This is a genomic window from Methylobacterium sp. J-070 (genome assembly GCF_022829385.1).
Lineage (GTDB): Bacteria > Pseudomonadota > Alphaproteobacteria > Rhizobiales > Beijerinckiaceae > Methylobacterium.
This window is the reverse complement of record NZ_JAKSXX010000250.1, coordinates 1-49,415: the sequence shown is the minus strand read 5'-3', so window position 1 is coordinate 49,415 and position 49,415 is coordinate 1. Positions and strand designations below refer to the sequence as shown.

At 66.7% G+C, this 49,415-nt stretch carries 49 protein-coding genes, 1 tRNA gene and 5 pseudogenes; 23 read left to right on the top strand and 32 right to left on the bottom strand.

Annotated features, from left to right (window positions below; genetic code table 11):
• Window positions 1-362 precede the first annotated feature (362 nt).
• Both MKL01_RS29670 and MKL01_RS29665 read right to left on the bottom strand, forming a co-directional pair.
• A complete protein-coding gene (locus MKL01_RS29670) occupies window positions 363-587 on the bottom strand; it encodes a hypothetical protein (RefSeq protein WP_243908773.1) in 225 nt (74 codons plus the stop codon).
• A 1,548-nt stretch (window positions 588-2,135) separates the two neighbouring features.
• Window positions 2,136-2,519, bottom strand: a complete 384-nt coding sequence (locus MKL01_RS29665; RefSeq protein WP_243908772.1) for a hypothetical protein — start codon at window positions 2,517-2,519, stop codon at window positions 2,136-2,138.
• Between the two features lie 555 nt (window positions 2,520-3,074).
• On the opposite strand from MKL01_RS29665, the gene MKL01_RS29660 reads away from it, so the two are divergent.
• Entirely contained in the window at window positions 3,075-3,335 is a 261-nt protein-coding gene (locus MKL01_RS29660) for a hypothetical protein (protein ID WP_243908771.1), read from the top strand.
• 60 nt (window positions 3,336-3,395) lie between these two features.
• Here the strand turns inward: MKL01_RS29660 and MKL01_RS29655 are convergent, their stop codons facing one another.
• The 8 genes from MKL01_RS29655 to MKL01_RS29620 form a co-directional block, all read right to left on the bottom strand.
• The gene (locus MKL01_RS29655; protein ID WP_243908770.1) at window positions 3,396-3,893 is read right to left on the bottom strand and encodes a DUF892 family protein; all 498 of its coding nucleotides are present in this window, start codon (window positions 3,891-3,893) and stop codon (window positions 3,396-3,398) included.
• Between the two features lie 43 nt (window positions 3,894-3,936).
• A complete protein-coding gene (locus MKL01_RS29650) occupies window positions 3,937-4,224 on the bottom strand; it encodes a hypothetical protein (protein WP_243908769.1) in 288 nt (95 codons plus the stop codon).
• A 351-nt stretch (window positions 4,225-4,575) separates the two neighbouring features.
• Window positions 4,576-5,091, bottom strand: a complete 516-nt coding sequence (locus MKL01_RS29645; RefSeq protein ID WP_243908768.1) for a DUF3280 domain-containing protein — start codon at window positions 5,089-5,091, stop codon at window positions 4,576-4,578.
• A gap of 149 nt (window positions 5,092-5,240) precedes the next feature.
• Window positions 5,241-5,498: a hypothetical protein gene (locus tag MKL01_RS29640; protein WP_243908767.1), complete on the bottom strand. Its 258-nt coding sequence runs from the start codon at window positions 5,496-5,498 to the stop codon at window positions 5,241-5,243.
• 76 nt (window positions 5,499-5,574) lie between these two features.
• On the bottom strand, window positions 5,575-5,712 hold the full coding sequence (locus tag MKL01_RS29635) for a hypothetical protein (RefSeq protein WP_243908766.1): 138 nt from the start codon (window positions 5,710-5,712) through the stop codon (window positions 5,575-5,577).
• A 20-nt stretch (window positions 5,713-5,732) separates the two neighbouring features.
• Window positions 5,733-5,987 (bottom strand): hypothetical protein, encoded by a 255-nt coding sequence (locus MKL01_RS29630; protein ID WP_243908765.1) that lies wholly within the window; start codon window positions 5,985-5,987, stop codon window positions 5,733-5,735.
• On the bottom strand, window positions 5,984-6,319 hold the full coding sequence (locus tag MKL01_RS29625) for a hypothetical protein (protein WP_243908764.1): 336 nt from the start codon (window positions 6,317-6,319) through the stop codon (window positions 5,984-5,986). The genes MKL01_RS29630 and MKL01_RS29625 overlap by 4 nt, the downstream gene beginning before the upstream one ends.
• The gene (locus tag MKL01_RS29620; RefSeq protein ID WP_243908763.1) at window positions 6,316-6,561 is read right to left on the bottom strand and encodes a helix-turn-helix domain-containing protein; all 246 of its coding nucleotides are present in this window, start codon (window positions 6,559-6,561) and stop codon (window positions 6,316-6,318) included. Before MKL01_RS29620 ends, MKL01_RS29625 begins: the two co-directional genes overlap by 4 nt.
• A 101-nt stretch (window positions 6,562-6,662) precedes the next feature.
• Here MKL01_RS29620 and MKL01_RS29615 point away from each other — a divergent pair, with 101 nt between their 5' ends.
• Entirely contained in the window at window positions 6,663-6,800 is a 138-nt protein-coding gene (locus tag MKL01_RS29615; protein WP_243908762.1) for a hypothetical protein, read from the top strand.
• Between the two features lie 18 nt (window positions 6,801-6,818).
• A pseudogene (locus MKL01_RS29610) lies at window positions 6,819-7,439 on the top strand (transposase); the annotation flags it as partial.
• A 2-nt stretch (window positions 7,440-7,441) separates the two neighbouring features.
• Here MKL01_RS29610 and MKL01_RS29605 read toward each other — a convergent pair.
• The 3 genes and pseudogenes from MKL01_RS29605 to MKL01_RS29595 all read right to left on the bottom strand — a co-directional run.
• Complete coding sequence (locus MKL01_RS29605; protein WP_243908761.1) at window positions 7,442-7,624, bottom strand: DUF3606 domain-containing protein; 183 nt, start codon at window positions 7,622-7,624, stop codon at window positions 7,442-7,444.
• A gap of 333 nt (window positions 7,625-7,957) precedes the next feature.
• Window positions 7,958-8,215 carry an amino acid transporter gene (locus tag MKL01_RS29600; protein WP_243908760.1) on the bottom strand — a complete coding sequence of 86 codons (258 nt, stop codon included), beginning with the start codon at window positions 8,213-8,215 and terminating at the stop codon, window positions 7,958-7,960.
• Between the two features lie 375 nt (window positions 8,216-8,590).
• Window positions 8,591-10,775 (bottom strand): annotated as a pseudogene (locus MKL01_RS29595) (ATP-dependent RecD-like DNA helicase); the annotation flags it as partial.
• A 156-nt stretch (window positions 10,776-10,931) separates the two neighbouring features.
• On the opposite strand from MKL01_RS29595, the gene MKL01_RS29590 reads away from it, so the two are divergent.
• From MKL01_RS29590 to MKL01_RS29565, 6 genes are all read left to right on the top strand, one after another.
• Complete coding sequence (locus tag MKL01_RS29590) at window positions 10,932-11,780, top strand: metal-dependent phosphohydrolase (protein ID WP_243908759.1); 849 nt, start codon at window positions 10,932-10,934, stop codon at window positions 11,778-11,780.
• 452 nt (window positions 11,781-12,232) lie between these two features.
• Window positions 12,233-12,595, top strand: a complete 363-nt coding sequence (locus MKL01_RS29585; RefSeq protein WP_243908758.1) for a hypothetical protein — start codon at window positions 12,233-12,235, stop codon at window positions 12,593-12,595.
• Window positions 12,596-12,951: 356 nt separating this feature from the next.
• Complete coding sequence (locus MKL01_RS29580; RefSeq protein ID WP_243908757.1) at window positions 12,952-13,413, top strand: KUP/HAK/KT family potassium transporter; 462 nt, start codon at window positions 12,952-12,954, stop codon at window positions 13,411-13,413.
• Window positions 13,414-13,445: 32 nt separating this feature from the next.
• Window positions 13,446-13,907 carry a low affinity iron permease family protein gene (locus tag MKL01_RS29575; protein ID WP_243908756.1) on the top strand — a complete coding sequence of 154 codons (462 nt, stop codon included), beginning with the start codon at window positions 13,446-13,448 and terminating at the stop codon, window positions 13,905-13,907.
• 179 nt (window positions 13,908-14,086) lie between these two features.
• Window positions 14,087-14,410: a hypothetical protein gene (locus MKL01_RS29570; protein WP_243908755.1), complete on the top strand. Its 324-nt coding sequence runs from the start codon at window positions 14,087-14,089 to the stop codon at window positions 14,408-14,410.
• Between the two features lie 517 nt (window positions 14,411-14,927).
• Complete coding sequence (locus MKL01_RS29565; protein WP_243908754.1) at window positions 14,928-16,886, top strand: AI-2E family transporter; 1,959 nt, start codon at window positions 14,928-14,930, stop codon at window positions 16,884-16,886.
• A 489-nt stretch (window positions 16,887-17,375) separates the two neighbouring features.
• Here MKL01_RS29565 and MKL01_RS29560 read toward each other — a convergent pair.
• A pseudogene (locus tag MKL01_RS29560) lies at window positions 17,376-17,588 on the bottom strand (ISL3 family transposase); the annotation flags it as partial.
• Here MKL01_RS29560 and MKL01_RS29555 point away from each other — a divergent pair.
• The 8 genes and pseudogenes from MKL01_RS29555 to MKL01_RS29520 all read left to right on the top strand — a co-directional run.
• Window positions 17,578-17,713: pseudogene (locus tag MKL01_RS29555) on the top strand (D-amino-acid oxidase); the annotation flags it as partial. The pseudogenes MKL01_RS29560 and MKL01_RS29555 sit on opposite strands and share 11 nt — an antisense overlap.
• A gap of 94 nt (window positions 17,714-17,807) precedes the next feature.
• A complete protein-coding gene (locus MKL01_RS29550) occupies window positions 17,808-18,494 on the top strand; it encodes a helix-turn-helix domain-containing protein (RefSeq protein ID WP_243908753.1) in 687 nt (228 codons plus the stop codon).
• Between the two features lie 103 nt (window positions 18,495-18,597).
• Window positions 18,598-19,503, top strand: a pseudogene (locus MKL01_RS29545) (class II glutamine amidotransferase); the annotation flags it as partial.
• 35 nt (window positions 19,504-19,538) lie between these two features.
• Complete coding sequence (locus tag MKL01_RS29540; protein WP_243908752.1) at window positions 19,539-20,225, top strand: GXGXG domain-containing protein; 687 nt, start codon at window positions 19,539-19,541, stop codon at window positions 20,223-20,225.
• Between the two features lie 14 nt (window positions 20,226-20,239).
• Window positions 20,240-21,568, top strand: coding sequence for an FMN-binding glutamate synthase family protein (locus MKL01_RS29535; RefSeq protein ID WP_243908751.1), 1,329 nt, complete (start codon window positions 20,240-20,242; stop codon window positions 21,566-21,568).
• 71 nt (window positions 21,569-21,639) lie between these two features.
• A complete protein-coding gene (gene glnT / locus MKL01_RS29530; RefSeq protein WP_243908750.1) occupies window positions 21,640-22,947 on the top strand; it encodes a type III glutamate--ammonia ligase in 1,308 nt (435 codons plus the stop codon).
• 299 nt (window positions 22,948-23,246) lie between these two features.
• Complete coding sequence (locus MKL01_RS29525; protein ID WP_243908749.1) at window positions 23,247-24,857, top strand: ABC transporter substrate-binding protein; 1,611 nt, start codon at window positions 23,247-23,249, stop codon at window positions 24,855-24,857.
• A gap of 61 nt (window positions 24,858-24,918) precedes the next feature.
• Window positions 24,919-26,703, top strand: a complete 1,785-nt coding sequence (locus tag MKL01_RS29520; RefSeq protein WP_243908748.1) for a gamma-glutamyltransferase family protein — start codon at window positions 24,919-24,921, stop codon at window positions 26,701-26,703.
• 364 nt (window positions 26,704-27,067) lie between these two features.
• Here MKL01_RS29520 and MKL01_RS29515 read toward each other — a convergent pair whose 3' ends face one another.
• The 6 genes from MKL01_RS29515 to MKL01_RS29490 form a co-directional block, all read right to left on the bottom strand.
• Window positions 27,068-28,483 (bottom strand): glycosyltransferase, encoded by a 1,416-nt coding sequence (locus MKL01_RS29515; RefSeq protein ID WP_243908747.1) that lies wholly within the window; start codon window positions 28,481-28,483, stop codon window positions 27,068-27,070.
• Window positions 28,484-28,542: 59 nt separating this feature from the next.
• Entirely contained in the window at window positions 28,543-29,151 is a 609-nt protein-coding gene (locus tag MKL01_RS29510) for a TetR/AcrR family transcriptional regulator (protein WP_243908746.1), read from the bottom strand.
• A gap of 39 nt (window positions 29,152-29,190) precedes the next feature.
• Window positions 29,191-29,310, bottom strand: a complete 120-nt coding sequence (locus tag MKL01_RS29505; RefSeq protein ID WP_243908745.1) for a DndE family protein — start codon at window positions 29,308-29,310, stop codon at window positions 29,191-29,193.
• A 391-nt stretch (window positions 29,311-29,701) separates the two neighbouring features.
• Window positions 29,702-31,342 (bottom strand): SDR family oxidoreductase, encoded by a 1,641-nt coding sequence (locus MKL01_RS29500; RefSeq protein ID WP_243908744.1) that lies wholly within the window; start codon window positions 31,340-31,342, stop codon window positions 29,702-29,704.
• The gene (locus MKL01_RS29495) at window positions 31,339-32,001 is read right to left on the bottom strand and encodes a DUF4166 domain-containing protein (RefSeq protein WP_243908743.1); all 663 of its coding nucleotides are present in this window, start codon (window positions 31,999-32,001) and stop codon (window positions 31,339-31,341) included. Before MKL01_RS29495 ends, MKL01_RS29500 begins: the two co-directional genes overlap by 4 nt.
• Before the next feature lie 113 nt (window positions 32,002-32,114).
• Window positions 32,115-32,672, bottom strand: a complete 558-nt coding sequence (locus MKL01_RS29490) for a GbsR/MarR family transcriptional regulator (protein ID WP_243908742.1) — start codon at window positions 32,670-32,672, stop codon at window positions 32,115-32,117.
• Between the two features lie 362 nt (window positions 32,673-33,034).
• Here MKL01_RS29490 and MKL01_RS29485 point away from each other — a divergent pair, with 362 nt between their 5' ends.
• Window positions 33,035-34,000 carry a dienelactone hydrolase family protein gene (locus MKL01_RS29485; protein WP_243908741.1) on the top strand — a complete coding sequence of 322 codons (966 nt, stop codon included), beginning with the start codon at window positions 33,035-33,037 and terminating at the stop codon, window positions 33,998-34,000.
• A gap of 187 nt (window positions 34,001-34,187) precedes the next feature.
• Here MKL01_RS29485 and MKL01_RS29480 read toward each other — a convergent pair whose 3' ends face one another.
• The 4 genes from MKL01_RS29480 to leuC form a co-directional block, all read right to left on the bottom strand.
• Complete coding sequence (locus MKL01_RS29480; RefSeq protein WP_243908740.1) at window positions 34,188-35,042, bottom strand: hypothetical protein; 855 nt, start codon at window positions 35,040-35,042, stop codon at window positions 34,188-34,190.
• Window positions 35,043-35,131: 89 nt separating this feature from the next.
• Window positions 35,132-36,760, bottom strand: a complete 1,629-nt coding sequence (locus MKL01_RS36035; RefSeq protein WP_243908739.1) for a site-specific integrase — start codon at window positions 36,758-36,760, stop codon at window positions 35,132-35,134.
• A gap of 61 nt (window positions 36,761-36,821) precedes the next feature.
• A tRNA-Leu gene (locus MKL01_RS29470) sits at window positions 36,822-36,906 on the bottom strand.
• 67 nt (window positions 36,907-36,973) lie between these two features.
• Window positions 36,974-38,386: a 3-isopropylmalate dehydratase large subunit gene (gene leuC, locus MKL01_RS29465; protein WP_243908738.1), complete on the bottom strand. Its 1,413-nt coding sequence runs from the start codon at window positions 38,384-38,386 to the stop codon at window positions 36,974-36,976.
• A 261-nt stretch (window positions 38,387-38,647) separates the two neighbouring features.
• Here leuC and MKL01_RS29460 point away from each other — a divergent pair, with 261 nt between their 5' ends.
• Entirely contained in the window at window positions 38,648-39,619 is a 972-nt protein-coding gene (locus tag MKL01_RS29460; RefSeq protein WP_243908737.1) for a 2-hydroxyacid dehydrogenase, read from the top strand.
• Window positions 39,616-40,491, top strand: a complete 876-nt coding sequence (locus MKL01_RS29455; RefSeq protein WP_243908736.1) for an AprI/Inh family metalloprotease inhibitor — start codon at window positions 39,616-39,618, stop codon at window positions 40,489-40,491. The genes MKL01_RS29460 and MKL01_RS29455 overlap by 4 nt, the downstream gene beginning before the upstream one ends.
• A gap of 4 nt (window positions 40,492-40,495) precedes the next feature.
• Here MKL01_RS29455 and MKL01_RS29450 read toward each other — a convergent pair whose 3' ends face one another.
• The 4 genes from MKL01_RS29450 to MKL01_RS29435 all read right to left on the bottom strand — a co-directional run bounded on the left by MKL01_RS29450 (window position 40,496) and on the right by MKL01_RS29435 (window position 43,751).
• Complete coding sequence (locus tag MKL01_RS29450; RefSeq protein WP_243908735.1) at window positions 40,496-41,110, bottom strand: cytochrome b; 615 nt, start codon at window positions 41,108-41,110, stop codon at window positions 40,496-40,498.
• Between the two features lie 67 nt (window positions 41,111-41,177).
• Window positions 41,178-41,762 carry an NAD(P)H-dependent oxidoreductase gene (locus MKL01_RS29445; protein ID WP_243908734.1) on the bottom strand — a complete coding sequence of 195 codons (585 nt, stop codon included), beginning with the start codon at window positions 41,760-41,762 and terminating at the stop codon, window positions 41,178-41,180.
• A 163-nt stretch (window positions 41,763-41,925) separates the two neighbouring features.
• On the bottom strand, window positions 41,926-42,585 hold the full coding sequence (locus MKL01_RS29440) for a class I SAM-dependent methyltransferase (protein ID WP_243908733.1): 660 nt from the start codon (window positions 42,583-42,585) through the stop codon (window positions 41,926-41,928).
• A 2-nt stretch (window positions 42,586-42,587) separates the two neighbouring features.
• A complete protein-coding gene (locus tag MKL01_RS29435; RefSeq protein WP_243908732.1) occupies window positions 42,588-43,751 on the bottom strand; it encodes a glycosyltransferase family 4 protein in 1,164 nt (387 codons plus the stop codon).
• Window positions 43,752-43,887: 136 nt separating this feature from the next.
• Here MKL01_RS29435 and MKL01_RS29430 point away from each other — a divergent pair, with 136 nt between their 5' ends.
• Entirely contained in the window at window positions 43,888-45,159 is a 1,272-nt protein-coding gene (locus MKL01_RS29430; protein ID WP_243908731.1) for a DNA topoisomerase IB, read from the top strand.
• Between the two features lie 38 nt (window positions 45,160-45,197).
• On the opposite strand, the gene MKL01_RS29425 is transcribed toward MKL01_RS29430, so the two are convergent.
• Window positions 45,198-45,890, bottom strand: a complete 693-nt coding sequence (locus MKL01_RS29425) for a LuxR C-terminal-related transcriptional regulator (protein ID WP_243908730.1) — start codon at window positions 45,888-45,890, stop codon at window positions 45,198-45,200.
• A 213-nt stretch (window positions 45,891-46,103) separates the two neighbouring features.
• Complete coding sequence (locus tag MKL01_RS29420; protein ID WP_243908729.1) at window positions 46,104-47,000, bottom strand: GGDEF domain-containing protein; 897 nt, start codon at window positions 46,998-47,000, stop codon at window positions 46,104-46,106.
• 73 nt (window positions 47,001-47,073) lie between these two features.
• Here MKL01_RS29420 and MKL01_RS29415 point away from each other — a divergent pair, with 73 nt between their 5' ends.
• Window positions 47,074-47,430, top strand: a complete 357-nt coding sequence (locus tag MKL01_RS29415; RefSeq protein ID WP_243908728.1) for a hypothetical protein — start codon at window positions 47,074-47,076, stop codon at window positions 47,428-47,430.
• Here the strand turns inward: MKL01_RS29415 and MKL01_RS29410 are convergent.
• Together MKL01_RS29410 and MKL01_RS29405 are read right to left on the bottom strand one after the other, a co-directional pair.
• Window positions 47,402-47,806, bottom strand: a complete 405-nt coding sequence (locus tag MKL01_RS29410) for a hypothetical protein (RefSeq protein WP_243908727.1) — start codon at window positions 47,804-47,806, stop codon at window positions 47,402-47,404. The two genes, MKL01_RS29415 and MKL01_RS29410, sit on opposite strands and share 29 nt — an antisense overlap.
• Window positions 47,807-47,939: 133 nt before the next feature.
• Window positions 47,940-48,182: a hypothetical protein gene (locus MKL01_RS29405; protein WP_243908726.1), complete on the bottom strand. Its 243-nt coding sequence runs from the start codon at window positions 48,180-48,182 to the stop codon at window positions 47,940-47,942.
• Between the two features lie 235 nt (window positions 48,183-48,417).
• Between MKL01_RS29405 and ruvB the strand changes: the two genes are divergently transcribed.
• Window positions 48,418-49,415, top strand: a 998-nt coding sequence (gene ruvB / locus MKL01_RS29400; protein ID WP_243908725.1) for a Holliday junction branch migration DNA helicase RuvB, incomplete at its 3' end; no start/stop codon positions are given.

Genomic DNA, 49,415 nt, shown 5'->3' with positions numbered 1-49,415 from the left:
CCACCTCAAGGCCCTTGAGCGGTACGCCGGTCCTGAACCGATCATACTTGCGGCCGAGGATGTCGAGCGCGGGACCTGTTGAAGCCACGACAAGCGGGCGATCGATCTCGCTGGCAATGCGGAGTAGTCGATCGCGGAAGGCGGAGTCTGGTTCGGGATGGCTCACCTCAGCAGGGAAACAGCGCCACTGGCTAGGCCCCCGGCGGCGATGACCAGAAAGGGAGCCCCCTGAGAGCCAGCGTCATTGAGGAGCTTCAGGGCTACTGCTGCTACGATGAGGACGCTCAGGCCCATCGCGAGCGCGGCCAGCGTCATTTCAGGTAGCCCCACGCCTTCGAGCACTTGTGAGGCGTAAGCCATCCTTAACCTCTGCTCCGATTGTTCATCTGAACAAGCCGAGTCAGCACTTCTTCAAAGCTTGCGTCTCTTTGCACGCCATCCACGACGGCCGCTGTCGCGATCAAATCGCGTTGCATGTCAGGCTCCAATAAGGGCCAAGCCAGGATCACGGCCGCTCCTAATTGAGCCAGGGCGACGTTGTCCTGTTCGCCGTGCGTGTCGATGAGCGCACGATCTTGATCGGCCATGGAAGCCTCCTGGTTGGCGTCAGCGTTCGCCATCGGGGAGGGAACGCGCGACGAATAGGAAAGGCGCGCCGTAGAAGCCCAGATCGCGAGCGGCGCGCCCCTCATTTCAGGTAGCCCTTCGCCTTCAGGTGCTCGGCTAGGATCTGGCGGATAGCATCGGCCCGAGACGGTTTGGGATCGGGCTGGTCCGCGATCCATGCATTGAGAGCGTTCAAGACGACGTCGGGAAGCAAGTGCGCGACAGCAGTCGACTCTAGGATCGAATCTCCCAGAACACTAGAGAGGTTCGCCGCAATCTTATCCATTAGGACCGCTTTGCCTTCAAGGCTTCCTCGACAAGGCGGCAGATGAGTGAGAAGCTTCGGACTAATCTTCGTTCTCAAGGCGCCGGTCCTCCCTACGACGCAACCGCCGCTCGCCAATGTACTCTTCTGTTGCCCGAGGCGGGACACCAACGGCCTCCCCGTCTCGAATACCTTCGAGGACATTGGCTCGGCCGTCCCGACTCTCGGTGCCGCCTGGTTCGGTCGCGGCGGGCTCGCCGGCTGGCGCACTGTAAGATTGAGCTTGAGCGATAGTTGTGCCGCCAAGCAGCGTGGCGAGGGAAGCGACAAGGGCAAGCTTCGTCATGGCGCGCTCAACCATTCGATCGCAGCGGACTTTGCTGTGTCGTTCGGCGCGAGATGTATGGCTGCAATCGGCCGGAGCGAGCAGCGCCTATTTCATATAGCCCTTCGCTTTCAGGTTCTCGGTGAGAAGGTTCGCAACACCAGGCAAATTACGGCTTCTTCGGGTCAGCCGCGGCGGCATCTCGTTCCAAGCGCGCAGCCTTCAGCCGGGCGGTATTCTGATCTGCAGCGCTGATACTCGGCCGGGCGGGTTCCTGTGCATCGGGACGATCCTGAATTTTTGCGAAAGCCGCCTCGGCCTGCATTCGCTCTCTACTCTGATGTTCAGCCAAATCTCATTCCTTAGTTCGATCCCTCAGGATCCTCACGATGCCGCACGTAACCTTGACCGGTGAGTCGATCAGGAAGCTTTGTTCTCGTGCGCGAGCCGTATCGCTCGCAATCGTTCGGTGCGCTCTTCGACGGCCCGGCGCTCCTCCTCAATCTCTTCCCGCACCTCGGCAGATGTCGTCTCGCGAGTTTCCGCTTTCGTTCGCGAGCTTGTGCGATCGGCGTGGCGGGAAGCTTGGAAGTGGGACATGTACCTTCTCGTGAGCCAGTGTTGGGCCGAGATAGGGCACTTGTCCGAGCCGCCATCACCGGCTCGCCTCAGTACCTTCCCCATGAAGCGCGGCATGCTGTCAGGAGCGGTACCGCCCATCCGCAAAGCCCTTCAGCGACACGCCGGTCCCGTACCGGTCGTACCGGCAGCCGATGACATCGAGCTGGGCTCCGGCGGATGTCGAGACAAGAAGTCAGTCATTGCTGCTGACGATGCGGAGTAATCGCTCGCGGAAGCCGGCGTCAGGCTCCAGATCGATCATGCGTCATCTATGACCGCTTCGTCCTCAAGGCCTCCTCGACGAGGCAGCGGATGTGATCAGGGCTTGGCGATGTGCCATGCTCCGTTGAAAACGCCGTCGCCATTGGCATCGCCAGGCTTCGTATCCTTGGCGAAGGTGTAAAGCGGCTTGCCCTTGTATGCCCATTGCGTTGTGCCATCGTCACGCGTCACGACGGTCCAGTCGCCAGACGCCGCAGAGCCGGGAGCAGCCGTAAGTGCTGGCCAGTTCGCCGCACAAGTGCCGTTGCAGGCGGATTTGCCGGCCGAGTCTTTGTCGAAGGTGTAAAGGGTCATGTTCTTGGCATCTATTAGAGCCGGACCCTTGGGAGTCTGGCCAGGCATGGCCGGCGCGGCGGCCTGGGCAGACACGACGGCGAAGGCCAAGCCTGTGACGGCGAAGCGGATCAGCAGGGTGCGCATCGGTAGGATCTCCAGCGGTCGAGCCTGACCGCATCGATAGATATGCTAGCTGTCCGCGTCTGTTCCGGGCGATGCAAAATTTCGGGCCTCGGAGCAACCGCTCGATGTTCGTTTTTGGCGAACTCAAACTTAGGTGCGCAAGGCCGGGCGAGCCGTGATGACATGGCCGCCCGGCCATTCCTGACCCAAGCTGATATGACGACACTCCTCTGGCCTGGATCGCCACGGCATGGCACCACGCGTTCATGCCGAAGCCCAAATCGCAAATCTGCGAAGTGAAGATCGAGGGCGAATGGCGCGCCGTCAGTCTCACTGTGGCAGCGGTCAATCACGTGAGGGCCTTAAAGCGTTGCACGGCCTGCCATGGCCGAGTGACGATCCTCGGCACCTATAAATGGCCGACCGTCCGTCGCACCATGTCACACCGGAAGTCGCATCACGGCTGCCCGCTGATGCCAGACACGTACTCGGGCACGCCATCGCTACATCCGCAGGCACTCGCCTGAGGCGCCTCAGGAGCGACCTGAGCCCCGACCATCTAACCGGAGGCCGATCATGAGCCCTTCCGAACCTAGTCGCCTGATCTATGCCAGCCCGAATGGCGACCACTGGTACCTGCTGGTCGACCCCACGACCGGGCACAGCTTCGTTCGGCACGCCGGCAACATTGCCTCAGGCGGGCACGTGACGGATTTCAGTCTCGCGACCTTCCTTGCATCGAACCGCAACGGACCCGAGCATCAGGAACTCTGGCGGCTGATCGGCACCCTCGTCGGCGAGGATGGGCCGAAGCAGCTGCCCACCGACGTCGCGTAGGGGCAGGACCATGTCGCCCGCCCAGTTTGTTCACGGGCGGGCGGATATGCGCATGCCGTGCTATGCGGATTTCCGGTCAAGATAGGCGTGAACGATGTTGGGCAGGTTGCTTCCGAGCCAATCGCCCATCTCCTGCTCCTCCTTCATCGACTGCTCCAGCACCGATTTGTCGTCCCCGGCGCCAGAGGCGTCGGCAAGGGCGAGAAGCACCTTGTAGGCGCTGATCTCGTAGGCCTTGAAGCCGATAGCAGGGAGGACGTTCTTCAGCACCTCATCGTCGGCCCCGGCATGGGTGAAGCCGGCTACCGTCGCGACAGCGCCAGTGACCGCCTCCTTGAGCAGCGACTTCTTCGATCCATGCTTTTCAAGGAGATCGTCCAGCCGGGCAGCCTGCGTGACCGACCGTTCATGGTCGGCCTTCATCTTCGCGTGCAGGTCCGGGTACGCCTCCATCCGGGGCAGTTCGTTCTGGATTGTGCCGATCGCTTGGGTCTCGACGGCGTGCTGATTGCGCAGCCCGTTTAGGTAGGTGTCCATCGCCTGCTTTACGTTGCTCATGCCTTGATCCTACGCTGAACGATCCGAGTTGATTGGTGCAGGCTTAGCAATTGTCGGCGCCGGGCTCTACGGGCTGACCCTCAGGCGCCTTCTTCGAGCCGTCATCCTTCGTGGTCGCGCCGGTATTGTTCATCGCGCCAACCGTGCCGGGAGACTCGGCCTTGGCGCCGGGGGTCACCTTGGCAGTCGAACCACCATCGACATTCGAGCTGCTATCCTTCCCGGTAGCCGCATTCGTCGTCGTGCCGACATTGCACGGCGCAGCGATAACGAGGCTCGCAGATAGCGTGAGCATCGTCACGGCAGTGGAGATCTTCAGGATCTTAGACATGCTTCCTCCAGGTTCTTGAGCCTGAGGGAAGGGGGCTCACTGATCGTTGTTCCGGTTGACCCCGTGTGGCAACTGTTCGCGGCCGAGAATATTACCCCTTCCGCTCTCGAAACCGGAGCCCGGCGCCGCCGCCGTTCTCGGGAATGAATGCAACGCCGACTACCCTCGCTGGTAGCGAGCCGCTAAGGCTATCAACGAACATCCGGGGATCCGGCGTTGCACGACCTTGAGCCTGCCGTCACCGCATGGTGCAAAGAGAACGGCCAGGTGTGTGAGTGTCCAGCCAGGAGCCCGCAACGCTCCGCACGTCCGGTTCGACTCCGGACCCCGGCCTCCAAGTCGCCCCGCCCATCATCGGCTTGACTTGGCGGCGCTCTCGGGTGGCGGCAGGTTGTTTTTCACGAGGTACTTCACCCCGTGATCAAACGATGCGTCGTTGTCGCCGCGGATGTCGACGCTGTAGGCCTGCTCGGGTGTCCCCGCCTTCAAGTCCTTCACGTACAAGTTGATGTTCAGGATCAGGTTTGAGACCTTCTGGATCTCGCCCGTGATCGCGACGTCCGCTCCGAGTTTGCGGGCGAAGTCGTCGGCGCAGCCACCACACTTGCGTAGCTCCGCGCCCTTGGCGACCTCCGCTTTGACCGGATCCGTCGAGACGACCTCGTAGCGGCCCGTAACCTTAAGTTGCGCGCGCAGCAGATCGCTCAAAGGGCCGAGACGGGCAACGTCAGCGTCAGTCGGTCCTTGGGCTCCGAGATTGGCAAGCTGAAAGTCGAAAACAGCGGCCTTCGGAGGTTCGGCGTGAGCGGCGGTGGCAGCCGGCACCATCGCCGTGACGGCAGCTATCCCACACGAGCGGAGCTTCATGAGCGTTCCCTCAATGATCTATCGTTGGCTGGGGAACGCGTGAGCGGATGATCGGTCGCGAGCTGGCGTCTATCTCTTCCGCTCCAGGAGCCGGAGCCCGGCTCCGCCGCCGTCAGCCGTGATTATATGGCCGCCCGGGCAGCGCGGCCTCAATGAGGAACGAACCTCATGCGATAGGCGTCGATCTCGCGGCGCGCAGCCGGGCCAACCCCCGGCAGCGCCGCGATTTCTACCTTTGACATGAACAGCAAACGCTCTGGCGCATCGATGCCGGCCTTCACCAGCGCTTCGGCAATCCGTTGTGGCAGACGGCCATCAAACAGCCGGAGCGTGGCTCGATCCACGGTCATGATCGCGCTGTCTGCGGCGAGCGCCAAGACGCGGGCGCGCTGATCCTGCTGGCTCATTTCTGCTCACCCTTCCGCTCCCAGAACCGGATCCCGGCCCCGCCGCCGTTCTCGGGGATGAACTCCAGACCGGTGGTCATGACGAGGGTAGTGCCGCTACGACGATGCCGGCTGCGATGGCTGCAAAAGCGCAATCCTCGAACGCGTATTCTAAGTCGGCCGCTTCGAGCAGACGCACCGTTGTGACGAGCACGACGGCGACGCCGATCGCCATGAGGCGACTCTAGATCAGGCTCATGCGGCATTCCCAGCCTCAGGCTCTTGAATGCCGAGCCGCTCCAGGGCCGCCGAGCGCAATTTGAACACGTGCCGCTGCTTCATGAACGGCGCCGGTCGCTTAATCGCTGGTATTTCGTCGAGCAGTTCGACAGACCTTGTATCCGGTCGGCTGCTTCCTCGACGGACATCCAACACCAGGCTGGCGATGACGATGCCGTCGCGCAACACGTCGTAGCTGCCGGGTGCCAGTTGCTCGACGGTGTAGGTCATGGCTGTCCCTTGTCCTTGCGGAAGCCAGCGAAGAAGCGCGTCAGACCGTGCAGATCGGCGTGAGGGAGGTTTTCCGAGGCATCCTGTACGGCCTCGCCGTCCGCGACGCCCTGTCCGATCTTCCCCGCTAGCTCGTGCAGCGCCTGCATTAGCAGAGGCGGCCACTCGACGCCGTGGTCTTGGAGGAAACGCGCGGCTTTCGCGAGCGCTGCAGCCTGCTCCACAGGCACCGGCCGACCCATGATCTGCGCATCAAGTGTACGGTCCGCCAGCACGGTGCAGAGGCGTAGAACCTCATCCAAGCCCTCGTCCGAGGCGGATCTGGCTGTCATGTCTGATCCTTCCGCCTGAGTTTCACGCCCGGCTCCCCGCCGTTGAGGAAGACGAGTCCCTCTTCTTCGAGCGCCCGCTGGACGGCTTGGACATTCACGGAGCGCCCCGCGATGGGACCCGCGCCAGCCGCTTCCATGTTCCGGATTGTGTTGACGTTGAGGCCCGCCGCCTCGGCAAGCCGGGTTTGATCCATCCCAACAAGCGCACGCGCCGCTTTAAGCTGGTTGCCGGTGGTAAGCATCTGGGCCTCGGAATTAACTATCTATATATCACACCTAGAAAGCTATTGGCACAGGGCAGGAGGGTTATATCTAGTTTTTGTACCTAGATTGGATCCGTCGAATGTCCTATCGCACTGTTTCTCGGACCCGCATCGACCGCGCCGGCCAGGACGCCCGCACCAAAATCCCCGCTGGCCAGCGCGGCGCCCGCGCTCTCAACCTGATCCGCCTGCCCAAGCTGCTCGGAGCTTTGGCGTGAGCATCCTGGGCAAGTGGCGGATCGTCGATCCGAGCCGACGCCAACAGACAGCGCTCCGGGAACGCTTCTGAGGCCGTCGACTGGGACGACTTGGCCCAGACCCGCCGGTCGGTACGCGAGTATCTCGACACCCTCGACGAGGCTGCCTGGGGAGCCGCGAGCGAGAGCACGCCGAAGCTCATCTCCCGCTCCGACCCGGCGGCGCAGTGGACAGGTGCGCTGAAGGGCCATGCCTTCTTCGCCTACGCCACCAACTACCTGATCGATCTCGACCACGCCGTGATCGTGGATGTCGAGGCCAGCCGTGCGATCCGGCAGGCGGAGGTCGGGGCAGCCCGCACCAGAGTCGGGCGCACGCAGGATCGCTTTGCGCTATGGCCGGCGCGGCTTGCGGCTGACAGTGCTTATGGCTCGGCCGAACACCTCGCCTGGCTGGTGCACGAGCGCGGGATCGAGCCGCATATCCCCGTCTTCGGCAAGTCCGAGCGCAGCGACAGCACCTTCAGCCGGTCAGCCTTCACGTACGACCCAGCAGCCGACGCCTACACATGCCCGGCCGGCAAGCCACTGCGGCAACGCCGGAAGGTCTACCGGACGCCGCCTCCGCTGGTCGATGCGGACGGGATGAGGCGAGTGCGCCCCTAACGCTTCTTGCCCAACTCTGCGGCGATGTCCTTGGTCATTCGACCAACCCTCCGATGCGCCGCCGTCAGCTGGTCCTGCGTGACGCCCCAGCGCTTCATCCAGAACTCGACAGCCTTGCGTTCCGACAGGTCGAGCCTGTCCTTATCGATAAAGCCACGCTTGTCCTTAAGGCCGGCCATGGGGGATCCTGTTTGGTTGGGGACATCGGTCCGAGGAGAAGCTCACGACGGACTAGCGAGCACGAACGCGAGGTAGCGCAGCTTTAGCTCTTCGCGTTCACGAAGTCAGGAAGGATTCGATTTTTTAGGACAGATACTTATCAGATGAAGAAAGCGACTAATCTCCGGTCGCTTTCCGCTCAGCTTGATATTTGAGCCAAATCGCTCGATCAACTTCAGCGCGCCTGAGCCGATCAGTCTCTTTCTCATGCGTAAGCCACAGGACAATGCCGACCATTGTCGCCAGGACGAGAGGGCCGAGAAAGAGAACAAGCATCTGTGCGAGCGTCAGGCTCACGCGCGCAGGGCTCCGAGCAGGCGTCTGGCTACCAGATGTAGTATACCTGCCAGCAGACTCCAACCAACCAGAAGAGCGCTGGCTGTCAGCGCGCTGGCGGTACCCGAGAAGATCGCTACTGATGGGGAGATGCCGCCGACAGCCACAGAAGCGACGGCGACGCCATTGACCCACATCGCCGTCAGCTTCGTCCGCTCATTGCGGATCAGCTTGGCGTCGTCCGGGCTGAGTGGCGGGATGTCGGTATCGGCCATGACACGGGGAAGCTCGGAGCAACCGAGGGGTTGAACAGGGGCTCGATCCGTGAGGCCATTTAGTACAAAACAGGAACAAAATCCAGGGTCGATCTCGCCTTCTCGCGGGCTTTGACGCTACCGTCCCCAATATACGAGAGCGCGGCACTCGGCGGTTATCGGCAGCCAGGGATGGGCAGATGATGAGCATGCGCCGCTTCTTGGATGAGGTCGGCCGGGGCCTCTGAGCGCCCGATTTGCGCTGAGTGACGGCAGCTAGGCCAACCCCAGATGCTGGCAGGAAGGCCAACGGGCCCAGGCGGCGGCAGGTCGGTCATGCACTAAAACATTCGATTGCTCGACCGTTCGTGACAGCCGCTGCTGAGGGTGTGCCGTTGCCCTGAGCCATTCACGAAGCTTGGTCCAGCGCGGCCGCATGTTGCCGCCGCGGACCGCAATGCCCAGCGCCTTGCGCTGTGCGAGCAGCCCGACGAGTCGCTTGCCGTGGGTTACCCCCGTGTACAGGAGGTTCCTCGCCAGCATCGTCCAGTGCTGCATGGCGAGCGGGATCACCACCGCCGGGTACTCCGAGCCCTGCGACTTATGGATGGTCGTGGCATAGGCTGGTACCAGCGTGTCGAGCTCGCCGTAGGGGTAGATCACCTCCCGCCCCTCGAAATCGACGATCACCGCCCCTCGACCTCGTCGATGCGCGCCACCGTGCCGAGATCGCCGTTGAACACCTCCCGGTCGTAGTCGTTTTGACTCTCCATCACCCGGTCCCCGGGCGAGAAGCGCCAGCCGAACCGCTCCACCGAGATGGTGGGGTTCGGGTTCAGCACCGCCTGAAGCTCATGGTTGAGGTTGCGCGCGCCGAGCACGCCGCGCTGCATCGGGGTGAGCACCTGCACATCGCGCACCGGATCGAGACCGAAGCGGGCCAGGATGCGCTTCGTCACCACCTCGATCAGCGTCGCCACCGCCGGCTCAGGCTCGTCGATCTCGATCAGGTGGAAGTCGCTGTCCGTGCCCCGCGCAGCCGGCTCGGGCATCTTGCCGGCGTTGATCCGGTGCGCGTTCACGACGATCCGGCTCTCAGCCGCCTGCCGGAACACCTCGGTCAGCCGCGCCACCGGGATAGCCCCCGAGGCGATGACGTCCGCTAAGACCTGCCCAGGTCCAACCGAGGGCAGCTGGTCAACATCGCCGACGAGGAGCAGCGCCGCGTGCTCGGGGACCGCCTTGGTCAGGGCGTTCATCAGCGGCACATCCACCATCGAGATCTCGTCGATCACCAACAGGTCGCAGGCGAGCGGATTGTCCTCGAGCGCGAGAAACCGCCGTGCTTCGGGTCGATCTCCAGCAGTCGGTGGATCGTCTTGGCCTCGAGCCCGGTCTGCTCGGTCATGCGCTTGGCCGCCCGGCCGGTCGGGGCGGCGAGCAGCACCTGCACGCCCTTCGCCCGCAGGATGCGCAGGATCGTGTCGAGCGTCGAGGTCTTGTCCACACCCGGACCACCGGTGATCACCGCGAGCTTGGCACCGAGCACCCGGCGGACGGCCTCACTCTGCGCGAGCGAGAGAATCTTACCGGTCTTGTCCTGGACCCAGGGCAGCGCCCGGGCGAGGTCGATCTCGGGCCAGGGCGGTGTGCCCTTCACTCGCCGAAGCAGCCGCTCCGCGATCATCCGCTCGGCGGCGTGCAGCCCGGTCAGGAAGATGCACGCCTTGTCGCCGAGGATGTCCTGCACGACCTCGCCGGTCTCCAACACGTCAAGCAGCGCCGAGCGGATCAGTGTCGCCTCGACGCCGAGCAGTTCGCCCGCGAGCTTGATCAGCTCCGCCACAGGTAGGGCACAGTGGCCGCCGTCGGTCGCCGTCTGCAGGGCAAACGAGATGCCCGCGCGCAGCCGCTGCGGCGCCTCCGGGGTCAGCCCGAGCTTCATCGCGATGGCGTCGGCGGTCTTGAAGCCGATGCCGCGGATGTCCTTGGCCAGCCGATACGGATCCTCGGTCATGACCGCGATGGCGTCGTGGCCGTAGGTCTTGAAGATCCGCACCGCCCGCGCCGTGCCGACGCCGTGGGCGTGCAGGAACAGCATGATCTCGCGCACCGCCTTCTGCTCGGCCCAGCCGGCGATGATGCGGGCGGCGCGCTTCGGGCCGATGCCGGCGACCTCGGGCAACCGCTGCGGTTCGGCCTCGATGATCTCAAACGTGCCTTCGCCGAACGCCGTGACGATGCGCTTGGCCATGGCCGGACCGATGCCGCGCATGTGGCCGGACGCGAGGTACTTCTCGATGCCCTCGACTCCGGTGGGCGGCGTGACCTTGAGGGTGTCGGCCTTGAACTGCACGCCGTGCTGGCGATCCGTGTGCCAGATGCCGGTGGCGGTGATCCACTCACCGGCCGCGATGGCGGGGGCATGCCCGATCACCGGGACGAGGTCGCGCTTGCCCCGGGCCTGGACCTTGAGCACGCAGAAGCCGGTCTCGGGGCTGTGGAAGGTGACGCGCTCGATGGTACCGGCCAGCGCCTCGATCTCGGGACCGGTCGAGCCGGGGAATGCGCGCGCAGCCACGGCGGCTATGAGATCCTACGAGCCTGCCTCGGAGCCTGACGTCCCGACATTTCGCGAGGCGGTTTGTTCAATATGGGCCGCCGCTCACTTGATCTCATGATGCTGATCGAAACAGCAGGCCGTGTGGGCGTTGGCTCGATTTGTGAGAGACCAGGCATGTTCGATGTGACGAAGATGCTGGCCGACGCGCTGGGCGAGCACCTCGCGCTCACCTACCAGCGCACCTTCGGCAGCCGCGAGCCACGTTTTGCCGAGGTGATCGAGGCGTCCGCACGCCTGACCATCGAGCGCATCGTCGGCAGCGACGCGCTCTACCATGACGGCGACCACACCGCCCTCGTCACCCTCGTCGCCCAGGACATCCTGCGCGGACGGTTCCTCGACAAAGGCATCACGCCGGAAGATTGGCTGCACATGATCCTGGCGGCCCTGTACCACGACATCGGCTACGTGCGTGGTGTCTGCGCGGGCGACCGGGCAAACGCCTTCGTCATCGACGCGCAGGGCGCGACCATCAGTCTGCCGCGGGGTGCCTCGGACGCGGCGCTGGCGCCCTACCACATCGAACGCTCGAAGCTGGCGGTGCAGGAGCGCTTCGGCACGAATGACCTCGTCGATGCGCAGCGGGTGATGCGCGCCATCGAGCTGACCCGTTTCCCCGTGCCCGCGGACGACGAGCACCGGGAGACGGGGACCGAAGCCGGCCTGATGCGTGCGGCCGACCTCATCGGGCAACTCGGCGATCCGCTCTACCCGCGCAAGCTGAACGCGCTGTTCCACGAGTTCGCCGAGGTCGGTCTCGCTGACCGGCTTGGCTACGCCGGGCCGGCCGAGCTTGCGGAGCGGTACCCGGCATTCTTTTGGGGGAAGATCGAACCTGTCATCGGGGACGCAATTCGCTTCCTCGATCTGACTGTCGAGGGGCGGAGCTGGGTGGCCAACCTCTACAGTCATGTGTTCGCGATCGAGCATGACCGCCGCCGCATGGGACCGCACCTAGGCTGAGCCGCAAAAGTAGCTCTCAGCGACATCGGCCGTGGTGGTCGTTCGCATTGAGTTTCACCCTCGCACGCGCGAGGCCACATCGTCCGATTGTGTCCGGTATGATTTGGTACAAGCCGCTTCAAAATGTGGGGCGAAACGTGGCCAGGGCGTGAAAGCCGTTTCGACTTTACAAATTATAACAGGTACTTGGGCCACATCAGCGGCGGAGACGGAGGGAGCTGGAGCCCGTTCGCCGCTAAGTCGCTGATCCTGAACGCTAAGACCCTAGACGCGTCGCCCGCGCTGTGCCGTGCCCCTGTGACACCCCTCCACCTGAACAGCCTGCGGCGGCGGGGTCAATCCCTGGGCGATGCGGCTCTCGTAGCAGAGTGTCGCCAACTTCCACCCAGTTCGGTTCGCGGGGTCAATGAAGGCCGCGACCGCCAGATCAACCGACCCGACAGCAATCAGTGATGCCGCATGCTATCGAGTTGCCCCAGGGGCGGTCCGGCTCGGACCGGCATGCGCCATCAGCGGCAGGCCGTCGCAGCATTGGCGTCGCGGACGTGGTCGAGTGCAAGCGGCGCGGCCTCATAAACTTCCGCTCTTGGCGTCGCTGGTTCACCACCAAGATGGACTGGGCCGCGGTCGACGACGACCTGATCGCGCTCATCGTCGGCCCCGAACTGTCAGGGCTGATCCTGGGGCGATACAGTGAGGGCCCAGAGACGGAGGCTGCTAAAGTCGCGATTGCCATGGTGCGGCTTTCTTCGCTCGACAGTTCGCCGATCAAGGCGGCGCAACCGCTGAGCGGCGGCGGAAGAAGCAGGGTTTGAGCGTACGCGAAGCGACGATACGGTTGCAGCCCGCTTAACCGGCTAAACAGCCAACTTCGCATGTCTGAACGCGCGTAACAGATAGCGTTATGGGTTACCTGTTACGCTCAACGTCGAAGCACGGCAGGTGAGGATCACCTTTCCGGCGAACTCGGACCCGAGCTTAAATCGCAAAGCTGCTGCGGCTTTGAGCCATGCTGCAGTCCGGTGAGTGGTGCTCTCTCCGGGGTCAAAACGGTGCCTGAAAATCGCGGAATGACCCTGCACGAGGTGAGACGAAACCGGAACAAACATAGTTAACACGAGAGTAACCCCAGGAGAGTTCACCCGGCAGGAAAACCAAGCACCTGCCGCGCATGACGGGCACGGGCGCGTTCCTGACCTCGGCCGAGGACAGCATGCCGTTGCCGCTGATGAACTTCGTGCGCCACCTGCAGGTTCTGCACGAGCGCGTGCTCCTCGTGACGCTGCAGATCCTGGACGTGCCGCACGCGGCAGACGCCGAGCGGATCGAGGTGGTGCCGGTGGCCCCGGACGTGACCCGGGTGTTCCTGCGCTTCGGCTTCATGGACACCGTGCATATCCCGCGCGCCCTGCGGCGGGCAGTCGAGGACGGCCGGCTTCAGGGCGTCGACTGCGACCGCCTGAGCTACTTTATCAGCCACGAGACGGTGGTGGCCTCGGAGAAACGTCCCGGCATGGCGGGTTGGCGCGAGGAGATCTTCGCGCTGATGCAGCGTAACGCCGAGGAGACGGCGAGCTACCTTTGCGTGCCGGCCCGCCAGGTGATGGAGGTCGGCGCCGAGATGGAGGTGTAGGTGATGGCCGTTCGACGGAAGCGGGGGGCCCGATGAGAACGCCGAAGGGCTTTGCCGAGTTCGCCTCGCGGGTGGCGCGCGCCGCGGGTCGGCCGACGACCTTCGCGCTCAGCCTGATCCTCATCGTGGTCTGGGCGGTCACGGGGCCGCTGTTTGGCTTCTCGGATACGTGGCAGTTGGTGATCAACACCGGCACGACCATCGTGACGTTCCTGATGGTGTTCCTTATCCAGAACACGCAGAACCGAGATGGAGCGGCCATCCAGGCCAAGCTCGACGAGCTAATCCGGGCGAGCGCGGCGCAGAACCGCTTCATCGGCATCGAGGGCTTGGCGGAAGAGGAGCTGGACGAATTGCGTGCCCGGCTTGCGCTCCACAACGGTGCACCTTCGAACGCGGTGGTCGAAGCCGCCGATCAGGCAGAGGCTGCCGCAGATGTCAGAGCTCGCGAGGCGGCGCAACGCGTTGCCGGGTCGCCCAGCTATCCGAGATGAGACGCGCCCACCGCCCGGGGCCGTATGGCTTCCAACACGGCCTGACCGATTGACGAGCAGCGATGCGCGTCCGTCCCGGGTCGGGAGTCCCTCGCCTAACCGTCCGCCGCACCGGGACAGGCAAAGCGAGGGACGGACGTGTCCGATAACGAGCGCACCCTGTCCTGGTCGCGACAGGGATGTGGTCGGTCGCGGTCATCGACGGCGGCGACACGCTGGCCGTCCGGTTGCACGCCGCCGACGGCACAGAGACCCGCCGCCGCCTGCCGATGGGGCCGTGGGAGACGTCCTGTTTCAAATCGCGGACGCGATGGACGTCGGTCTGGACCAAGCACATCGACCATCCGGATGACGGGGTGGAGGATGACGACGATCCGGTGCTCGATGCGGCGGCAGCCCTCCGGTCCGGCGGTCACGCCGTCGAGGCGGACGAGGCGTTCGGGCGGTGGCGGGTCGACGGCGCGACTGGATTTCGCTCGGCGCGCTGCTGGCGCTGGCCATGAGCTAGACCTGAGGGAAGAGCCGGGGCGAGCGCAGTAGCACTGCTTTCAGGACGCGCCGGCCGCACCGACGGCCGTCACACGTGTTTTCCCTGTCCGATCGCCTCGGGCGGGGAGGCTCCAGATATGCGAAAATCCTGCCCGGCATGGCCGGATAGGGCTCGTCAGGTTCGGCCTCAGACCCGGGCGGTCGGCCCGCTTCCTCTACGACCTCGACGATGCGGTTGCTGCAGTCGACGCGGACCGGCCGCTCATCCACCACGGTGTAGCTCCTACCCATCGCGTGTTTCACCGACAAGTTGGCCAGTCGGCAACCGCAACGGCGATGTGAGGGAGACCATTCCGCCACGGCCTACTGAGCCATCGCGTGCTGCTTCATCCACCTCGGCAGGACGCGACCGACCGCGCAGCGCCTAGGGAACCGGCTCGGCGCTCGCGCGGTATGGGCCGAAACGGATGCGGCGGCGTTGTCGGTTGGCGTACTGCCGAAGTCGGCGCTGCGTCGAGGAGTTTAAGCCGCATGCCCACCGACGAAGCCGTCGCACTGCGCCCGCCCGCCCAGGTGCCGCCCCCCCTCGTGCCGGGCCTACGCGGCCTCCTGACCCTCGCGGTCGGCGTCGTCCTGATCGCCGCCCTCTACTTCGGACGCGACGTGTTCATCCCGCTCGTGCTGGCGGTCCTGCTCAGCTTCGTCCTGGGCCCCGTGGTCAGCTTGCTTCGGAAGCTCAAGCTAGGTCGCGTCCCTTCGGTCATCATTGCCGTCTTCCTCGCCCTCGGCATCATCGGTGGCTTCGGTGCGATCATCGGCACCCAGGTCGCGGGCCTCGCCGGCAACCTGCCGCAGTATCAGGCCACCGTGCAGAGGAAGGTCGCGGGACTGCAGCAGGGCTGGCTCGGTGACGCCAACCGGGTCCTGCAGAAGTTCAGCCACCAGGTCCAAGACGTGACCCAGAAGGCCGATGCCGCCGGCACGACCGCGGCGGCCGGACCGGACGGCAGCACGCCCAAGGCGCAGTTGGTCAAGGTGCAGGAGCCCGAGGTCTCGCCCCTGACGCTTGCCCGCAACGTCCTCGGCCCGGTAGTCGAGCCGCTGACGACGGTCGGCATCGTGCTGGTGGTCGTCGTGTTCCTGCTCCTGCAACGCGAAGACCTGCGCAACCGCATGATCCGCCTGTTCGGGTCGAGCGACTTGCACCGCACGACGATGGCAATGGACGACGCGGCAGGACGGCTCGGCACCTATTTCTTGGCCCAGCTCGGCATGAACGCCACGTTCGGGGTCATCATCGGCGTCGGCCTCTGGTTCATTGGCGTGCCCAATCCGCTCCTGTGGGGTGTCTTCTCGGCGCTGATGCGCTTCGTCCCCTATGTCGGCGCCTTCATCTCCGGCATCTTCCCGGTGGCTCTCGCGGCCGCCGTCGACCCGGGTTGGTCCATGGTCATCGCGACCGGGGGGCTGTTCCTGATCGCCGAGCCGGTCTTCGGGCAGGTGATCGAGCCGCTGCTCTACGGTCATTCCACCGGGCTTTCGCCGTTCGCGGTGATTGTCTCGACGCTGTTCTGGGGCTTCCTGTGGGGGCCCATCGGCCTGATCCTGGCCACGCCGTTCACCGTGTGCCTCGTGGTGCTTGGGCGCCACGTCGACAGCCTGGAATTCCTCGACGTACTGCTGGGTGACCGGCCGCCGCTGACGCCGGTAGAAAACTTCTACCAGCGCATGTTGGCCGGCGATCCGGACGAGGCGCGCGACCTCGGCGAGGCCATGCTGAAGGAGCGCTCGCTGTCCTCGTACTATGACGAGGTAGCGCTCAAGGGTTTGCAACTCGCCGCCAACGACTTCGCCCGAGGCGTGGTCACCCCGGGCCAGCTGGAGAATATCCGGACTTCGGCGCGGTCATTGGTCGAGGACTTCGAGGACCACGAAGATGTCGAGCCGAAAGGCGACGACAAGGCGGTCAACCCGAACGCCACGCCGACCCTGGCCGAGCGGGCCCATCCGAAGAACGAAGCGGTGCCTGGTCAAGCCCCCCCGGCCGACGCGCTTCCGGAACCGTGGCGCAGCGAGGCACCCGTCCTGTGCGTGGCCGGACGCGGGCCACTCGACGAGGCCTCCTCGGCGATGCTGGCCCAGCTGCTGCGCAAGCACGGGCTAGGCGCCCGGGTGGTGGGCTATCAGGCCGTCTCGCGCGACCGCATCCGCGACCTAGACCTCACCGGCGTGGCGATGGTGTGTATCTCCTACCTCGACATCACCGGCAACCCGGCGCACTTGCGCTACCTACTGGAGCGGCTCAAGCGGCGCGCCCCGGGCATGCCGATCCTCGTCGGGCTGTGGCCGGTGGGCGAGAAGGTGCTCACCGACGCGGCCACTGGACGGCAGCTCGGTGCGGATGTCTACGTGTCCTCGCTGCGGGACGCCGTGGAAGCCTGCCTGAGGGCGCCTTCGGCACAGGCGCCCCGGTCTCAGGCCGCTGCATGAGCATCAGCGGACTAAACTCGCTTATCCGAGAACCAGGCGGATCGAAGGGTTCGACTTCGGGATTAGGATCTTAGTTCCGTTGTTCTGAACAGCCGATTTGCGTCGACGAGATCCTGTCCGTTCCTACGGCGGATCTTCTTCGAAGCGAACCAGCGACTTTCGGAGCGATCGGGACAGCAGGAGTATAAAGCGAACTCGGCCGGACCAACGCGAGGCGCGTGCACGGGCGTTCCTGCCTGACGGAGCCGTGTGTTGGCCCTGTCAGGTGGCGGCATCCGCCCAGGTGACCCCGAAGCCCGTACCCGATGGCGCCCTCGCACGGTAGCATGCGTTTTCGGGCTGAGGCAGCGAAAGAGCAGCCATAGTCGACCCGGCGCCGTTCGCGAGCAGCGGCGAGGAGAACACAGTTCCAAAATCCAAAACACCCATGCCCGTCCCCACAGGGATTGATACCCCCCAATGAAGTGGCTCTCCGTCGGGTTTGGTGGATCACGCTGCGAGGAGGAAGCGGCGACGCAGCAGGTCAAACTTGGCTCGGCCGTACATGGAGCGCTTGAGCAGCTTGAGGCGGTTGACCTGTACCTCGTCCTGCCCGCTGCTCCAGGGCAGGCGAAGGCCGGCGCGAACGGCAGCCCCGTCCTGATCTAGGCTGACGGCGAAACTCTCGGCCACCCGCACGCCGCAGAGCCGGGCATCGGCCAGCTCCGGGCACGGATTCGGCCTCGGGCCCGGGGCCGGCCGTCTGACCGCCGATCTCGTGACAAGAGCGCCCGATCGTCGATCCGAAGGCCTTCCGGTTCTCGTGTTTCTCCGATGGGTCAAAGATCGTGCCGTTGACAGGCGTCTGTCGCCGCGGCAGGGCGCCCGGGAGCCACGCAGCCGCGGCCGCGGCTCGTGATCGCCGAGGAGAGGGAACCCGCCATGCCGCCAGGCTCGTCGAACCGGACGGCGCGGCATGCTCCGGACCGGGTGCGCGAACCGGTCCTATCACAGGATCCCCATGCCGTCCGCGAGCCGCGCGAGAACAACCTCGAACGGGCGATCGGCCATGCGGTGCGCGAGCGGCGCAAACGGCTGGGCCTTACCTCGGCGGATCTCGCCGCGGCCACCGGCCTGTCGCCCGGCATGCTGTCCAAGATCGAGAACGGCAACATCTCGCCGTCTCTGACGACGCTGCAGCTGCTCGCCCAGGCCCTCGGGATGCCGATCACTGGCTTCTTCCGGGGGTACGAGGAGGTCAGAAACGCGGTCTTCGTCAAGGCCGGCGAGGGGGTCGAGCTAGAGCGGCGCGGCACCCGGGCGGGGCACCAGTATAACCTGCTCGGGCACATCCACGAGAACACCAGCGGGGTCATGGTCGAGCCGTATCTGATCACACTCACCACCGATTCGGACGTGTTCCCGACCTTCCAGCACGCGGGCCTGGAGTTCCTCTACATGTTGGAGGGCGAGGTCCTGTATCGGCACGGGGACCGGCACTTCCACATGCAGCCGGGCGACAGCTTGTTCTTCGACGCCGACGCCCCGCACGGTCCGTCGGAGCTGCGCGCGCTACCCGCCCGCTACCTGTCGGTGATCGCCTATCCACAATCCGGCGGGACGGGCTGATCCACGGTGATCAATTCTCATGGAGAAATCTTATTTCCTGGGGGTTGATCTCCAAGATGGCGGCCGCCTATGCTCCGGGCGAACCCGCGACGGAGGTGGTGCCATGTGCGGCATCGTCGGATTGTTCCTGAAGGACCCCGCCCTGGAGACACAACTCGGCGCGCTGCTCGCCGACATGCTCGTCACCATGACGGATCGCGGGCCGGATTCGGCGGGGTTGGCGATCTACGGGCCGCCGGTCCCCGGCCTGTCGAAGATCACCGTGCAATCGGTCCGGCCCGAGGCGGATTTTGCCGGGCTGGAGCGGCGCCTCGCGGAGGTCTCCGGTTGCTCCGCGTGCGTCGCCGTGAAGAGTTCGCACGCGGTGATCGCGGTCGCCACCAACCGGCTCGCGGCGACGCAGGACGCCCTGAGGGGCCTCTCACCAGACCTGCGCGTCATGTGCGCGGGCGAGAGCGTCGAGATCTACAAGGAAGTCGGCCTGCCGAAGGACGTGGTCACGCGCTTCGGCATCGCAGGGATGTCGGGCACCCACGGGATCGGTCACACCCGGATGGCGACGGAATCGGCGGTGACGACCATGGGCGCGCACCCTTTCTCCACAGGCGCCGACCAGTGCCTCGTCCACAACGGCTCGTTGTCGAACCACAACAACCTGCGCCGGAGCCTCGCCCGCGACGGCATGGCCTTTGAGACCCAGAACGATTCCGAGGTCGCGGCGGCCTACCTCACCACCGCGATGGCGCGGGGCCGCGACCTCGGCGCGGCGCTGGCGGGGGCCCTGAAGGACCTCGACGGCTTCTTCACCTTCGTGGTCGGCACCAAGTCCGGCTTCGGCGTGCTGCGCGACCCGATCGCCTGCAAGCCGGCGATCCTCGCCGAGACCGACCGATACGTCGCCTTCGGATCGGAATACCGGGCGCTGGTCGGCCTGCCGGGGATCGAGGCCGCCCGGGTCTGGGAGCCCGAGCCGGCGACCGTCTATTTCTGGGACCAGCGGCACGCCGCCTGTGCCGCCCCGCCGCCATCACCACGGACCCGTCCATGCCCGTCTTCGATCTGGCGGCGACGCCCCTGCGCGCCCTGAACCAGGCCCTTCACGGCGTCGCCGCCGGCGCCAACGACACCGCCTTCGAGGTGCTGAATCCCAGGGGTCAGCACGCGGTGGCGGTCGGGATCGACGGGCCCGTCACCGTCACGGTGCGAGGCTCCGTGGGCTATTACTGCGCCGGCATGAACGACGGCGGCACCGTCACGGTGCAGGGCTCGGCCGGGCCCGGCGTCGCCGAGAACATGATGTCCGGCACCGTGGTGATCGAGGGCGACGCCTCGCAATATGCCGGGGCCACCGGGCGCGGGGGCCTCCTCGTCATCAAGGGCAACGCGGCCTCGCGCTGCGGCATCTCCATGAAGGGGATCGACATCGTCGTGCACGGCTCCATCGGGCACATGTCGGCCTTCATGGGCCAGTCCGGCTCCCTGGTGGTGCTGGGCGATGCCGGCGAGGCGCTAGGCGATTCCTTGTACGAGGCCAAGCTGTTCGTCCGCGGCCGCGTGACGAGCCTCGGGGCTGACTGCATCGAGAAGCCGATGCGCCCCGAGCACCTGGAGCACTTGGCGGTGCTCTTGGACCGAGCCGGGGTCGCCGACGCCCGGCCTGAGGAATTCCGCCGCTACGGCTCGGCGCGCCAGCTCTACAGCTTCAACATCGACAACGCCGACGCCTACTGAGCGGGAGACCGGGCATGACCTACCAGAACCCGCCGATGCCGCCGCGCAAGTCGGCGACCTTCGACGACCACACGCTGGCGGAGATCCGCCGGGCGGCGGCCACCGGCATCTACGACATCCGCGGCGGCGGCACGAAGCGCAAGCTGCCGCATCTCGACGACCTGCTGTTCCTCGGCGCCTCGATGTCGCGTTACCCGCTGGAGGGCTATCGGGAGACCTGCGGGACCGGGGTCACCCTCGGCACACGCTTCGCGAAAAAGCCGATCGCGTTGAAGATCCCGGTCACCATCGCCGGCATGAGCTTCGGATCCCTGTCCGCCAACGCCAAGGAGGCGCTCGGCCGCGGCGCGACGCTGGCCGGCACCTCCACCACCACCGGTGACGGCGGCATGACCGACGAGGAGCGCGGCCATTCCGAGATCCTTGTCTACCAGTACCTGCCGTCCCGCTACGGCATGAACCCGCGGGATCTCCGGCGCGCCGACGCCATCGAGGTGGTGGTCGGCCAGGGCGCCAAGCCCGGCGGTGGCGGCATGCTGCTCGGCCAGAAGATCTCCGACCGGGTCGCCGCCATGCGCGACCTGCCCAAGGGCATCGACCAGCGCTCCGCCTGCCGCCATCCGGACTGGACCGGCCCGGACGATCTCGAGATCAAGATCGGGGAGTTGCGCGAGATCACCGACTGGGAGAAGCCGATCTACGTGAAGGTCGGCGGTGCTCGGCCCTATTACGACACCGCGCTCGCCGCCAAGGCCGGGGCCGACGTGATCGTCCTCGACGGCATGCAGGGCGGCACGGCGGCGACCCAGGACGTGTTCATCGAGCATGTCGGCCAGCCGACGCTGGCCTGCATCCGGCCCGCCGTGCAGGCGCTGCAGGATCTCGGCCTGCACCGGAGCGTGCAACTCGTGATCTCGGGGGGCATCCGCTCGGGCGCGGACGTCGCCAAGGCCATCGCGCTGGGGGCGGACGCGGTCTCGATCGGCACTGCCGCCCTGGTCGCCATCGGCGACAACGACCCGGCCTACGAGGAGGAGTACCGCAAGCTCGGCACCACCGCGGGCGCCTACGACGACTGGCACGAGGGCCGCGACCCCGCGGGCATCACCACGCAGGATCCCAAGTTGATGGCCCGGCTCGACCCGGTGCGCGCCGGCCGGCGTCTGGCCAACTACCTGAAGGTGATGACCCTGGAGGCGCAGACGATCGCCCGCGCCTGCGGCCACAACCACCTCCACAATCTGGAGCCGGAAGACCTCGTGGCGCTGACCCTGGAGGCCGCCGCCATGGCCCGCGTGCCGCTGGCCGGCACCGACTGGTACCCGGGCAAAGCGGGCTTCTAGCCCTTCGACCCCGCCGGTCGCGCCGGTTGGGGCGCGGCCGGCTCCCACCGATCTGTGCTTAGGGGGCCGCCGTGACGATCGACCTTTCCGCCTACGCCGCCGAGCACGGCGTGCGGTACTTCATGATCTCCTACACGGACCTGTTCGGCTGCCAGCGTGCCAAACTGGTGCCGGCGCAGGCGATCGGGGACATGCAGCGCGAGGGCGCGGGCTTCGCGGGCTTCGCCACCTGGCTCGACCTTACCCCGGCCCATCCCGACCTGTTCGCCATGCCAGACGCCGCCTCGGTGATTCGCCTGCCCTGGAAGCCGGACGTCGCCTGGGTGGCGGCCGACTGCACCATGGCTGAGGCGCCCGTCGATCAGGCACCCCGGGTGGTGCTGAAGCGGCTCGTGGCCCGGGCCGCCGCCGAGGGTCTGCGGGTCAAGACCGGCGTCGAGGCGGAGTTCTTCCTGCTGAGCCAGGACGGGGCGGCGATCGCCGATCGCCACGACCGGGCGGAGAAGTCCTGCTATGACCAGCAGGCGCTGATGCGCCGCTACGACGTGATCACCGAGATCTGCGACCACATGCTGGCGCTCGGCTGGAGGCCCTACCAGAACGACCACGAGGACGCGAACGGCCAGTTCGAGATGAACTGGGAATACGACGACGCGCTCGCCACCGCCGACAAGCACGCCTTCTTCAAGTTCATGGTCAAGTCGGTGGCCGAGCGGCACGGCCTGCGAGCGACCTTCATGCCGAAGCCATTCCCGGGGCTGACCGGCAACGGCTGCCACTGCCACGTCTCAGTGTGGAACACGGCCGGGACCGAGAACGCCTTCGCGAATCCGGACATGCCCTTCGGCCTGTCGGCCCGGGGCCGACACTTCCTCGGCGGGATCATGCGGCATGCCCCGGCGCTTGCGGCGATCACCAACCCGACGGTCAACTCCTACAAGCGCATCAACGCGCCCCGTACGATCTCGGGGGCGACCTGGGCGCCCAACGCCGTGACCTGGACGGGCAACAACCGCACCCACATGGTCCGGGTGCCCGGACCGGGTCGGTTCGAGCTGCGCCTGCCCGACGGCGCGGCCAATCCCTATCTACTCCAGGCGGCGATCCTGGCGGCGGGCCTCGACGGGCTAGCGCACGCCGCCGATCCCGGACCGCACAGCGACGTCGACATGTACCGCGACGGCCACACGGTCACCGGCGCCCCGCGCCTGCCGCTCAACCTGCTCGACGCCCTGCGCGCCTTCGAGGCCGACGAAGCCCTGCGGGCGAATCTGGGCGGCGCCTTCTCGGCCGCCTATCTCAAGCTAAAACGGGGCGAGTGGGACAGCTACTGCGCCCATTTCACCGCGTGGGAGCGAGACACCACGCTCGACGTGTGATCCAAAGTCGACCTGCACTCGTCATCCAGCACTCTCGGCAAAGGAACGGGCGCTACGCGTGCAGCCCGCACCGGCGGTCGTTCGCCTCCGCCGTCCTCGGTGCACGGCGTCTGTTTTCGATGAAATCGCTTCGCCGCATCATCTGCAATTGCTTATACTTGCTGCTCATTTGCACAAAACAATGGCGCAAAAGTCAAATTTTTATCTTCTAAATAAATAGACCCGCTTCATAGTGATCGGGTCGAGATTTGGCTTGGCTGGTCTAGGTCGCAACCGCGCTTTGGAGCTGCGTTCCCGAAATGGATAGCGTTTTCCCGACCCGCCGAACGCTGATGGCTGGAGGCGCGGCGCTGGCCGCCTTAGGCGGCAGGGCTCGTGCCGCGAGCCCCGCTGGCAGCCTGACCTACGGCATCTCCATGACCGACCTGCCGCTGACCACCGGGCAGCCGGACCGAGGCGCCGGCGGCTACCAGTTCACCGGCCTGACCCTGTACGACCCGCTGGTGGCCTGGGAGCTCGACGTCGCGGACCGGCCGGGCCGGATGGTCCCCGGACTGGCCACCGCCTGGGAGAGCGATCCGGCGGATCCCAAGGTCTGGACCTTCCACCTGCGCGAGGGCGTCGTGTTCCACGACGGCTCGGCGTTCGATGCCGACGCGGTGATCTGGAACTTCGACAAGGTGCTGAACAAGGAGGCGCCGCATTTCGACCAGCGGCAGGCCGCCCAGGTCCGCCCGCGCCTGCCCGGTGTCGCGGCCTACCGGAAGCTCGATGCCAAAACCGTCCAGGTGACGACCAAGAGCCCGGACAGCCTGTTCCCCTACCAGATGCTGTGGTTCCTGATCTCCTCGCCGGCGCAGTACGAGACGGTCGGCCGCGACTGGGCGAAGTTCGCCTTCGCGCCGTCCGGCACCGGACCGTTCCGGATGGGTCAGCTGGTCCCGCGGGTGCGCCTCGAACTCCTGCCCAACGCCGCCTACTGGAACCCAAAGCGGGTCCCCAAGCTCGCGAAGCTGACGCTCACCTGCGTGCCCGAGGACCTGGCGCGGGTGAACGCGCTCCTGTCGGGCAATGTCGACCTGATCGAGTTGCCGGCCCCCGACGCGGTCCCGCGCCTGAAGGCCGCCGGCATGCGCATCGTCGGCAACGACACGCCGCATGTCTGGAACTACCATCTGTCGATGCTGGAGGGCTCGCCCTGGCGCGACCTGCGCCTGCGTCGGGCCGCCAACCTCGCCGTCGACCGTGCAGGCGTGGTCCAGCTCATGGGCGGCCTCGCCCAGCCGGCTGTTGGTCAGGTGCTACAATCAAGTCTGTGGTTCGGAAAGCCTGGCTTCCAGATCAAGACCGACGTCGATGCGGCACGCAAGCTCGTGCGGGAGGCTGGGTACTCTGTCCAGAACCCCGTGAAGGCCACGATTTTGATCCCAACCGGGGGAACCGGTCAGATGCTGTCCCTGCCGATCAACGAATTCATCCAGCAGAGCTGGGCCGAGATCGGCATCCAGGTCGAGTTCAAGACGGTCGAGCAGGAGGTGTCTTACACCGCGTGGCGGCAAGGCGCAGCGGATCCGAGCCTCAAAGGGATCACGGCAAGTAACGTCGCCTACGTCACCACGGATCCGTTCAACGCGATCCTGCGCTTCTACGATTCGAAGCAGATTGCCCCGAACGGATTGAACTGGAGCCACTACCACAATCCAGAGGTCGACCTCCTCTGCGACAAAGTGAAATCCACGTTCGATACCGACGAGCAGAACCGGCTGCTGGCGCGCATCCACGAGATCGTCGTGGATGATGCCGTGCAGGTCTGGGTGGTGCACGATACCAATCCCCATGCACTCTCGCCACGCGTGAAGGAGTATGTGCAGGCCCAGCACTGGTTCCAGGACCTCTCGACGTTTGCCTGAGGCTGGCGGACCGCGACCTGACAGCCTCAGCCATGGTTTTTTTCGAACGGATGATCTGGCCATGACAGGACTCCAGAGCAGCCGCGCCTTTCGCGCGATGCCGACCGATACCGTCACCTTCCACCCACGCATCTTCGGGCAGCGCGGCGCGGTGGCGGCCGAGCACTACCTTGCCCCGATGGCGGGTATCGAGATCATGAAAGCTGGCGGCACCGCCGTCGATGCAGCTGTGGCCGCATGTCTTGTCGAGGGCGTGGTGAACCCGCAGATGCATACGATTGGCGGCGAGATTCCGATCCTGATTGCCGCGCCCGGGGAGGCGGGGGTGGTCTGCATCAACGGCAACACCGTTGCGCCGGCCGCCGCCACGCCAGAAGCTTTCCTGCAGCGTGGCTTCGACAAGGTTCCGCCAGAGGGACCATTTGCGGCAGGCGTGCCAGGAGCGCCGGGGGCGCTCCTGGAGGCGTTGCGGCGCTATGGTCGCCTCAGCTTCGCCGACGTGAGCGCGCCGGCACGTGACCTCGCGCGCGACGGCTTCCCCGTCCATTCCGGGCTGCTACGCCAGCACAAGTTCGGCATCCTCGACAACGCCGAGCGTTTCCGTCGGGAGTGGGCGGGGTCGGCCGCCGTCTATCTGCCGGAGGGGCTCATCCCGGAGGAGGGAGCCATCATCCGCAACCCAGCGCTGGCCGGCATGTTAGACTTCATGGTCTCGCAGGAACGCTCGACCGGCGGATCGCGTGAGGCCGGCCTGCGCGCGGCGTTCGATACCTTCTACAAGGGCGACATCGCCCGCGAGATCGCGGCGTTCGTGGCGCGGCACGACGGCTTGCTCACCCGTGAGGATCTGGCCAGATTCGAGGTGCCCGTCGAGCAACCCGTTTCGGTCTGCTATGCCGGGATCGACCTTTATAAGTGCGGGCCCTGGACTCAGGGGCCTGCCGTCCTACAGACTCTCTCGATTCTCAAGAACTTCGATTTGAAGGCGCTCGGTCACAACTCCGCGGCCTATGTGCATCTGACCGTCGAGGCTATGAAGCTAGCCTTCGCAGACCGGGAGCAGTTCTACGGCGACCCGCTCCAAGTCGTCGTACCGATAGAGACGCTGCTCTCCGACGCCTACGGTTCGCTGCGCGCGGCCCTCATCGGCGAGAAGGCCGACCGTAGCTTACGGCCGGGTGACGCCTGGGCCGGGGCGGCCATGCTATCGCCCCAGCAGCGGCTCGGGGGCTCGTCGTGGGGGCCCGGAACCGTCCACGTCGATGCCATGGATCAGGCCGGCTACACCGCGGCATTCACGCCGAGCGGGGCGTGGATCAAGAGCGCCGAGGTCATCCCCGCCCTCGGCTTCCCACTGGGTGTGCGCCTGTCGAACTTCCAGGTGCAGCCCGCGCACCATCCCAATGTCGTCGCTCCGTTTAAGCGCCCACGCACGACAATCAGCCCGAGCCTCGCGCTAAGGGACGGCAAACCATGGCTCGCCTTCGGTAGTATGGGTGGCGATCAACAGGACCAATGGCAACTTCAGTTCTTCCTGAACCGGGTCGTTTTCGGTATGCCGTTACAGGCGGCGATTGAGGCGCCGAAGTTCTCCAGCGAACACTTCCCCGCGCTATTCCACCCGCACGACTTTTACCTTAATCGCTTGCGAATCGAGACGAGCGTCGGCCGGGACACCCTGGATGGCTTGGCAAAGTACGGGCACGATCTCGACCTCGCGCCGCCATGGACGGAGGGCTACCTTTGCGGAACCGAGCGGCATCCCGAGACGGGGGTTCTCGAGGCTGGATCCGATCCGCGGGGCAACAAATCGGAGGTGTTCCCCGCCTTCGCCCTCGCTTACTGACCGGACCGATCGCCTGAAAAGTTGCTTTTCCGCTGATGTCAGTCCGAGCAGTGCTGCATTCGGCGTATGCGAGACGGTGCCTGATGGCGGATCTGTTTCGGCCTGCTCCGCAACGTCACGAACTCCGAAGCAGACAGACGCCTTCCGGTCAGGATCAGGCTCAGAGCTTGATTGGTCTACCTTCAGGCGGACCTTCCGGCCTTCTGCAATAGATCATAAGCAGGTGGCGCAGTGGCGTCCGCTTTTCCGGTTACTTGTCCAGAAGCGGATAATCGGCTTTCGGCCAGCATCGGTCACCACCGAACGCCAGCCAGAACGTCTTAGATTGGGTGGAAAGCTGTTGATCCGCTTTCCGGCCTCGAGCTTAAAAAGCGGACGTCTGACTTCCGGAAGATCCCGATGGTTCGGCCGACACTTTCCCTCGCTGGCGCCGTTCGTCGCCAACCGGCTGATCGAAAGCGTCGGCTAGGATACCGGCGGCCTCCGTCCAGCTCCGAGCCGCGACCTGGTCGATGGTGGCCAGGATCTCCCGCTCGGCGTCGATGCCAACAAGATCGGCGGCGATGGCGCGCGCGTTCGCTCTGAATGATGGTTCGAGGAGGAGACGGTCCACGGCGGTCCGGATCGCATTTCGATCTGGCGTGCTCGTGCCCAGGTCTAGGCCCACGCCCGACCACGCGATGCGGGCGCAGACCTCCGACTTGTCCTCGGTTGTCCCGCCCGCCACGACCGGCACGCCGGTCCGCAAGGCCTGGGATAGGGTGCCATAGCCCCCGTTCGTGACCAGCACGTCCGCCTTCGACAGCACGGCGGGCACGTCGAAGAAGGTCGCGATGCGGGCATTTCCTGGTATCGGCCCGCGCACGGAGGCGGTCGGCCTTCCACCGGTGGTGACGACCACCAGGAGGTCCTCGCAATCCGCAAGGGCGGCGAGGGTCGGCTCGACCAGTTGGCTGAAGTCGTCGTTGGCCACCGTGCCCTGGGTAACGAGGACGATCCTGCGGGTCCCGTCCAAGTCGCCCCACCAGTCCGGCTGCTGTGTGCCGGCCGCGCACGCCTCCAGCACGCCCACGAACCGGATGTCGTTCGGCGGCGCGCCAAAGTCGTATTCGAAGCTCGGCGCGGTGGGCTGGAGGTAGGCCTCGGCCAACATCACCCGCGACTGCCAGAGCGAGCACGGCAGGGCCGGCAGCCCCAACCCGGCAAGGAGCGCGTCGGCGTAGGCCCGCACGGGGCCGTTCAGATGAGTCTCGACGTCCTGCGCAATCGTCACGTAGCGGGCGCGGTCGGCCTCGTCCCTGGCCGGTGGCAGCCCAGGCCCGGTCGGCGCACCATCCGGTCGGTCAAGGGGAAGGAACGTCGTCCCGCAGGCGACTATCGGTGGTCTCGACCGCGAGCGGTCGAGGAAGATCGGCGTCGCGCCGAAGAAGAAGGCGTCGGTCACCAGGATGTCCGGCCGCTCTTCGTCCAGGATCTCACGCAGCACCGCAGCCTGCGCCGGCATCACGTCGAGGAAGATGCGCTGGAAGTCGAACAGGATGCGGGGCGGTCCGAGCGGCAGGGCGGCACGTTCGGGAAACCGCTCTTCCAGGCGCGACAGGTCCATGTCGGCCGACGGCGGCAGCGGCACGAACCGGGCGCCCACGCCCCGGACCTTGTCGGCGTGGTGGCTCGCCGTGAGGACGATGACGTCGTCGCCGCGGGCCAGGGCGATGCGCGCGATGGCCAGCATCGGCGTGAGGTGGCCGACCATCGGCATCGCGGTGATGACAAGCTTCATGGCCGGCGCTCCAGGGGGCGGACGAGTTCGAGGTGGTTGGGGGCGCCGGCAGTGAAGGGCTAGGGCCTTCGCTCGGCGAGGACCTTATCGACGAGGCCGGCGATGAGGTCGGCCACGTCATCGGCGTCGCGACCGAAGTCGCGGCGGAACAGCTTCCAGACGTACAGGTCGGTCACGGCCACGAGCTGGTCGATGCGTCGCTCGCGCAGCGCGTCGGACAAGCCATCGAGGTGGTCCGCGAAGGTCTCGGCGATCCAAGTCCGATGGCCGTTCCGGCCGACGTTCAGCATCGCTCCGATGTCGGGATAGCGGTCTTCCTGCGAGAGGAAGCGGACGAGCATATCGCCCGTACTCTCGTAGTCCTTCACCAGCGCCTGGGCGATCTGGGCGGTGGTCGCCTTAGGCGGGACGACGCGGGTGCTCAGGATCCGCGTCTTCGCCGAATGCCACGCAACCGCGACGAGCTTCTCCTTGCCACCAAACATCCGGATTACCGTCTGCCGGGTCGTGCCGGCCGCGGCGGCGACGGCATCCAGCGTGATGTCGTCAAGGTATGTGGTGAGCATGAAGTCGAAGAACACCTCGACGATCCGCTGCTGCAGCCGATCCGTGGCGGCGGCCCTGGCGACCTGGCGGTAAGGACGAGGCGCTGCCTGACGGGCTTCCAATGATCGCTCCACTTCGCTGCGAACGACGTCTTTTGGGGATTACAGGTTCTGGCCGGTAGTCGGTGAGCCGGGATTTTGGTCCGGGCTCGCGTTCGGCAGCCAGTAGCTGCCGAGGAGGATGCTGACGGAGATCACCATTCGACACAGGACGTTAGGCATCGAGAGTTCCCCTCATTTGGCGGCAGGGCCCTTCGGCTCCAGCATTTCAGAGTACGCGCTGTAATCCGAATGACGATGGGTTACACGAAACCATATGAAGCGGTCAAGCCTGCGAACGCCAGAATTCGAAATTTGGTGCGTCCTCGAAAACTGCCGTGGCCAGGCGATATGCTCGAAGCCGCGGACGAGGATCTAGCTTCGGGGAGTCACGCGCCGTCGTAGGTCGGGACGGGCCAAGAATTTACGCAGCTCAAAGTAGCTTCGGCGGACAAGCGTAACGACCGCTCTTGAGGAAGCCTTCATCGGTGCTGAATGCCCGATATGGGTCGTATGCGGAACGTCTGCTTCTTGATCGAAGGCCAAGGTCCGGTTTCTACGCGAAGCAGAGATACTAGCCTGCGCAATCTTTGGTACCTAACCAGCCCTGATAGTGCACCAACAACCCAATCAACGGCAGGGCGATGGAAACGTCGAAGCAAAACAGCCCCGCCTCGTCCCACTCGCGGGCTGAGACGCGGGGCGCAAACGCCAGCGGTAGAAGCAGCCGCGCGACAGACCAGCCGCGCAGTACCATTCGCAAGCCATCGCCCTCGTTCACGAGATCAAACCGAAACCGAAACGGGCCGAACCGCTCCACTACGTAGCCATCCTGCTCGGAGAACTCGCTCGCGAACCGGCGCCCGGAGAACGCGCGCGTCCAGCGTTCCACCCCATGCTGTTCGCTAAAGCCGACATGCAGCACATGCTCGCCCGCGGCCGGCAGTCCGAGAAGCGCAGCAGGGGCTCGCGCAACCGGATGACGACCACGCCTCACGACGGCACGGCCTTGGACACCTGCATCGCCCAGCACGCCGTGTAGGCCCGCCACGCTTGGGGCGAGCTGAGCAAAACAACTACCCATGATGCGCGCGTAGAGCGCATCGCTTTCGACCGACTCCCGCACCTCGTGGCGGATCGAAAGGCCCGCGAAACTCGGCTCGAAGTCGGTGAGATCGAGCGCAGTGCCAGCGTCGCGGGCGCCGGGTGCGGTCGAACCGGACAGGATTCGCTCGGCCAGGATCGCCGCCGGCAGTACTGGGATCTCCGGGCCGTGACCGTCGGCGGCGACGAGGGTCCAACACCGTTCGAGGCGGCGCCCGTCGGCCAAGCCGAACATCCGGACGATCATGCCCGACCGATCCGATCCCCAGCGCGCGGTCAGCCGCTGTGCCAGGAGAAGCCAGCGCGCGAGCCCCTGCAGCGAGGATAGCCAGCCCCAGCGCACCGACCAACTCGCGCACCAGAGCCCGATCGTCTGCAGTGTCAGCTCGGTGCCGGCCCTGAAGCTGACCGCCGGCCGGCCCGGGAGCCGAGCAGGCAGGAGATCGAGATCCGGGACGTCTGCCAGGGCCAGCCAGCGGCGGCCGAGCGAGGAGCCGTCCGCCATGGCAAAGCGCTCACGCCGCAGCTCCTGCCACCCGACGCCCTCCGACCAGCGCTGCCCGCGCCAGAGCCGGATCGGCTTGCCCACGTAGCTCAGGATGGCGGCAGCGACCGACGTCCCGGCAGTCGCGCGGTTCGAGGCGCTGATCGCGATCTCGACGGCGGTCACCGCGTCCATCCCCTGCGCCAAGCGCCGGACGACGGCACCGGACAGGGCAGGGACGCTCGAGGCGCCGGCCAGGATCGTGACGCCGGCTGCGCGCGCGGAGGCGTCAAGCTCGCCGATGCCGGTCACGAACGCTCGGCCGTCCGCGAGATCGAGATAAGGGATGGCCGCGGCGATACAGGCTCGGGGCAGATCATAGCTACTCCCTTGGAAGGGGCCGGCTGCATCGATCACGAGGTCGGGGCGGACGCGTTCCAGCATCGGCGCGACAGCATCGTTGCGGTCGGCTTGGAGGGGACGGCACCGAGGATGGGCCGCGCAGAACGCCTTGGCGCTGGCGAGGCGACGGCCGGCGACGACCACATCGTGACCGGCGGCCGCGAGCCGGCGCGACAGGCGAGCACCGAAGCCACCATACCCGCCGAGCACCAAGATCGTGCTCACGTCGCCCCGTCCTGCACGGCCGGTTCGGCGTCCTGGAAGATCGCTTCCTGCCGGATCAGCCGCCCGAACCACGGGTGCTCGATGTCGAGGATGAAGCGGAAGGCGCCCGCCGTCACGTCCGTCCCGGCACCGGCGTGGGTGACGGTGAGTGCACCGGGTGTGAGCCAGCCCGGCAGGTGCAGGCGGCGCCCGAGGCAGTCGACGAAGTAGCGATGGCTGCGAAACACCAGCGCCCTGTCCACGACCGCGACCGTCAGGGTCATGCCGACGCCGGCACCGACATGCTCCTCCAGACCAGTTGGACCGGCGAAGCGTTTTGCCGAGTGGATCACCTGCGGGAAGCCGGAGGCGCGGGCGTACAGCCGCGTCCAGATCTGGCCGCCGCCATCCGGATCCTCGGTGACGGTGACCACGCCGGCACGGCCGGTCTCACGTTCCAGAGGCAGCGGGCTGCCGACGAGGCGCGTCGCCTGCGCGACGAGCCAGCCGAGGCGGCTGACGTGCATCCCGACGATGTGGCCGACATAGACCGCGCTCGCCCCCTGCGGGAGCCGCTTTCCGAAGCGGTGGCGCACGGCCGGCGACAGGCTCGCCCAGTCGCGTTCCGGGATCAGCGCCCTGAAGCGCAGGTCCAGGAGGTCGCCCGCTACGTCTAGCAATGGCGCAGGGCGGCGTTCGCGGGATGGCCCCGCATCGGCTCGACGGACGCTTTCCCTCGCGGTCACCTGGGCCTCCCGATCGACACGGCGCTCCGGACACGATCTTCAGATCGTCATTCAGTCTTGACAGGCAGGAACTTCACGATTCGGCCGCCCAGCCGGATCAGCTTGGCCAGGGTGCCGCGGGGCACGTTGAGCATCTGGCCGTACCAGCGCTCCATCGTCTCGGTGAAATCGAGCATCGCGCGCAGGCGCCGCTTGGCGACCGCCCCGAGCGCCGGGTCGGAGTCCGCCTCGGCGACGCAGGCGCGCAGGGCCGCGATGGCGGGGTCGATCTCGCGCTCCTTGCGGCCGGCGGCGATGCGCGTGACCATCTCCCAGAGGTCGGTCTCGGCGACGAAGTGATCGCGGCGCTCGCCCATCACCGGGACACGGCGGATCAGGTTCCAGCCGAGCAGTTCCCGAAGCGAGGTCGAGACGTTCGAGCGTGCGATGCCGAGCGTTCCGGCGATGTCCTCGGCGGTGAGGGGGCGCTCGGAGAGGTAGAGTAGCGCGTGTATCTGCGCGACGGATCGGTTGACGCCCCACTGACCGCCCAGGTCGCCCCAGTGCAACACGAAGCGCTCGACCGCGGCAGGAAGAACATTCGCACTGTCTGTAATTTCTGCCATGACAGAAATTACAGTCTGCTTTGAAGGCGCTGTCAAGTGGGATTTATATGCGTTGCCCGGTCGATGAGATCCGGGCTGAGTCGAGACGGTCGGTTATAGCCGCGGTGGCGCTTCGGGCTTCCGACCGGCATCGGCTGGACTCATGGAACGCCGTGCCTCCACGCCGCCCATGGCGATCAACTTCGGTGATGCGGCCGCACTGATACGACGTGAGTCGAGTTCATCATCCGCTCCTCGGCGCCGAGCCGGTCCACGCGCATCGCGTACAACCAAAGGTGCATGGCACGTCTACGCAGCCCCGCCTTGTTGACGCCGACATGGTTCGCGCCAAGCTGGTGAGGAATACGGTTATGGGAGGCTCGATGCGCGTTTCGATCGCCACGCTACTGGCTCTCGCGACCCTGACGCCTGCTGCACAGGCCGGATCGCCACTTCCTGGTCGCATCGAGATCCACGCCGTCAAGAGCCGGACACTCACCGGCGAGGAGTTCCTACGTGCTGACGCGCCTGGGCGCGAAGTCGTCCTCGGTGGCGAACTCCGGCTTCCGGTCGGCGCCCCGCAGAAGGTGCCCGTCGTGATCCTCGTCCACGGCTCAGGCGGGATCAGCGCCGGTCCGGACGCCTGGGCGCGCACCCTCAACGAAGCTGGGGTGGGCGCGTTCATCCTCGACACGTTCACGGGTCGGGGCATCGTAAGCACCATCGAGAATCAGGAGCAGCTTAACTCTTTGGCCATGATGGTCGATGCCTACCGGACACTCGACGTACTCGCAGCGCACCCGCGGGTCAGGGCCGATCGCATTGCGATTATGGGCTTCTCAAAAGGGGCAGTCGCGGCCGTGTACTCGGCCACGGAGCGCTTCCGCACGACCTATGGGGGCACGAACCGCTTCGCCGCCCATATCGGCTTCTACACCCCCTGCAACGTGACCTATCGCGACGACACCAAGGTCGGTCCGGCACCGATCCGCCTGTTCCACGGCATCAGCGACGACTACGTGAGCGTGGTGCCGTGCCGGGACTACGTGGCCCGGCTGAAGGCGGCCGGGGCGGATATCGCGCTGACGGAGTACCCGGATGCGCAGCACAGCTTCGACACGCCGACCAGCCCGCCGCTGGTCGAGATACCGAAAGCGCAGAGCACCCGCAATTGCAGGCTGACGGAGGGCGCCGATGGCACGATCGCCAATGCCGTCACAGGCAAACCCTACAAGCTCGATGCGGATGCTTGCGTGGCGACGGGAGCCCATGTCGGGCACAACCCAACCGCGACGGCTGCGGCACGAAATGCGGTCGTCGAGTTCGTGCGTACGGTGCTGCAACCTTGAGCGGTGATTCGGCACCAACGAACTGCCAGCAAGCACATTTAGAGAGGGCCAGGGGAAGGCCGATATGAAGCTATCAGTTCCTCGACGACGAAGGTCCGCTTTCAGGCTATGAGCCGAGGTCCTGTTTTGGCGCCTTCCAGTAACGGGGCGAGCGTTTGCCGCTTACCCGTCCGCTGTGTCAGCGCAGCTAAGTTTTGCATGCGGCTGCCGCTTCCAAATCCTTTAACTGCCTGTGCAGCCTTGCGATCTCGATTCCAAGGACACCGGTGATCGCATAGCGGCGCTGTGCCTTTCGGGACCCATCCGGCCGGCGCGTCGTAATCGTCACCTCGTGGATCAGCGCCCGCTGGCGCGCCTCGGCCTTCGCTTGACGCGCCTCCGCGATGGCATTCGGCGGGAATGAGCACACACGCTTCGCCACTGCGCTCTGCCGTGCCCAAGCGTGCAGCCCTTCGCCCGGCGTGGTTGCCAGTGCTTGAACCCGGCTCGGCAGCACCTTGGCTGTTTCGAAGTGCTGGATCGCCCGCACGTCTCGGCTGATCAGCTTGCGCGCCGCCAGCTGCTCGGCCGCGGTCTCGCCGCCGTAGGAGACGAACCGCTCGACGATGAGGTGCAGGTCGTGGGTAGTCCGCGAGCGCTTGCGCCCGCTCAGGATCTCAAGCTCGGCCATGATCGCGGCCTGCAATGGGCTCGCGCTGATTCGGATGTAGGTCGCGTAGGCCAGCGCTATGGCCTCAAGGTGCTGCGCGTCCGACGCCTTGCGGATGTTCAAACCGGCGCGCTGCATCCAACCCGCACTGTCGAGCGGCCGCGACCCGGTACCCCTGACCTGATGCAGAAAGCGTTCGGCGTCGGCCGCTACAGCATCGCGGCTGCCAGTCCCAGCGCCGGTTCGACCTGATCTGGCCGGTTCAGTTTCAGGCTTGGCAGTTGGCGGCCCGTCGTGTGCCTTCGGCAGTGTAGAGCGGCGTGGCGGTTGGATTGAAGGTGAGAGTAGGCGAGGTCGGTTAAACCGAAAGATCGGAACGGTATCGCTGAGCATGGTTGTGGATCCTGCCACCGCGAGTTGCTCACTGCATAAATGCGTAAGCCGCCCATTATTAATTGGCTTACGCGTCTTCGGCGGCGGCGTTAAAATAAAGTAGGTATTTTCTCAATTTCGCCTTTCATAACGTCTATTTCAAATTCGCCGTATGAGTCGCCAATTGTTCTTTGACTGTGTCCCATAATGGCAAACTGAGTATCTTGGGGAATTCCGTGGCGACGGCACAGAGTTTTGAATCTATGTCGAAGAGAATGCATCGGGGCAACGCGTACGTCTTCGATGCCAAGCGATCGAACCCAGCGTCCTAAAACCTTAGTGCCGTTACCGCCTCGCTTTCCAAACTTGTCCGGCGACAAACCTGTTAAAAGCACTTCAGTTTTTGTACTACTGACGAAATTGAGGAAGCCGTCATTCAGCAAGACGGAGTGTATGGGGATGGTCCTCTCCGAACTTCTATTTTTTACGGAGCCAGCATCGGCTGTTATGATGATCGACCAAACAGATCCGGTTTGCTTGATATCTGCGGTACGTAGCTGACAAATCTCTGACAGACGTGCTCCAGTGAATGCCAAAATCCATGGGATCCAGCGGCGTATTGGATCGATCTCTGCTCGTGCTGCTCTGAGTAAAGTTTCGGCTTCGGTGTCGTTAAAGCTTCGACGATTTAATCCGTCCCATTGACGAAGTTCAATCGAGATGCTTTTTGGGGGATTGTCTTTGATCAAACCATTTTGCAGCGCATAATTGAAAATAGCCTTGACGGGCGCTAAATTTGCGTCGCGAATTGTTTTGGACGACAAGCCTTTGGCAAGCATTTCTGCCTTCCAGCGGCGAAGGTCATCGACTGTCAATCGCATTGCGTCGCTGTGACCGAGAAAAGCTTCAAGTCTTCCAAATACTCGAGACCATTCATAAATAGTCTTGGATTTTGATTTGCGCTCTGCTTTCCAACCTTCGATCAGTTTGGCAAATGCTACGTGTTGCGACGGTTTTTGTATGACGTTCTGTTCGCCCGAAGGCTGTTGAACCTGATCGCGCTGCGGTTCGCGTGCTGGTCGTTTCGCGTCCCAGAGCTCGGTCTCTCCGCTAGCCAAACGGTCAAGCAAAAAGTTCGCTTGCTTGAGGTTAGCCGCAACAGCTTGGGCCATCGTGCCGATGTTCGAGGCATCAGGTGGGATTGAGTTTTGTAATAGTAGTTGACGAGACTTTTCAAGACACCAAGATTTTAGTTTGCTTCGAACTTTGTTATCGCTCGCGGTTACTATTACACCCTTTCGATCTCGTATCATGATGTCGCCCATAGTCATACTAAAGGCTCGAAATATGCTGCTAGGCCACGCTCGTGGCTGATTAGGATTGTCCCAATAATGGTTCAAATACTCATCGTGCACCGCACGCGCGATCTCGTGCGCTCGGCGCTCCGTCAGCGGCGCAGGTGGCGGTGGTTCAGCGATTTTCGAATCTTCATGATCCGGCGAGGTGACGCCATTTTTGAGCACGGCCCAGCGCGCTTGAAGCTCGGCATACTCAGTAGCGAATCGCTTCTTCGCTATCTTGGGATCCTTAGTCCCCAAGCTTTTTTTAACGACCTCGCTGCTGACAAATTGTCGCAGCTCCGTCGGAACGCGAACCCTAAGGTAGTACGTTGCAGTTCTGGGATTGAGCCAAGGACTGGGCATTACCACCGGCATGTGTGCCCCCGTTGTGTACCACACGGGAAGCCACAAGCTCTTGAAATGCTGATAGTAACTGCGGATCAGCGCTTTAGGCCGCTGATGGTGCCCAGGAAAGGACTCGAACCTTCACCTCTCGCGAGACTGGTACCTGAAACCAGCGCGTCTACCAATTCCGCCACCTGGGCTCGCCGTCGGCCATCGGCCGGCGACGGCTCCGTTTAGGCAACGGAGCCGCGGCCGTCAATCGGGATTTCAGCCGCGCGGCCACTCCCGGATGTCGACGAAGCGCCCGGCCACCGCCGCGGCGGCCGCCATCGCCGGCGACACCAGGTGCGTGCGACCGCGCGGACCCTGCCGACCCTCGAAGTTGCGGTTCGACGTGGAGGCGCAGCGCTCGCCCGGGCGCAGCTTGTCGGGGTTCATGCCCAGGCACATGGAGCAGCCCGGCTCGCGCCAGTCGAAGCCCGCGGCCTTCAGGATCTTATCGAGCCCTTCCGCCTCAGCCTGCGCCTTCACGAGGCCGGAGCCCGGCACGATCATCGCCGAGACGCCCTCGTGCACCTTGCGGTCGCCGACGACCCGGGCGACCTCGCGCAGATCCTCGATGCGACCGTTGGTGCACGAGCCGATGAAGATCCGGTCCAGCGTGATGTCGGTGATCCGCGTTCCGGGCGCGAGGCCCATATAGGCCAGCGCCTTCTCCTTCGACTGGCGCTTGTTCTCGTCGGCGATCTCGGCCGGGTCCGGCACCCGGCCCTGGATCGAGATCACGTCCTCGGGGCTCGTCCCCCAGCTCACCAGCGGGGGCAGGTTGGCGGCGTCGAGTCGCACTTCGCGGTCGAAATGGGCGCCCTCGTCGGTGACGAGGCTCTCCCAATAGCGGCACGCCGCGTCGAAGGCCGCGCCCTTGGGCGCCTTCGGCCGGTCCTTCACGTAGGCGAAGGTGGTCGCGTCGGGGGCGACCAGGCCGGCGCGGGCTCCGCCTTCGATCGACATGTTGCAGATGGTCATCCGGCCCTCCATCGAGAGGGCGCGGATCGCCTCGCCGGCATATTCGAGGACGTGTCCGGTGCCGCCGGCGGTGCCGATCTCACCGATGATCGCCAGGATGATGTCCTTGGCGGTGACGCCCGCCGGCAGGGTGCCGTCCACGGTCACCCGCATGTTCTTGGCCTTGCGCTGCACCAGGGTCTGGGTGGCGAGCACGTGCTCGACCTCCGAGGTGCCGATGCCGTGCGCCAGCGCCCCGAAGGCCCCGTGCGTCGAGGTGTGCGAGTCGCCGCACACGATCGTCTGACCCGGCAGGGTGAAGCCCTGCTCCGGTCCGATGATGTGGACGATGCCCTGGCGCCGGTCGAGGGCATCGTAGAACTCGATGCCGAAGTCCCGGACGTTCTCGGCCAGAGCCTCGAGCTGGATCCGGCTCTCCGGATCGTCGATGCCCTGGCTGCGGTCGGAGGTCTGGACGTTGTGGTCGACCACCGCCAGCGTCTTCTCCGGGTGCCGCACCGTGCGGCCGGCGACGCGCAGCCCCTCGAAGGCCTGCGGGCTCGTCACTTCGTGAACGAGATGGCGGTCGATGTAGAGGAGGCTGGATCCGTCCGGCTGGACATCGACGACGTGGTCGTCCCAGATCTTGTCGTAGAGGGTGCGCGGGCTGGTCATCGGTTTTCGTCTTCGGAGATGGGTCGGTACAGGGCGCTCGCGGTGATGCGTGGTTCTTAGTAGGCATCCCGCGGGGTTTTCGGAAGAGGCGGAGACCGGGCCCGGTCGCACGGCCGCGCGGCGCGTGCGGGCGGATGTCACCCGCGACGGCGGGACCGGCTGGCGCGGCACCCCGCGCTGGCCCTATGCCGGGACCGGGATCCGACCGCCCCGGCGGCGGACCGAACGTGGCCGCCGAACGGCCTGATAGGGGAGTGATTGATGCCTGATGCGGTGGCCGACATCCTGTTTCTGCGGAAGATGCACCCGCTGGTCGAGACAGCTCTGGACGGACGGCACACCGTGCACAGGCTCGCGGGTGCCCCGGATCCGGACGCGATGCTGGCGGAGATCGGGCCGCGGATCCGCGGGCTCTGCGTCGGCGGTCAGGTGGCCATCGACGGCGCGCTGATGGACCGGCTGCCGAAGCTGGAGCTCATCGCCAATTTCGGGGTCGGCTACGACGCCGTCGACGCCGCCGAGGCGCATCGCCGGGGCATCGTCGTCACCAACACCCCGGACGTGCTCACCGACGAGGTCGCCGACCTCGCGATCGGTCTCGTGCTCGCGACCCTCCGGCGCCTGCCTCAGGCCGACCGCTACCTGCGCGAGGGTCACTGGCCCAAGGCCCCCTTCCCGCTCACGGCCTCGCTGCGCGGGCGGCGGGTCGGCATCCTGGGCCTCGGCCGGATCGGGCGGGCGATCGCCCGGCGGCTCGAGAGCTTCGGTGTCGAGATCGAATACCACGGCCGCAGCCGCCAGACGGACGTGTCCTACGCCTATCACGACAGCCTGGTCGGGCTCGCCCGGGCGGTCCACGTCCTGATCGTGGTGGCGCCGGGCGGCGCGGACACGCGCGGCCTGGTCGATCGCGCCGTTCTGGAGGCGCTCGGCCCCGAGGGGATCCTGGTCAACGTCGCCCGCGGCAGCCTCGTGGACGAGGCGGCCCTCACCGCCGCCTTGAAGGACGGCACGATCCTGGGCGCCGGCCTCGACGTGTTCGAGAACGAGCCGCATGTCCCGACCGATCTCGCCGCGCTCGACAACACGGTGCTGCTGCCGCATGTCGGCTCGGCCTCGGAGCATACCCGCGCCGCGATGGCGCAACTCGTCGTCGACAACGTCCTCTCCTGGTTCGAGGGACGGGGCCCGCTGACGCCGGTCGCCGAGACGCCTTGGAGACCGACGGCGTGAGGCCTGTCTGCGTTGCCCTGTTGATCGTCATCGCCATGATTCCGCGTCCGGGGTTGGCGCAGGACGCGCCGGCGGCGATCCCGGATCAGGGACCGCCGGTCTCGGAGGCGCCGGCCGCACCCGCGGCGCCCGCGGCGCCGCCGAGCCTGCCCGAGAAGCTTGCCGATGTGCCCGGAACCTGGGACCTGTCCCGCGACGGCACCAACCGGCGCTGCGTGATGACGCTCGCGTTCGACAACGGCGACGCCGGCCGGAAGCTGCATTTCCCGGCCGGATGCCGGCGCGCCATACCGCTGGTGAGCGGCGTCGCGGGCTGGCTCTTCGTCGACGGCGCCGTGCGCCTGGTCGATCGCAATGTGCGTCCCATCCTGGATTTCACCCGGCGGCCGGACCAGCGCAGCCTCGGCGCCCAGGCGGAGAGCGGCGAGCGCTACAGTCTGGTGCCCCTCGACATCGTGGCCATGCGCCCGGGGGGCGCAGCGGCGGCCGAGACCACAGAGCCCGCACCGACAGCGCCGGTGATCCCGCCACCCGCCCCGCTCCAGACGGCGGCGCCCCTCGCCGCCGAATTCCAGCCCGCGGCCCGGGCCGCCGCCGGACCGGCGCCGGGCGTTTACGCCCTCGACCGCTTCCAGGAGCGCGACACCTGCCGGGTCACCCTGGCGGCCGCCGGCGGCGGCGTCACCATCGTGCCCGGCTGCCGCGACGGCGGCCTGGAGGTCTTCGACCCGGTGCGCTGGCGCTACGCCAACGGCCGCATGACCCTCATGGCCAAGCGCGGCCACAGCATCGACCTCGTTCCGAGCGGCGACGGGCGCTGGCGGCGGGAACCGGAGGTCGGCACCACCTTCGTGCTCCGCCGCGTCGACTGACCGCCTATCGGATCGCGCCGCGGCCGTCCTGGACCGGGAGCATCCGTTCCAGGAGCCCGTCGCGGCGGATCACGAGGTGCCACACGGTTGCGGCGATGTGCAGGAGCACCAGGGCGTAGACGAACCATTGCCCGGCCACGTGGATCGACTCGGCGATCTTCTGCGCGGCTTCGTCCTTCTGCAGGCCCGGGACCGTGAACAGCCAGAAATACGGCGTGTCCCGGCCCGAGAGCGCGCTCAGCAGGTAGCCGCTGACCGGCATGATCAGGAAGATCGCGTAGAGCAGCCAGTGGTTGATGCGGCCGATCAGGGTGAGCAGCCGCGGGGCCTGCGGGTCCGGGGGCGCGGGCCGGATCATCCGCCAGACGATCCGCAGGACGACGATGGCCAGGATCGTCAGGCCCACCGATTTGTGGAGCACGAACAGGGTGCCCTTGGCGGGCGTCGGCGGCAGGCTGATCGCCACCCAGGCCAGCGGCAGGATGGCGAGGGCCAGCGCCGCCGTCAGCCAGTGCAGCGCCTGCGCCACCGGATGGTAGCGGGGCAGGCCGGAGGCCGTCACGTAGGTGGCGGGCTGCGGCGTGATCGGCTTGCCGGTCACGATCGGAGATGCGGACATGGTCCCTCGCGGGTGAGCGTCGTCCGTTCGGGATCTAGGGCCCGCGGCGGTTCGGGGGAGTATCCCGTCAGGCGCTTGCGCGGGCCTCGCTGGTCCGCGTCACGTCGATCAGGGCTGCGAGTTCGGCCGCCGCCGCGCCGATCCGTGCCGCCACCGTCGCGTCGACCACGCGGCCATCCACCAGATCGTCGGACCCTGCGTAGACCGAGGTCGGTGCCACATGGGCGGCGAAGAAGCCGAAGAGCGGCCGCAGGCCGTGCTCGACCACCAGGGCGTGGCGCAGCCCGCCGCCGGTGGCCGTCAGCGCCACCGGCTTGCCGGCCATCCGGGCCGGGTCGACGAAATCGAAGACGTGCTTGAACAGCCCGGCATAGCCGCCCTGGTAGACCGGCGTCCCGACGATTAGGGCATCCGCGCCCTCGATCATCTCGATCAGTTGCGCGGCCGGAGGCGACAGGTCATCGCGCCGCGTCGCACCGAGGCCCGGCCCGAAATCGATCAGGTCGCAGACGGTGAGATCGATTCGGCGCAGGCGGCCGAGTTCGGCGCCGACCGCCTCGACCAGGATGCGGGTGCGCGAGGGCCTCTTGGCACTCCCCGAGAAGGCGACCACGCGGGCGAGCCGCGGCTTGCTGTTCGACTCGATACTCACCGAAAACCTTTCCGCCGCAGGACGCCCCGACACGGGACCGCGCATAAATCCCGCGCGTGGTTCAGACGCGGCTCGGGCCACGGGACGGTAGCGCATTCCCCCTCCGGATGAACACTCGGCGCATCCGCGCGCCGCAGCCGCTTCGATCGATGAGGGCGGATCCTCACGGGCGCAGCCTCCAGACGTGGCTGCGCTTGATCTCGGTATCCTCGAGCGACCGGGAGACCGGGACCGCATAGGTCTCCAGGCATTCGAGCCGATCGCGCGGCAGGTAGGTGCGGCCCGGGTCGCCGATCAGGATCGTGGCGCCCCGGGCCTGCAGGCGCGTCAGCCAGTCGGTGACGGCCCGGGCGAGGTCGCACTCGTAGAAGACGTCGGCGGCCAGGACGAGATCGGCGGCGGGCTCCCCGGCCAGAAGGTCGTCGGACACCGGCTCGATTCGCCCGGCGACGCCGTTGGCGTCGGCGTTCAGGCGGATCGCCGCCACGGCGAACGGGTCGAGGTCGCTCGCGGTCACCTGCAGCGCGCCGGCGCGCGCGGCCGCGATCGCCACCAGGCCGGAACCGGACGCGAAATCCACCACGGACCGGCCGTCCACGACTTCCGGATGGTCGAGGATGTACCGGGCCAGCGCCTGGCCGCCCGCCCAGGCGAAGGCCCAGAACGGCGGCGGCAGCCCGACCTCCTCGAGCTCCTCCTCGGTCTTCTGCCACAGGGCGGTCGCCTCGTCGGCGACGTGGAGGCGGATCTCGGGGGCGTGCGGGACCGGCAGCAGGCGCGTATGGGCGCGGATGAAGGCGGCGGGATCGTCGGGCGCCCGCATGATCAGGCCCCCAGGAGCTCGCGCCACACGGCGCGAACGCCGTCGGTGACGGCGGTCTCGGTGAAGCCCCCGGCCTCGATCCGCGCCCGCGCCGCAGCGCCGAGGGAGGCCAGCAGCGCGGGATCGCCGCTGAGGCGGACCAGGGCATGCGCCAGGGCCGGGGCGTCGTCGGGCGGGACCAGCAGACCCTCGACGCCGTCGCGCACGAGGCTGCGGCAGCCCGGGACGTCGGATGCGACCAGGGCCCGGCCGCACGACGCCGCCTCCAGCAGCGTGCGCGGAAGGCCCTCCCCGCCCCGGGACGGGAGGCAGGCCACGTGATGTGCGGCCCAGACCGCGGACACGTCGGAGGTCGATCCGTGCCACGCGACGCCGTCGCGGCTCCAGCTCCGCAGGGTGGCTTCGGCGATCGCGCGGCGGTTCGACGGGTCGGGCGCGCCGTACAGGGCGAGTTCCACCGGCGCACCCTGCGAACGGGCGAGGCGCACGGCCTCCACGGCGACGTCGATCCCCTTGGACCAGAGCATGCGCGCGACCACGGCCACGCGCAGCGGCGGCATCGCCGGCAGGGGCGCCGGGACGAAGGCAGCGGGATCGACCCCGGCGCCCCCCACCACGGTGACCGACCGGTCCAGCGGATCGAGGCCGAGCGCGCGGGCGTCGTCAGGATTCTCGAACAGGAAGCGCGTGCGGCTCGACGCCAGCGGGCCGCGGACCAGCGCCCCCAGGGCGAAGCGGGCGGCGCGCCCGACCCGGTCGCTGCGGGCGCCGACGAGACCGAGCCCGGTCAGCGCGTAGACCCGGGCCGGGATGCCCGCCATGGCGGCGGCCGTCCCGCCGACCAGGATGCCGCGCAGGGCGATGCAGTGGACGATGTCGGCCCGGAGCGCCTTCAGGACCGCGGCGAGCTGTCCGGCCGCATAGCCGGCGGCCATCGGGTTGAGGCTCGCCCGATCGGCCTCCAGGGGCACGACCTGGGCACCCGTCGCCTCGATGGCGGCGCGGTGCGCCCGAACCCGGGTGACGACCGCCACGGAGAGGCCCATGCCGATCGCCGCCCGCGCCATCGGCAGGAAGTGGGAGGCGAAGAACCAGTCTTCGGTGACGACGAAGACCAGCCGGCGCATCGGCACGGGCAGGCTGTCAGGTGCGGCTTCGGAATCCATCGGATCCCTCTAGCATGCCGGCGTGGATCGTCCTGCGGCGGATGCGCAGGGCCGGAACGGGGCCGCGGGCGGCCGGTTGACCAAGGCCTTCTTGCCGGGACCGGATGCCCGGCGGCGTACACGGGAGGGGCGGTCCATGGCGGGAGTCGAGACGGTCGAAGGCGGCGGGGATCTCCGCGCCGCCGCGGAGGAAGCGGGCCTCGTCTACGTCGATGACGGACGCCCCGGCCTGACGCGCAAACCCAGCGGGACCGGCTTCCGCTACCTCGACCCGAAGGGCGCCCCGGTGCGGGACAAGGCCGTGCTGGCCCGGATCCGGTCGCTGGCCGTGCCGCCGGCCTACACGGACGTCTGGATCTGTCCCCGCCGCAACGGCCACATCCAGGCGACCGGCCGGGATGCCAAGGGCCGCAAGCAGTACCGCTACCATCCGGATTTCCGGCAGGCGCGGGAGGCGAACAAGTTCACCCGGATCATGGCCTTCGCGGACGCGTTGCCGGCCATCCGCCGACGCGTCGATGCCGACATGAAACGCCCGGGGCTCGCCCGCGAGAAGGTGCTGGCCACCGTGGTCCACCTGCTCGAGACGACGCTGATCCGCGTGGGCAACGACGATTACGCCCGCACCAACAAGAGCTACGGGCTCACCACCCTGCGCGACCCGCATGTCCGGGTCGAGGGCGCGGCGCTGACCTTCCGGTTCAAAGGCAAGAGCGGGAAGACCTGGGACGTGTCGCTCAAGGACCGGCGCGTCGCCAGGATCGTAAAGGCCTGCCAGGACCTGCCGGGGCAGGAACTCTTCCAGTATCTGGACGCGGACGGGTCGCAACGCGACGTCACCTCGTCGGATGTCAACGCCTATCTGCGCGAGATCACCGGCGAGGATTTCACCGCCAAGGACTTCAGGACCTGGGCCGGGACGGTGCTGGCGGCCCTGGCGCTGCAGGAATTCGAGAGCTTCGACAGCGAAGCCGGCGCCAAGCGCAACATCCGCGCGGCGATCGAGAGCGTCGCGGGACGCCTCGGCAACACGCCGACGATCTGCCGCAAATGCTACATCCATCCGCAGGTCCTCGACTGCTATCTGGAAGGCGGCCTGCTTCTTCAGGTGAAGGATGCGGTCGAGACCGAGCTGAGCGCAGACCTCTCCCGCCTCCGACCCGAGGAGGCGGCGGTTCTCGGGCTGCTCCAGGCGCGGCTCGCGGCCGCCGAGGACGGGGTCCGAGTCGGGAAGCCCATCAAGGCCGCCGGGACGCGGGGACGCGGTCCCGAGGCGCCGCGGAGACAGGCCTCGGACAAGGCTGCGGCCCGGTCGTCGAAAGCGTCATCCCGATCCGCGTCGCCATCCGCCGCCAAGGGAAAGCGTCAGCGGGCCGCCCGCACCGACAGCGGGGTCGGCGCGGTCTGAGGACGGAGCAGCCCGGATCGGGCTGCCCGGGATCTCGCTCAATGGCGGGACTGGTTGTCACGGCCCGATGTCGACGTGCGGCTGTCGGTCCCACGCCGGATCTGGTCGCCGTTGTCGACCACCGGCGCCAGCCCGAGCTGACGGGCCAGGGAGACCAGATCCTTCAGCCGGCCGGTCTGCGTCTTGCGGCGCAGGTTGAGCCGGTGCGTCTCGACGGTCCGGACGCTCAGCGCGAGACGCCGGGCGACCTCCTTGTTGCTGAAGCCGGAGCTGAGGAAGCGCAGAACCTCGGCCTCGCGCGGCGTCAGTCCGAGACCGTCGGCCGCTTCGGCCGGCAGGGGCGCGGGCTGCGTCGAGGGGGCCAGGCAGTCCGAACCCTCCGCGAGGGCGAGGAGTGCCGCCCCGAGCTCCCGGGACGACCGCGAGCGCGCCACGAAGGCGTCGGCGCCCGCGGCCAGGAGGGCGCGAAGGTCATCCGCCGTCAGCGCTCCGAAGACCACCAGCGTGCGGATCGTCGGCTGGCGCTCCTTCAGGCCGACGATGCGGGCGATCCCGTCGGCCAGCCTGATCTCGTCGAGGAAGATCAGCGCCACCGTGTTGTCGGTGTCGGCCCGGTCGAGATCCGCCTCGCCGATCGTGTGAAGCTCCGGCATATGCTCCAGAGTTGCGCGAACAGTCGCGCTCAGGTCCTGCGGTTCATCCAGGATCAGGACGCCAACGGCCGTACTCATGACCTCGCACCTCGCTCTCCCGGCTTGATACAGCTGACCGGGCTCGAAGGCTAAGTTCCAAGATTCATTCCAGCGAAGGTTGGCGAATATTAAGCATCCGATCAGCCATTTCGCGCCTGCTTTCCGGATACTGCGCGAACCGGTGCGTCGATCCGGGACTGCTGCGAACGGCCGCCTATCACGACCGTGCCGATTCGGGACAGCGCCGCCGTGTCAGCTTGCGACAGCCAGGGTCGCATCGCCCTGGTAGGACACGACGCGGTTGCGGCCGGCAGTCTTCGCCGCATACAGGGCAATGTCCGCCCGCTTGATCAGCGCCTCGATACTGTCTCCATCGATCCAGGTGCTGACGCCGAAGCTGCAGGTGAGGCTGATCACACCGTGGTCGCCGCGGATGCGCAGGGCCTGGCTCGCCGCGCGCAGGCGCTCGGCCCGAACGGCCGCCTCCATAAGGCCGCAGGCCGGCAGCACGACGGCGAATTCCTCGCCGCCCAGGCGCCCGGCGATGCCGACCCCGGCGATCAGCCCGCACACGGCTTTGATCGCCACGTCGCCGACATCGTGCCCGTACGCGTCGTTGATGCGCTTGAAATGATCGATGTCGAGGAGGATCGCCGAAGTCCCGCCCGGGAGACAGTTCTGCTCCGCGGCACTGCGCGCCCGGTTGAAGAACGCCCGCCGGTTGTAGGCACCGGTCAGCGGATCCGTCTCGGCGAGACGGATCAGTTCCGCCTGCATCGTGGTCAGGCGCTCGGCCGCGCGCAGCCGGGCGTTCAGCTCCTCGGCGCTCGGCGGCTTCTCGATGAAGTCGTCCGCGCCGCTGTCGAGCGCTTCGGCCAGGCTGCGGACGTTGCGGGCCGATGACATCATGATGACGTGGAGCGGCCCGCGCTCCTCGGCGAGCAGGCGCGCGGCCCAGCACAGTTCCAGGCCGCAGAGCGGCCGCACCTCGAGGCTGGTGATCAGGACCCGGACCGCGGGGGTCGCGGCCAGGAACTCCAGCGCCCGCTCGGAATCGGTGAACGGATGCACGGCGTGACCCCGCGGCTCGATCAGCGAGGCGATGATCTGGAGCACGACGCGGCTCGAATCGACGATGACGATCTGCATGGCGCGGTCCGGAATCGATATCCCGGCTTTAAGCCAGAAGAATTAACCCAGTCCAAACAGGACGGATGCCAGTATGAGCGCAGCCATTACAACGCCAGATCGGCGCTACATCGTCGTCCGCGGCCGACTGTGGCGGAGCGCGAACCCGGCGTTGCCGCCGGAGCGCCGGGACGATTTGGTCGCCCGCCTGATGGCGGCGCGCCGCGCCGTGCGTGATGCCAAGGCGGCCGAGCGCGAGGGCCGCGTGGATGCGGCCGCCCGGCTGGCCGCAGCCAGGGCCGAGGTGGACGCGGCCAAGACCGCCCTCGGCGAGCGCGGCCCGGTCTGGTGGAGTGACGGCGCGCCCGATCTTAACCGGAAGTTGGCCCGCAATACGCCCTACGCGACATGGTTTGCCGGCCTCAGCGCCGGGGAATCTGCACCGCGATGATCCGCGCCCCGGCGGTCCGGCCCGCCTCCACGGCGCTCTCTCGCAGGCGCCCGCGCGAAGTGCCGGCATTGATGACCGTGAGGGTCGGCTCCGCGGCTGGCGGCGGCGCGATACCGGAAACGGTGGGGATCCCGTAGGTGCCGTAGCTCCAGGGCGCCGGCACGATCTCGCTCGGCCGCGGCACCCGGGTCAGAGGTTCGCCGATATAGTCCCCGCGCACGAACGGGCCGGCGAAACCGTCCCCATCCGCATAGTCCGGACCGTAGGCGACCGGCCGATGGAGGGTCTCTGCGGAGACCCGCCGATGGATGGTTTGCGCGGAAACCGGCGAGGCCAGGGCCAGAACGAGGAGCGTGAGGATCGTCCGGGTCGCCATGGTCACGCCTCCGTTGCGCGTCGGCGCGAGCGAGTCGCGCGGAATGCTGGAGAACGGACCGGAACACCGGCCGTTCCGGCGCTCCAGCCGCGGAGATTGCGTAAGCGCCGGCCTATCTTGAACCGTACCGCGTTCAGCGGCAGGTGGTGATCTGCCGGACAACCCAGCCCTCGCCGGCGATCCACAGACGGCGGCGGGAGCGGCTGCAGCTCGCATCGTCGTCCCGCTGCTCCGCGGCCAGGGCGTGGACCTGCGTCACGGCCTGGGCCTGCGGCTCGGCCTCGGCGACCGCGGTGGCGGCCGGGCCGGGCGCGGCCTGGGCGGCGAGAGCGGACAGGAACAAAGCGGCGGAGGCCGCTGACAGACGGATCATCATGAAGAGGAAGTGCTCTGCGGCCGTGCTTGGCGTTCGCTTCAGAAATGCGCGGACCGCAGGTTCGGTTTCATCCGCCGCGGTGGACGGGCCGCCTTTCCGCTCGGCCGCCGCGCGCGCTTAGATTTCCCGGCTTCGCCGGGTTAAGGAGGATCAGAGCCGGACCGGGCGGCCTTCGAAAGCCGTCGCCGCAGCCCTCGTCGGGGATCGCGGGATCCGGACCGCGAAGCAAGGGTTCATGAGCAAGCCGAAGCCTCCGACCAACGTGCTCCTGACGCCGGAGAAGCGCGCCGAGGATGTGGACCGGACGATCCGTCCGTTGAGCCTGTCGGAGTTCATCGGCCAGCGGGCGGCGCGGTCGAACATGCAGGTGTTCATCGAGGCGGCGCGCAAGACCGAGCAGGCGCTGGACCACGTCCTGTTCGTGGGTCCGCCGGGGCTGGGCAAGACCACGCTGGCGCAGATCGTGGCGCGGGAGCTTGGGGTGAACTTCCGCTCGACCTCGGGTCCGGTGATCGCCAAGGCGGGGGACCTGGCGGCGCAGCTGACCAACCTGGAGGAGCGCGACGTCCTGTTCATCGACGAGATCCACCGGCTCAACCCGGCGGTGGAGGAGATCCTGTACCCGGCGATGGAGGACTACCAGCTCGACCTGATCATCGGGGAGGGCCCGGCGGCGCGCTCGGTCAAGATCGAGCTGCCGCGGTTCACCCTGGTGGGGGCCACGACCCGGGCGGGGCTGCTGACGACGCCGCTGCGCGACCGGTTCGGGATCCCGATCCGGCTGGAGTTCTACGCGATCGACGAGCTGGAGCAGATCGTGGCGCGCGGGGCGCGGGTGCTGGGCCTGGGCCTGTCGGCGGAGGGCGCCAACGAGATCGCCCGGCGGGCGCGGGGCACGCCGCGGATCGCCGGGCGCCTGCTGCGGCGGGTGCGGGACTTCGCGATCGTGGCCGAGGCCGAGACCGTGACGCGGGCGATCGCCGACCGGGCGCTGCAGCTGCTCGACGTGGACGGGGCCGGGCTCGACGTCATGGACCGCAAGTATCTCGGGCTGATCGCGCGCTCGTTCGGGGGCGGCCCGGTCGGGATCGAGACGATCGGCGCGGCCCTGTCGGAGCCGCGCGACGCCATCGAGGACATCATCGAGCCCTACCTGATCCAGCGCGGCTTCGTGCAGCGCACCCCCCGCGGCCGCGTCCTCACCCGGCACGCCTACGACCACCTCGGAATCGC

What these genes read in the sequence shown, in the direction of transcription:
- MKL01_RS29550 (WP_243908753.1), top strand. Translation starts at nt 17,808, where the DNA reads ATGCCGCCAGGCTCGTCGAACCGGACGGCGCGGCATGCTCCGGACCGG.
- MKL01_RS29405 (WP_243908726.1), bottom strand. Translation starts at nt 48,182, where the DNA reads ATGATGATCCGTCTGTCAGCGGCCTCCGCCGCTTTGTTCCTGTCCGCT.
- MKL01_RS29585 (WP_243908758.1), top strand. Translation starts at nt 12,233, where the DNA reads ATGCCGCATGCTATCGAGTTGCCCCAGGGGCGGTCCGGCTCGGACCGG.
- MKL01_RS29430 (WP_243908731.1), top strand. Translation starts at nt 43,888, where the DNA reads ATGGCGGGAGTCGAGACGGTCGAAGGCGGCGGGGATCTCCGCGCCGCC.
- MKL01_RS29565 (WP_243908754.1), top strand. Translation starts at nt 14,928, where the DNA reads ATGCCCACCGACGAAGCCGTCGCACTGCGCCCGCCCGCCCAGGTGCCG.
- MKL01_RS29630 (WP_243908765.1), bottom strand. Translation starts at nt 5,987, where the DNA reads ATGACCTACACCGTCGAGCAACTGGCACCCGGCAGCTACGACGTGTTG.
- MKL01_RS29440 (WP_243908733.1), bottom strand. Translation starts at nt 42,585, where the DNA reads ATGCGGGCGCCCGACGATCCCGCCGCCTTCATCCGCGCCCATACGCGC.
- MKL01_RS29640 (WP_243908767.1), bottom strand. Translation starts at nt 5,498, where the DNA reads ATGAGCCAGCAGGATCAGCGCGCCCGCGTCTTGGCGCTCGCCGCAGAC.
- MKL01_RS29600 (WP_243908760.1), bottom strand. Translation starts at nt 8,215, where the DNA reads ATGGCCGATACCGACATCCCGCCACTCAGCCCGGACGACGCCAAGCTG.
- MKL01_RS29660 (WP_243908771.1), top strand. Translation starts at nt 3,075, where the DNA reads ATGAGCCCTTCCGAACCTAGTCGCCTGATCTATGCCAGCCCGAATGGC.
- MKL01_RS29505 (WP_243908745.1), bottom strand. Translation starts at nt 29,310, where the DNA reads ATGCCTAACGTCCTGTGTCGAATGGTGATCTCCGTCAGCATCCTCCTC.
- leuC (WP_243908738.1), bottom strand. Translation starts at nt 38,386, where the DNA reads ATGACCAGCCCGCGCACCCTCTACGACAAGATCTGGGACGACCACGTC.
- MKL01_RS29580 (WP_243908757.1), top strand. Translation starts at nt 12,952, where the DNA reads ATGACGGGCACGGGCGCGTTCCTGACCTCGGCCGAGGACAGCATGCCG.
- MKL01_RS29645 (WP_243908768.1), bottom strand. Translation starts at nt 5,091, where the DNA reads ATGAAGCTCCGCTCGTGTGGGATAGCTGCCGTCACGGCGATGGTGCCG.
- MKL01_RS29570 (WP_243908755.1), top strand. Translation starts at nt 14,087, where the DNA reads ATGTGGTCGGTCGCGGTCATCGACGGCGGCGACACGCTGGCCGTCCGG.
- MKL01_RS29425 (WP_243908730.1), bottom strand. Translation starts at nt 45,890, where the DNA reads ATGAGTACGGCCGTTGGCGTCCTGATCCTGGATGAACCGCAGGACCTG.
- MKL01_RS29535 (WP_243908751.1), top strand. Translation starts at nt 20,240, where the DNA reads ATGACCTACCAGAACCCGCCGATGCCGCCGCGCAAGTCGGCGACCTTC.
- MKL01_RS29410 (WP_243908727.1), bottom strand. Translation starts at nt 47,806, where the DNA reads ATGGCGACCCGGACGATCCTCACGCTCCTCGTTCTGGCCCTGGCCTCG.
- MKL01_RS29655 (WP_243908770.1), bottom strand. Translation starts at nt 3,893, where the DNA reads ATGAGCAACGTAAAGCAGGCGATGGACACCTACCTAAACGGGCTGCGC.
- MKL01_RS29625 (WP_243908764.1), bottom strand. Translation starts at nt 6,319, where the DNA reads ATGACAGCCAGATCCGCCTCGGACGAGGGCTTGGATGAGGTTCTACGC.
- MKL01_RS29665 (WP_243908772.1), bottom strand. Translation starts at nt 2,519, where the DNA reads ATGCGCACCCTGCTGATCCGCTTCGCCGTCACAGGCTTGGCCTTCGCC.
- MKL01_RS29635 (WP_243908766.1), bottom strand. Translation starts at nt 5,712, where the DNA reads ATGGCGATCGGCGTCGCCGTCGTGCTCGTCACAACGGTGCGTCTGCTC.
- MKL01_RS29520 (WP_243908748.1), top strand. Translation starts at nt 24,919, where the DNA reads ATGACAGGACTCCAGAGCAGCCGCGCCTTTCGCGCGATGCCGACCGAT.
- MKL01_RS29420 (WP_243908729.1), bottom strand. Translation starts at nt 47,000, where the DNA reads ATGCAGATCGTCATCGTCGATTCGAGCCGCGTCGTGCTCCAGATCATC.
- MKL01_RS29485 (WP_243908741.1), top strand. Translation starts at nt 33,035, where the DNA reads ATGCGCGTTTCGATCGCCACGCTACTGGCTCTCGCGACCCTGACGCCT.
- MKL01_RS29670 (WP_243908773.1), bottom strand. Translation starts at nt 587, where the DNA reads ATGGCCGATCAAGATCGTGCGCTCATCGACACGCACGGCGAACAGGAC.
- MKL01_RS29590 (WP_243908759.1), top strand. Translation starts at nt 10,932, where the DNA reads ATGTTCGATGTGACGAAGATGCTGGCCGACGCGCTGGGCGAGCACCTC.
- MKL01_RS29650 (WP_243908769.1), bottom strand. Translation starts at nt 4,224, where the DNA reads ATGTCTAAGATCCTGAAGATCTCCACTGCCGTGACGATGCTCACGCTA.
- MKL01_RS29540 (WP_243908752.1), top strand. Translation starts at nt 19,539, where the DNA reads ATGCCCGTCTTCGATCTGGCGGCGACGCCCCTGCGCGCCCTGAACCAG.
- MKL01_RS29480 (WP_243908740.1), bottom strand. Translation starts at nt 35,042, where the DNA reads ATGCTCAGCGATACCGTTCCGATCTTTCGGTTTAACCGACCTCGCCTA.
- MKL01_RS29460 (WP_243908737.1), top strand. Translation starts at nt 38,648, where the DNA reads ATGCCTGATGCGGTGGCCGACATCCTGTTTCTGCGGAAGATGCACCCG.
- MKL01_RS29435 (WP_243908732.1), bottom strand. Translation starts at nt 43,751, where the DNA reads ATGGATTCCGAAGCCGCACCTGACAGCCTGCCCGTGCCGATGCGCCGG.
- MKL01_RS29525 (WP_243908749.1), top strand. Translation starts at nt 23,247, where the DNA reads ATGGATAGCGTTTTCCCGACCCGCCGAACGCTGATGGCTGGAGGCGCG.
- MKL01_RS29415 (WP_243908728.1), top strand. Translation starts at nt 47,074, where the DNA reads ATGAGCGCAGCCATTACAACGCCAGATCGGCGCTACATCGTCGTCCGC.
- MKL01_RS29575 (WP_243908756.1), top strand. Translation starts at nt 13,446, where the DNA reads ATGAGAACGCCGAAGGGCTTTGCCGAGTTCGCCTCGCGGGTGGCGCGC.
- MKL01_RS29605 (WP_243908761.1), bottom strand. Translation starts at nt 7,624, where the DNA reads ATGGCCGGCCTTAAGGACAAGCGTGGCTTTATCGATAAGGACAGGCTC.
- MKL01_RS29615 (WP_243908762.1), top strand. Translation starts at nt 6,663, where the DNA reads ATGTCCTATCGCACTGTTTCTCGGACCCGCATCGACCGCGCCGGCCAG.
- MKL01_RS29620 (WP_243908763.1), bottom strand. Translation starts at nt 6,561, where the DNA reads ATGCTTACCACCGGCAACCAGCTTAAAGCGGCGCGTGCGCTTGTTGGG.
- MKL01_RS29515 (WP_243908747.1), bottom strand. Translation starts at nt 28,483, where the DNA reads ATGAAGCTTGTCATCACCGCGATGCCGATGGTCGGCCACCTCACGCCG.
- MKL01_RS29450 (WP_243908735.1), bottom strand. Translation starts at nt 41,110, where the DNA reads ATGTCCGCATCTCCGATCGTGACCGGCAAGCCGATCACGCCGCAGCCC.
- MKL01_RS29490 (WP_243908742.1), bottom strand. Translation starts at nt 32,672, where the DNA reads ATGGCAGAAATTACAGACAGTGCGAATGTTCTTCCTGCCGCGGTCGAG.